The following is a 57671-nucleotide window of genomic DNA, read 5'->3' on the forward strand; positions in this document are numbered from 1 at the left end:
GTAACCATTGGTCACGACCTTCTTTCATATTTATATTGGTATTAATTCTTTTGGCTACTAAAACATTTTCGACACACGAACTTTTTTCTAAGGCTTCATCAACAATGCTTTTTAAATCAATAGTTTTATTGCCGCGATAACCACCGTCAGATGTGATCACCATTTTGCATTCGCTGTCATTTATTCTTGCTGTTAATGCTGATGCTGAAAATCCTGCAAAAACCACCGAATGGATCGCTCCAATTCTAGCACAGGCTAAAGTTGTAATAGCCAATTCAGGAATCATAGGCAAATAAATACACACGCGATCTCCTTTATTTATTCCTTGCTCTTTTAAAACATTAGCCATTTTACACACCTTTTGATGCAGTTCATCATAGGTGATATGAACCGCTTCTTCTGTTGGGTTATTAGGTTCAAAAATTATAGCGGTTTTACTTCCGTTTTTAGCAAGGTGCCTGTCAATACAATTTTTTGTGATGTTTACTTTTGCCTCAGTGAACCATTTAATTTCGGCTTCCGCCATATTAAAATCGACTACTTTATCCCATTGTTGGTACCAAGTAAAGTTTTCAGCAGCGATTTTATCCCAAAATTTTCTAGGTTCGCGAATTGATTTTTTATACTCTTTAAAGTATTCTTCTAAATTGTTAATTTTATAACGACTCATTTTTAAAGATAGATTTAGTTGTGTTTATTTTATATTATAAATTCCTATTTTGTATTTTTTTAGCACCTTGTCAATTTCATCCACAATACTCTCATCATCAATTGTAGATGGAATTTGGAAATCCTCTCCATCAGCGATATTTCTCATTAATTTACGCAGAATTTTACCAGAACGTGTTTTAGGCAATCGCTCTACAACAACCACATTTTGAAGCGAGGCAACCGCACCTATTTGCTGTCGAACTAATTTGATTACTTCTTGTTCTAATTGATAATTTTCTATATCATCATTTAATTTGGTTACCACTAACGCTAAGGGGATTTGTCCTTTTAAAGCGTCATTGATCCCAATCACAGCGCACTCTGCAACAGAGGTGTGAGAAGAAACGATCTCTTCCATTTCAGCTGTTGATAAGCGATGTCCAGCCACATTTATTACGTCATCAACCCTTCCTGTGATAAAAATATAATCGTCATCATCTTTGTAACCGCCATCTCCTGAGAAATAATAACCTGGAAATTGATTTAAATAACCTGCTTTAAATCTCGGATTGTCTTTCCATAAATCCAGTAATGTGCCTGGCGGCAAAGGTAGCTTAACTACCACATATCCTTCTTGATTGGGTGCTAATTCGATTCCTTCTTCGTTAAAAATTTGGATGTCGTAGCCGCAAACCGCTTTTCCTACTGAGCCAGGTTTAATAGCGAGTTGTTCCACTCCCATCATATTAGCAATCATAGGCCATCCTGATTCTGTTTGCCACCAATGATCAATTGCTGGGGCAGGAATGTGTTTTTGATACCATTCTAAAGTGGCTATATCACAACGCTCACCAGCAAGAAATTGCGTTTTTAACGAACTTAAATCATATTGTTTAATAAATTCGCCATCTGGATCTTCTTTTTTAATAGCACGAATGGCAGTAGGTGCGGTAAACATAGCATTTACTTTATGCTCTGCAATTATTCTCCAAAAAGTGCTTGCATCTGGAGTTCTAATAGGTTTTCCTTCAAAAATTAAGGTTGTAGTACGGTTTATTAATGGTCCATAAACAATAAAACTATGTCCTACAACCCATCCCACATCTGAAGCAGCCCAAAAAACCTCATCTGGTTGTACATTGTAAATATGAGTCATAGAAAATTTTAATGCAACGGCACAGCCGCCTGTGTCTCTCACTACACCTTTTGGTTTTCCTGTTGTGCCTGATGTATATAAAATGTATAAAGGATGTGTAGTATTTACAGCAACACAAGGAACTTCTTCTGAGCCGTAAACCAAAGCATCATAATCGACATCGTATTTTTTAAATGGAACTCTAGCCCCTAATTTTCTATTGAAAACAATCACTTTTTTAGGTGTATGTGAGGCCAGTGCGATCGCTTCATCAACTAGAGGTTTATAAGCAATTAATCGATCGACCTCAATACCTGACGAGGCTGTAATGATCAATCTGGGTTTGCAATCGTCAATACGAATGGCTAATTCATGCGGTGCAAAACCACCAAAAACAACGGAATGTGTCACCCCTATTCTCGCACATGCTAGCATTGCAAAAGCCGCTTGTGGAATCATGGGCATATAAATAACTGCTGTGTCTCCTTTTTTTAACCCAAGCGATAGCATTCCTCCAGCGAGTTTTGCCACTTCTGTTTTAACTTCTAAAAAAGTATATTTTTTTACGGTTTGCGTTACGGGTGAATCATATATTAAAGCCACTTGATCTCCAAAACCATCTTGAATGTGCTTGTCTAGCGCTAAATAACAAATATTTAATTCTCCATCTTTATACCATAGCGGATATCCATTTTCATCTGTTGAGATAATAACCTCAGGCTTGGTGTACCAATCAATTGCATCCGCTTGTTTTTTCCAGAATTTTTCTGGTTGCTCGATGCTTTCTGTATATATTTCCTTGTATGTCATGGTATTGAATTTATTTTTTATTGCATTAATTCATGAACTTGATCTACTAATTTTTTCACGGAGAAAGGTTTAGTTACGTATAAATTAGCACCTAGTGAAAGTCCTTTTTCTATATCTATTTCTTTATTTTTTGCGGATAAAAATATCACTTTACAATGTGCCAGTTTCTTGTCTTTTTTAATCTGCGCTAATGTGGCATAGCCGTCCACCATAGGCATCATCACATCGAGGATGATTATATCTGGAAGCTGGTTTCTTAAAATATCTAATGCTTCTTGTCCGTCACGGGCAATAAATACCTCAAAATTATTTTTTTTGAAGGTGTATTCTAATGACATTACGATATTAGGTTCATCGTCTACAATTAAAATTTTTTTCATGTTTTAATTATTTTCAGTTGTATTATAATTAGGTAGTGTAAAAATGAAAGTTGCGCCTTCTAGAACATTTTCTTCTGCCCAAATTTGTCCTTTATGATGGGCAATAATTTTTTTGCAAATGGCTAAGCCTAATCCACTTCCGATTGGTTTTTTTACGTTTTGATTCCGCGACTGATAGAATTTATCAAAAATTGCTTCAAAATCTTCTTTCTTAATCCCATTGCCATTGTTGTGAATTTTCACTTCGATGTTTCCCTTCTTTTCTCTAATCGAAATGGTTATTTTCCCGTTGCTAGAAGCGCTAAATTTTATAGCATTTGAAAGTAAATTAGTAACGACCTGAATAATTCGTTCTTCATCGTAAAAAGCTTTTATTACTGTGGAGGCCTCGGGAAATTCTATATTAATTTTTTTGTTTTTAATTAACTGTTGTAATGAAACTAGCGTGTTTTTGACCGTTTTTGAAATATCATTTTTAGATAAGTAAATTTTTTGCTTTCCAGTTTCAAATTTCTCTAAGTCTAATATTTTATCAATCAAGCGATTTAAGCGATCGGATTCAGAAATAATATTCTGTAAAAACTGTTTCCGCAGTTCTTCTGGAATATCATCGTCATCATGGAGGATTTCGCTTGCTGCACGAATAGCCGTAATTGGGGTTCTTAATTCATGGGTAACAGTATCCAGAAATTCATCTTTTTGAATGTCTTTATTTACCAACTCTAAATTGGCATTTTTCAGCTGCTCAGAGATTTTTTTTAATTCATTGGACGTATCGGTTAATTTTTTATTGATGATCAGGTTTTCTTTGGATTCTTCTAAAATTCGCAATACCTCTGGCAAACTGATTTTATCCTCCTTGATAACACTTGATATTAAAATTTTGGCGGAAGCCGTACCTATATGGCCTGTGAGTAAGTTTTCTGCAAATTTTATAAATCGCGCATCGGCTATGGTGCTGTTTTTATCCACATTGTATTTTAGATTAAAAATTGTCAATGCACGTTTTGTTCTTTCTTCACCTAGAAAACGACATAATACTTTCTGAATATCACTGATGTAAGCGGTTCCTTTCCATATAAAAGCATTTTCATGATTAGTGATATACTTATCAATATCTACAAACATTTCTGCATAATTACGTTCTCTATAATTGCCTTTAAAACTTACAGATATGGCTAAATAACTTACTATGTTAATAAGTAAACTCCAAAAAACAGCATGCGGGATAGGCTCTAAATAGTCCAATCCAAATAATTGAAAAGGTTTTAAAAGTGTAATTCCCCAAGGTCCTTGCTGAATAAAAAGACTGGTAGATTTCGAAATTCCTATAGCATAAGGAATCAATAGAGTGTATAAACACATTAAAAAACCTAAAATTATTCCAGTAACTGCACCACTTTTTGACCCTCTTCGCCAAAATATAGCGCCAAAAAAGGCTGGTGCTAATTGTGCAATAATTACAAAAGCTACTAATCCAATAGAGAATAAAGAGTAATCTAAAATAAAAACCCTATAAATCACATAAGACAAAATGATTAGCGAAAAAATACCAACCTTTCGACTGTTTACAATTCGTTTGTTATTTTTTTCTTGTGAAACGTTTTCCAGTGATCCTATAAATCCATACGGAATCAAAAGATTATTGCTTAACATAGTAGATAGTGAAATCGAGGAAACAATTATCATTGAAATCGCAGCCGAAAATCCACCTAAAAACACTAAAACAGTCAAGGTAGTATTATTAAATAATTGCGGAATCAGTAATGAATAGGTGTCTGAATTATGGCCTCTACCATCAAAAAGTATGTTACCTCCCCAAGCAATTGGAAAAACGAAAAGATTAAACAGTAACAAATACAAAGGGAATAACCAGACTGCGGTTTTGATATGTGTTTCTTTATTGTTTTCAACAATTGCTACATGAAATTGTCTAGGAAGTAAAAAAATGGCAAACATAGATAAGACACAAAGGAAAAACCAGTTGATGCCGTTAGTTAAACCGCCGATAGTGTTTTTTTTATCAAAATCTTTTAGCAAAGATGCCTGCTGATAAATGTCATCAAAGCCATCAAAAACAAAGTAGGTTACATATACGCCAACAATCAAAAAGAAAACTAGTTTTAAAATAGATTCCATTGCTACTGCTGTTACTATTCCACGTCTTTTTTCGGAAGCATCTACATATTTAGTCCCGTAATAGGAGGCAAAGAGTGCTAATGCTAAACACACGTAGGTTGTAGTATCAGTAAAAATATTTCCGCTAGAGCCCGTTTTAGTAACAATGTGAAAAGTATCCGAAATAGATTTTAGCTGTAAGGCAATATAAGGTACAATCCCAAAAATACAAATCAGAGTTACTAATGCACCTAGAAATCTACTATTCCCGTACCGCAAAGAAATAAAGTCTGCAATACTAGAGATTTTATTGACTCTTGAAATACTAATAATTTTTTTGAGAATTATGATCCAAGCTGGAATAATAATTATAGGACCTAAATAAATTGTTAAGTAACTTAATCCAGATTCTGCCGCTACACCTATACTTCCGTAATAAGTCCATGCAGTGCAATAAACGGCTAATGAAAATGAATAGACGTAGGGATTGTTTGTCCATTTAGAATGACTTCTTTTTTCAGACCAATGGGCTATAAAAAAAAGAATTGCCAAGTATAGCACTAGAATTAATAGAAGTCCAATACTATTCATCATATCTTTTTATAATTATAAAAGAAATAGCGATGGAAAAAAGCCATACCGAAAAGATATAAATGTAAATAATAGGAAAACCAAACAGAGGTTGAGAACTATCAAATAAAAGCAAGAGCGGAATATTCAATGCTGCTAAAATGAGCATTGAAAGAATAACCAACTTTTGTTCGTGTCTTTTCTTCATGGAGTTAAAAATATACAATCTCTACAAGCAAATGTAGAGATTGTATGGTTTAAAATAGATATAATACACTTTTAAATCCTTTAATGTGTAGCGTCACCAGCGCCAGAAGGAATTCTAATATTTTCAACAATATCTTGTACATCTTGAGGTGGAGCAGCAGTAAAGCTTTTTACAATAAGTGCTACTGCAAAGTTTGCTAACATGGCAATAGTTCCAAAACCTTCAGGAGAAATGCCAAACCACCAACTTTCTTTTAAACCAGCTACAGCATCTTTGCCACCGTCAAACAGACCAAATTTAAATTTCAGCATATAAAAAATCATTAGCAATAGTCCCACGATCATACCTGAAATTGCACCTTCTTTATTCATTTTTTTATCGAAAATACCTAGGATAATAGCTGGAAAAAGTGATGCAGCCGCCAACCCAAAAGCGAGTGCAACAACGGCGGCGACAAAACCAGGTGGATTGATTCCGAAATAACCAGCAATTATTACAGCAACAGCTGCCGCTGCACGAGCAGCCCAAAGTTCGCCTTTTTCAGAAATATTTGGGTTGATCATTTTCTTGATAATATCATGAGATACTGAGGCTGAAATTACTAGTAATAATCCCGCAGCAGTGGATAATGCAGCCGCTAATGCTCCAGCAGCAACTAGGGCAATAACCCAGTTAGGCAAGTTGGCAATTTCAGGATTGGCAAGTACCATAATATCTTTATCAATCACTAACTCACTTCCTTTATTTCCTTTAGCTTCTTGTGCCGCTAAAAAGGTTTCGTCTTTTGATGCATCATTATAATACTGAATTATACCATCATTGTTTTTATCTTGAAATGTCAACAATCCAGTTTTCTCCCATTTAGTAAACCATGCAGGCATCGATGTGTACTCTTTACCATTTACAGTGTCTATTAAATTAGTTTTTGCAAAAACGGCAATTGCAGGTGCTGTAGTGTATAAAATTGCAATTAAGATCAAAGCATATCCAGCTGATTTCCTAGCGTCTTTTACTCTTTTTACAGTAAAAAAACGTACAATTACATGTGGTAATCCTGCAGTACCAACCATTAATGCTAATGTAATTGCAAAAACATCAACCATTGATTTTGTTCCATCGGTGTAAACAGCAAATCCAAGATCTGTAGAAAGCCCATTTAATTTGTCAATAAGATACGTGTCAGTTCCAGCTAATTTTCCGCCCATTCCTAATTGTGGAATTGGGTTTCCTGTCATTTGAATCGAAATAAATATGGCAGGAACCATAAAAGCAAATATTAAAACGCAATACTGCGCCACTTGGGTATAAGTGATTCCTTTCATTCCTCCTAAAGTAGCGTAGAATAATACGATTACCATTCCTATAATAACACCAGTGTCGATGTCAACTTCTAAAAATTTAGAAAACACTAAACCTACACCGCGCATTTGACCAGCAACATAAGTAAATGAAACTACTAAAGCACAAATAATTGCAACGGTTCTCGCACTGTTAGAATAATAACGCTCTCCAATAAAATCAGGAACCGTAAATTTTCCAAACTTTCGAAGATAAGGAGCAAGTAAAAGTGCCAGAAGTACGTATCCTCCGGTCCAGCCCATTAAATAAACGGCTCCATCATAGCCATCAAAGGAAATAATTCCTGCCATTGAAATAAATGAAGCAGCACTCATCCAGTCAGCAGCTGTTGCCATACCATTTGCTAAAGGAGAAATTTCGCCTCCAGCAACATAAAATTCTTTAGTAGATCCGGCACGTGACCAGATCGCAATTCCAATATAAAGAGCAAAGGTTACTCCAACAAGTATATAGGTCCAAGTTTGTAAATCCATGATTTTTACTTTTTTTTATAGTTTTATAATTATTCGTCGTAACCGTATTTCTTATCTAATTTGTTCATTAGTCTTACATAAACAAATATCAGTATTACAAATACATAAATTGAACCTTGTTGTGCAAACCAAAAACCAAGTGGAAAACCACCTATTTTAATAGTGTCTAATGCTTCTTTGAAAAATATTCCTGCTCCGTAGGAAACGGCGAACCAAATGCTCAATAATATCAGAAGATATCGTAGATTTTCATTCCAGTAGGCCGTTGCGTTATCTTGTTTATCGCTCATAGTAATTGTGGTTAATTGTTAGTATTTTATAGGTAAATCATTGCTTGTAATGTAATGGTATTCACAGCCTTGCTTAAGCCGTATTTTAAGGTCTGATATTCAAGGGTTAATTTAGAATGATGTCCACTAAAAAACGCATTTGCACCTATGCCTAATTGGGATGCATTATCATTTAAAGCTTCTATTTGTCTATCGCTATACGATACGTAGGGTTGAAAACGCGTTTTTGATTTTCCAGGAATTAGATATCCTAACTGTGTGTGAAGCATGGATCCAGTTTCGTAGGTTGTGCCTAATGTGTAATTTTTCCCATAATCTGAATTTTGGTATAAAGCGTAAGCGGTAAGAGCAGCGCCTTGTGTTCCTAAAGGCACATCATAAAAAGCATCTAAGCCTAGAACAGAAATATTTTCTCCGCTTAGTTTTCCAGAATTATCTGCTACCACAGATCCATTGGGATGCGAAAAGAAGCCCGCTCCAATATTAAATACTTTTTTAGTTCCTAAATGGGTTCCCACTTTATAAGGTAAAAAATTACTCTCTGATTCTAATAAGCTGTATTCAAAATAACCAGAGTAGGTTCTCCCTGATTCTTTAGAACCTAATAATCGTCTTCCTGTGTAAGTTGCCGCACCGCTATTAATTGGTAATCCCGTAGGTTGAAGGTTATTTGATGCTGCACTATTCATCGAAACACGATACTGAAATTTACCATAAGTTCCTTTAGCATAAACTCCAATATGTCTAGCAAACTGATCTGATAAGCCTAATGTTGCCCATGCTTGGCGCTGATTATCTAATGTTAAAATATTCAAAGTGCTTTGATTGTTTAAACGAGAGATCCCATTCCAATAGTGTAATCCTGCACCTACAGCATTGTTCTTGCCAACGCTATATTGTGCCCATACATCGTGCAAGAATAATTGTGATCCCGCACCTTGCCCTGTAGGACTCATAGTTTCTGAATTTAAACTGTTAAGTCCGAAATGAGTTAAAATCAAGAAGTCTTTGTTAATTTGTGCGTACATTAATACACGCGCTCTTCTTACGCTGAAATCTAAATCAGCTTGTTCGTTCCCATTACCATCAAGAGAACGATCTGAATTGTATTGTCCCCAGATTTGAGCCCACGAAATAACTCTCAAATATTTTGATCCATCGTCATTGAGGTTAAACTTCATTCCGGCGCCATAATCGGGAGATCCCTGCGAAAAGCCTTTGAAAAAGAAAAGCAGCAAAACTGCCAATAGATAAACTTTTTTCATAAATAAGTAAAGATTTGGTTAAACGAAGTGGTTAGTTTCAACGGTGCCAAATTCAATTATTTTTATTTAAAAAAAAAGTATCCTATATTTTTGTGTAAATGAGTATAGTTAATCTTTAAATCGTTCCCATTTTATGAGCATAAATTTATCACCTAGTTCAGTAATAATCATACCTGCGCCAGACAATAATTGTTTGTTTTTAATATACTCTACTAATTCTAAGTGGTTAAAGATCTTGTAAGTAGGATGATAGTTTACTTGCGACGGTTTTTTTATATTATAGGATTTTACCCAGTTGCTCACCGTAACATGAGATACACCGATGATTCTTTCTATTTCTCTATAACTTAAGCCTTCAAGATAAAGCTGCAACGCTTTAGTTACATAATAATCATCAATCTTTTTACCTATCTTATTCACCGTAAAAAAATAGTTGCATTTTTTGCATAAGTACCTTTGTTTATTGTTGATGACACCGCTTTTTATGATGTGATCGCTTTGGCATTTTGGACAGATTAAAAGTTCCATATATAGTAATTTTGCATAAATATAGTAATTTAGCAATAATCATAAAGAGAATAACACAATTAAATCATTTTAAATTTATGAAAGGTGTTTTTTTATTGAAAAATAGTTGCGATTTTAATATGTTTCTTTCTTTTTTAGAATAAAGTAAGAATCAAATTTATCGTTGTTTGACTGTTGAGTTAGGTATGGTTTTTAAGGATACTTCAAACCGCAGGTAAAAAACAAATAGATTAAATAGAAAAATATCTTTTAGTTCCTCTTTTCTATTTATAATTATCAGCGAAGGAGTTAAATACTTATGTAGTTGATAATCAGTACAATTTAATCAGATTCAAAAAACTTATGTGATATTTGAGTATTGCTATTTTACTTTTTTTTCAATCTAAAATAAAGTATTTTAACATGAATTATTTTGTAACAATTAAAAATATCGACATGAAAAAATTAAACAGCATTTGGATAATAGTGGCAATTGGTGTACTCAGCTCTACAACGGTTTTTGGGCAATCGGAGGTCAAGAAAAATAAAATTATCGCCGACAGTAAGATTGCAAAGGAGGAGTTTCTTAAAACTGACGGTTTGATGAAAGGACTTTTTGAAGATGCTATTGGGTATGTAATATTTCCTAATGTGGGGTAGGCTGGTTTGGGTATAGGAGGTGCTGCTGGTAGCGGGGTTGTTTATGAGCGTGGCAAACTTATAGGTATGGCCAAACTTACACAAGTCAGCATAGGATTTCAGGCTGGTGGTCAGGCATATCGTCAGGTGATATTTTTTGAGTCAGATAGTGATTTAGCACGCTTCAAGAATAGTCAATTTGAGTTTTTCGCTCAAGCTTCAGCAGTAGCTGTTAAAGCTGGTGCGTCAACGAATGTAAAGTATGCTAATGGCATCATGGTGTTTACCATGCAAAAGGGTGGACTAATGTACGAAGCATCAATAGGTGGGCAGAAGTTCAAGTTTAACAAACTGTGACGTATTTTTTAGCTGGGTATTTGCCAACCCTAAGCATTTTTGTTACATTTTTGAAGGGAAACTATTCATTGTTTAATTAAAGTTGGGTTATCTTGACAACAAATAAACAACTTGAAAATAAAAAAAAGGAGCCAATAACTCCTTTTTTTGTGTTATGATCACGCCGTAATAAAAACTATCAAAGGTTAAACTTATAGGTTTGTGTACAATAATTTAGAGCTTATTTTTAGGAGGGCTTATCTCGGTTTTAAACTCTTAAAATGAATAAATTGTGACAATGGGAAAAGCTTGACTTTTAAATTTTTGCCTTTCTACTTTTTGATTAATGTTTTTTTGTATAATGTTTCGCACTTGAACCATTAATAGATTGTAACTGTCTATTGCTAGTCAAAAAAGTAAAGCGATTGAAAATATTCGGGTTAATTGTCTTTATTTTTATCAATATATCTTTCAAAGAACTCAAATGTTCGCAACATTTGGTCCATACGTTGTCTGTTGTCACCATTTCTTGTGATTTCATGTGTTGCTCCCGGATGTACCACATATTCAACTGGACGTCCTAAGACTTTAAGACTGCGAAACATCATTTCGCCTTGAACGAATCCTGTGCGGCGATCACTGCCTCCATGAAAAATAATGAATGGGGTTTTAATGTTTTCAACATAAGTAATGGGTGATTCTCTTATCAAAATTTCCTTCACTTTTGGTTCCCATGGATAGCCTCCAAAATAATTAGGGACTAATCTCCATGCATTTCCTTCACCAAAAAATGTTGGAAGATCATAAACTCCGCGTTGTGCACATGCGGCTTTAAAACGATTGTCATGGCTAATAATCCATGCAGTAAGGTAACCAGCATAAGAGCCTCCTGTAATTAATAGATTTGAAGGATCAGCCCAGCCTTGATCAACAGTTTTATCTAAAGCAGTCAGGACATCACTTGACGGACCTTTGCCCCAATCATTGATGTTGCCTCTTAAAAATTCTAAGCCATAGCCACCTGATCCGCGAGGATTACTATATACTACACCATAGCCTTTGCCGCAAAAATATTGGTACTCATGCCACATACTATCTTGGCCAGGTCCCCACATAGCGGACGGTCCGCCATGAATTTCGAGCAACAATGGATATTTTTCTCCTTCTTTGTAGTTAGTTGGCTTCATTACCCAATATTCAATTGTCATTCCTAAATCATTGACAAAGGAGTTTTTTTCTGGAAAGGATAGTTTTTTGTTTAGGACCCAATCGTTAAAATTACTTCCCTTTCTATGTTTTTTAAAATTAGAATTTGTAAAATACAGTTCGGAGGGATTTTGCACCTCTGTTTTTGAATATACAAGTATATTGTTTACAATGTCAAAACTGGTAATGCCAATCTCATTACCGGACAACGCATTTACTTCTTTTGTGGAAATATTAACTCTGTTTAAAATAGTTCCTCCATTGCTTTGTGCGGTAAAGTACAAGTATTTGTCATCCGTACTCCAAGTAAGATTTGTTTTCTCACGATCAAAAGGGATTGTTATAATATCTTTTTCTGTTCCATTAATGGGCATTATTGCCAGTGTGGGAACTGATATAAAAGAAGTGTTACTGACCAAAAAAGCTAACTGTTTTCCCGAATGCGATAAAGATGCGTTGCTATATCGCTTATCTTTTCCTCCTAAAATCATTTTGAAATTACCACCATCACTATCGGCTAAATAGATTGCGCTCTCTAAGGAGCGATCTGGATTTTGTATACTGTCAATGGCACCAGAGAAAAGTATTTGTTTTCCATCTGGCGTGTATTCTGCATCTGTAAGATTATAAAAACCTTTCGTGAGCGAGCGAGGTAGGGACTCTTTAGTGGTATTTACAGCAAAGAAGTAATTGAAATTTATCTCGGAAGAAATAGAAGATTCATTTTGAAAATTTAATTTATTGAGAACAATTGCTTTTTTGTCAATTGCATTTTTATCTAAATAAGCTCTTATTTCTGATAAATCACCGTTGGGATTTGGTTTGCTACTATTCAGTAGCAAATATTCATTTTTGTTAAATCCGGGTTTTTCCATTGTCCAAGTTGGTATGGAGTGCGCCTTGTTTAAAGTAGAATCTTTAATTAATTCTTGTAATGAAATACTCGACGAAAACAGGATTTTGTTGCCATCTGGAGCCCATTTTGGATTTTTTGCACCATATTTAAAGTTGGTTAATTGCATTGGTTCTCCTCCCGCCATCGATAAAATAAAAATCTGAGATTTATCTGCCACAAAGCGAGTAAAAGCAAGTTGCTTTCCATCTGGGCTCCACACAGGTTTAATTGCATCTTCTTTGGAAGTAGTCAGTTGGACGGGAGCTGCAGTGATTGACGTTGAAGCAGTATAGATCTGGGTACTATACTTATAATCCTGAGTGTTCTTTTGATCGGCTTCAATCGAGGTTACCGTAAAAGCTGCTTTTGTGCCATCTTTAGTGAGTGTTATATTGCTAATAGTCTTTATTTTCAACATGTCTGTAATGTCTACAGGTTCTGTGGTGGTTTGCGCAAAGGAGGTATGTAATGTTGCAATAAAAAAAAGCAGTACTGAAAATTCTTTCATAATTTTGATTTTGAAGTTGATCTTTATTATGATCTTTGGCTTAGAATGAGGATAACTGTTTCAAATGCTACAGTTTTTTACATTGCACGATCGTATAAAAATTAGGTTTAGTTTTTGAGTAAATATATAAAAAAGTATAGATTAACCACTCTTGCTTTAATTTATTGTTTAATAACTTCTTTGTGTTAACGGATATTGCAAATTAATATGACGTATAAAATTACGATCATTTTATTGATACAGGGTTTGTTTAATAAACACTTTTACAATAAACTTTGTTATTTATTCTAACACAAAATGTTCTTCACGAGGCAAAATAAAAATTAAATAGAAAAATAGTGTCAAAAGCAAGTAACGGCGTAATTTTTACTCAAAAAATTCATTTAGTTGATAAAAAAAGATTGGCTAATGCTACTGTAGGATATAGATTTCTATAACAGCTGATAAAAAAGTGCAACTATTCAAATAGCAGAAAGACAATGCGTTGAAAGTTTGCTTTACTAACGTAAATTAATCAGAAGGAGTAAAATTTAAATATTTTATGCTGTATTTGTCTTAAAACCTTATTTTCTGATGTTGCATTATAGAATTCACACAAAATTAAATTTATAAAACTCAAAATTTCAAAAGCTTGGTAGAACTACAATAATTGATAGAAGAAACGATTTTTTATAAAAACGTTTTTTTTAGTCCCTCAGCAAAGCACAACCAAAAAAAATTGAAAAATGATTTCTCTTTAATTCGCTCGACTTGTATTTCGCTTTCTACGAGCTCGCCGCCAGAATCATTTTTTAGCAGTAAATTCCCCAGCCAGCTTTTTAAAACGCTTTTTTTATCTCGATTCTTTTTCTGGTATATTTCCATATTTAAGTCGTGATAACGCAAAGCAAAGTTCCCATTTGCAATGTGATTATTGCCAGTGTAATCAAAATAGACTTGGTTAAAAGTCCCTTGAAGTGTTGCGTTTAAATATGGTTTTGTAAAAATAGCCAATTGATTTGTTTCAAAATTTTTAATACTACCTTTTATGTTAAAACCATCTGATGTGTCCATTACATTAAAATGCCACTTCACCACCATTGGGGATTTATTCATGAATTTACAGTTTATAGATATCAAAACATCAGGTAAATTATTGTTTTGATATCCACTATAAAGATTTGTTGCTTGTAAATTAAATGATCCAAATTTCAATACACCCGCACCATTATTAAACGTCTTTTCTTCTTCATATACTAAATTCGAATTATTTATGGTCAGTGAGTCAATTTGTAGATCAAATTTTAATTCGCGTAAAAGTTTATTGTAAAGCGGTTTAACTGAAAGATCGTCTTTAGGAATTTTGCTTCTGTATATATTGGCGTCGGCCTTTTCAATCACAATTTGAGTGGTTTTAAAAAAAAGTATTTCTTCTTTAAATCCCCAATTCATATTTTTGATCGCGATCTTATCCGCTTTCAATGTGTATAAATCGCGTTCTTTTTCAGATTGATCGACAAATTGTTGTCGACTAAGTAAGGATGTCATGGAGAAACTATTCATCTCAAGTCCCGAGTTGGTGGTGCTGATTTTAGCAGCTTTTATTTGATACGCTTTATCAGTTTGGTAGATTAAGCTATCACAGCTAAAAGCATAACTTTTATAAGAAAATGGGATTTTGTTATTCAACGTTTTTTCGGAGATAGCGAGGTCATTAAGTTGTACAATAACTTTCTGCGCTGTAAAAAGTGTTTTATTGTTTTTAATATTAACAATAGAAAAGTTGCCGTTTTCAATATTGACATTAGCTACTTTTATAATTTGTTCAAACGGAGCTACGATTTGCGTACTGACGTTTTTAGTAGAATTAATTGTTTTGTCACTATATTTAAAAAGAGTGATTTTTGGTTTAGAAAAAGTAATGTTACGAGCCTCTATTTTATTTTTGAAAAGTAGTGAAAAAATTTTATAATCATCAACCGTAATATTTTCAATTGAGGCAAAGATTCCATTTTTACTTAGGCTATCTTTTTGTCTTTTTTTAGGCAGTATAATAATTCCTGAAGCAGTAATTTTTCTCGAAAATAATGAAATCTCCATCTTTTCGTATTTTATGTCGTATGGAGTTTCGTTTTTGTCTAAAATTATTTTTGGAAGTTGGTAATTGACCCACAAGTTTGTAGCAAAGCTTAACGCTGCAATGAAAAGGATAATTCCTAAAATTATAACTCCTATTTTTTTTACTTTATCTTTCATAAATAACGTGCGTGATTGCTAAAGATAAGGACAAATGAAATAGTAACTCTTTATAATTGACAGAAATTTATTGGTTGATTAGAACATATAATACTAAAAAATAGGGGAAATAAGATTTTGAAGCAGTGCTTTTTATATGCTATTCAGTTTCTAAATTTGGATCTAATTTAATAAATCAATTTACGTTTCCTAAAAGGTTTTTATAACCTTTTAGGTATTGTTTTAAAATTTGTCCACTAATGTTTTGAAAACCGTAAATAAAAATTCATTAAAGTTCAGAGTCATTATTTCAGTAAATAAGCGGTTTTTACTCGTGACTTTTTAATGCTGAATAAAATGAATTATGTAAATCAATTTATAAATGGCTTACTGATTTTAAAACAAAAAACCCGAATATTTCTATTCGGGTTTTGTGGTACCTCCAGGGATCGAACCAGGGACACATGGATTTTCAGTCCATTGCTCTACCATCTGAGCTAAGGTACCGTGCTATTGCGGGTGCAAAGATAGAATCATTTTTAATATATCCAAACCATTTTTTTAAAAAAATCAATTCGTACCTTCGCCACCGCAAATAATGAATTATGATTTTAGTTGTTGATGTGGGTAATTCTAGAATTAAAGCTGCTGTATTTGAGCAAGCTATGCTTTTAGAAAGTTATGTTTTTGATAATATAAACCTCAAAATAAATATTCAAAATATTTTAAATAAATTTCAAAAGGTGACTGAATTGGTGGTTTCTTCAGTAGCAAACTTAGATAAACAGTCGTTTTTAGACTTCGATTCATCGCTAAAAGTTTCATTTATCACTACAACCGATTCTTTTCCGTTTCATAATAAATACAGCACACCACAAACATTAGGAATAGACAGAATGATTCTTGCAGCAGGAGCAGTACTTGCTTTTCCAAATCAAAATAGACTGGTAATTGATGTTGGTACTTGTATAACTTATGATTTTATTGATGATCAAAATAATTATTTAGGTGGTGCTATTGCACCAGGATTGCGATTGCGTTATGAGTCGCTACATAATTACACCGCAAAATTGCCGCTACTGTCATTAGAATCTCCAAACTATATTACTGGAAACTCCACTTCTAACTCTATTCACTCAGGAATAGTCAATGGAGTGGTTTATGAAATAGATGGATTTATTAATGAATATAAATTATCCTATCCAAATTTTATAATAATTTTAACGGGTGGCGATACAGATTTTTTGGCTAAACGATTAAAAAATACCATATTTGCCAATTCAAATTTTCTGCTTGAAAGTTTGAATCAAACACATCAATATAAAATCAAAAATGATTAAAAAAATTATAGTAAGCTTATGTTTACTTTTGTCTTTAGTGTCTTTTGCTCAAGATGGAACAGCTTCTCCATATTCTTTTTACGGTATAGGTGATGTAAGATTTAAGGGCACACATGAAATTCGTTCGATGGCAGGAATCGCAATTGAGCAGGACAGCATTCACATGAACTTACAAAATCCAGCTAGTTATGCCAGTTTAAAACTTTCAACGTTTACTTTAGGGGGCACCTATGCCACTTCTAAACTAAAAGATGAGAAAAATGCAGCAAATACGAAAAGAAGTACTTTAGATTACTTGGCTGTTGGATTGCCATTGGGAAAATTTGGAGTGGGTTTTGGATTAATTCCTTACTCTTCAGTGGGGTATAAAATTAGAAAAATAGGATTAGCAGATCAAAACAATCAAAGTTTTAACGGGACCGGAGGTTTAAATAAAGCATTTATTGGTGTAGGTTATAAAATAACTCCGCAACTGAGCATTGGAGCAGATGCAAATTATAATTTTGGTAAAATTGAAACTAGCAATTTTGAATATATTACTGGTATTGCTACAGGTACTAGAGAATTAAATGACGTAGATTTATCAGGGGTAAATTTTAATGCTGGACTGATGTACCAGACCAAAATTTATAAAAAGGTATCCTTTTTTAGTAGTTTAAATTATTCTATAGAAAGCACTTTAAATTCAAAGAATACAAGAAACATTTCAACGGCATTATATAATTCCAATTTTGATTTAAGTATTGTAGATGTTTTACAAGACATAAAAGAAGAGAAAAAATTAGAAGTGCCCAGTAAATATGCTTTAGGTGCTGGTGTGGGAGAAGCTCAAAAATGGTTAGTAGGTATTGGATATTCGTTCCAAAAAGCGGCTTCGCTAAGTAATACTTATAATTCCTTAGCTAATGTTACGTATGAGAAAAATGCTAAATATAGTATTGGTGGGTATTATATTCCTAATTACAATTCATTCTCCAGTTATGCTCAAAGGGTAACGTATAGAGGTGGATTTAGATATGAGAATACAGGTTTAGTAATTAATGCGGAACCTATAAACGATATGGCTTTAACATTAGGTTTTGGATTGCCATTATCAGGAACCTTCTCTAATGTAAACATTGGTTTTGAATTAGGTAAAAAAGGAACAACTACTGCTAATTTAGTGGAGGAAAATTACGCAAATCTGAGTATTAGTCTATCTCTTAACGAGCAGTGGTTTATTAAAAGAAAGTTTAATTAGAGTATTTTTAATAAACTATTTAGTATACAGTATGTATGACTTTATTTAAAAAATACAATTTAAAATGGATTGTCACAGTTCTTGCTGCGACTCTTGTTTTTGGTTGTGAGAGCAATTTTAAAGACATACAAAAAAACAATATATCTGAATTTTTTCCCAGCAGCGATGCGGATTTAGTCAATTTAAAATATACTGATTCAGGGAGAATTACAGCTGTACTGGTAAGTGCAAAAATGCTTGATTATGCCAGTGTTGCCTATCCATTTACTGAATTTCCTAAGGGAATAGATGTGACGCTTTATGATAAAAAAGGTAAAAAAACATTTATAAAATCTAATTATGCTATCTCTTACAAAGGCACAACCATTATAGATTTGCAGGGGAAAGTAAAAATTTTTACTGAAGAAGGGCAAACATTAGAAACAGAACAACTTTACTTTGATCAAAAAAATCAATGGTTTTATACTGAAAGGAGATTCAAATTGACGGGGCCAAAAGGAGTTTCAAATGGTCAAGGAATTGATTTTAGTAAAGATTTTAAAATTATAAATTCGCAAAAAATTACAGGCGAAGTAGAAACAAACGATAAATAAAAGTAACTATGAATTATTTAAAATTTACACAATACGTATATCTGGTTTTTGGTGCTTACTTCGTGTACGATGGGATCACAAAACTAAACAATCCTGCATTAGGCGGTTCACCTTGGTTGAGTTTTATTATTGCAGCAGTGGCAGTTTTTATGTTTTTCTTTAGAAGAAAATTTGCAAAAAAATTTGAAGATAGAAATAAAAAATCCTAATCAATGGAAATTAGTATTATCGTTTTTTGTCTAATACTAAGTGCTTTTTTTTCAGGAATGGAGATAGCATTTGTTTCCTCCAATAAAATATATCTTGAAATTGAAAAGAAACAAGATAATTTTATTTCAAAAATACTGACAAAATTAGTAGAGAAACCAACTAATTTTATTGTTTCTATGCTTGTTGGAAATACCATTGCCTTAGTGGTCTATGGGTTTTTTATGGGCGAAGTACTGATGAATTTTTTTCAGCTTTTAGAATATCCCATTTCTAAGGGTTTAAATTTAGTGTTACAAATATTTATTTCTACAGTTGTTATTTTGATTACTGCTGAATTTCTTCCTAAAGTTTTCTTCCAGATCTATGCCAATACACTAATTAAGTTTTTTGCAATTCCTGCATATCTTTTTTATAAGATTTTTTATTTTATTGCTGCATTTTTTATTGCAATTTCTGATTTTATTTTACGAAAATTTTTTAGAACTGAGGGTGATATTACGCCACTCTTTTTTAGTAAAATTGAACTTGGCAATTACATCACTGAGCAAATGAGCACCGTTGAAGATAATGAATTAGTAGATTCAGAAATATTGATGTTTCAAAATGCTTTAGAATTTTCTGGTGTCAAAGCTAGAGATGTAATGACGCCTAGAATTGAAATTGTAGCCATTGATATATTTGATTCTATAGAAGATCTTAGAACATTATTTATTGCAACAGGGTATTCAAAAATTGTGGTGTACCAAAACTCTTTTGACGATATCATTGGATACGCTCACTCCTTTGACATGTTTAAAAAACCCAATAGCATTAAGGAAATTGTAATTTCAGTTGAGTTTGTTCCTCAAACTATTTATATCAAAGATGCAATGAACTTGCTTACAAAAAAGCGAAAAAGTGTAGCTGTAGTTTTAGATGAACATGGTGGAACATCAGGAATTATTACTCTGGAAGATATTATTGAAGAACTTTTTGGTGAGATTGAAGATGAACATGATTCGAATGAAGAACTAATTGAAAAACAACTCAGTGAAGATACTTATTTATTCTCAGCTCGATTAGATGTAGAATATTTAAATCTAAATTACAAACTCCAAATTCCAGAGGAGGATTCTTATGGTACACTTGGCGGTTTTATAGTAGACTTTACTAAAGAGATTCCGCAAAAAGGAGCTGTAATCGCCATAGGAAATTATCACTTTATCATTGAAGAAGCGACAAATAAGAAAATAGAATTGGTTAAAATGACAGTGCAAGACTGATTTTTATTAAGAAAGTAAAAATTCTTAGAAAATAAAACGCTACTAGTATTATTATTAATTAGATAATTGTATTTTCGCAAACTGAATATAAAAATTAACAACAATAAAATGGCAGTTTTACAAAAAATTAGACAACGTTCACTTCTTCTGATACTCGTTATTGGGTTTTGTTTATTAGCATTTATCATAGGTGATATATTCAATAGTGGTGGTTTCAATAGTACATCTCAGGATGTAGGAAGCGTTGATGGAAAAGATATTTCATTTGAAGACTTTAGAGTAAAAGTGAGTAATGTTGAAAAAAGTGGTCAAGGAATTACATCAACAGAAGCTGCAAATAGAGTTTGGGATCAAGAAGTTTCAATAGCTTTACTGACTACTGAATTTGAAAAATTAGGTTTAAGAGTTGGTGAAAAACACTTATTAGAAGTTTTAAAAGCGGATCAAAACATAGGAGGAAATCCATTATTTTTAAACGCTGCAGGGATGTTTGACGTTGCAAAGTTTAAAGAATATTTTAAAGCTAATCCTGAGCAAGCACAGTTTTTAAAGGATAGAGAAAAAGACGCTGATCTAAACGCAAAATATCAGTTGTACAACACGATGGTTAAAGCTGGAGTCTATACCACTCAAAGTGAAGGGAAAATGAAATACGAAATGGAAGCAAACAAAGTAAACTTTGCTTACGTTGCAGGATTGTATTCAACAATTAAAGATAGTGATGTAAAAGTTACTGATGCGGAAATTGTTGATTATATGAAAAAGAATGAGAAAAAATTCAAGGCTGATGAGTCTCGTGAGGTTGAGTATGTATTGATCGAAGACAAACCGTCAGCGGCAGATGAAGCTGAAATTAAATCTAAAATCAATTCATTATTAACGGGTAGCGTGGTTTACAATCAAGCGACTGGAAAAAATGATACGGTAGCAGGTTTTAGAACTACTAAAAATGCAATCGATTTTGTTAATTCAAATTCAGATGTTCCTTATGATTCTACATATATTGCTAAGAAAGATTTACCAGCAATAAATGCAGATCAATTATTTAATCTTGCTCCAGGTGCCGTTTACGGTCCTTATATATTTGGAAATTATTACTGTATTTCTAAATCATTAGGAATGAAGTCTGGTGTAAATGCTAAAGCGAGTCACATCTTGATTAGTTATGAAGGAACTCAAGTACCTAATAAAAAAGAACAAAGAACAAAAGAAGAGGCCAAAGCTAAAGCAGAAAGCATACTTGCTCAAATTACTGCTAATCCAGATAGTTTCTTAATGTTAGCTTTCACAGCCTCTGATGATTCATCTTCTCAGCAAGGTGGTGATTTAGGTTATTTTGGTCCAAACCAAATGGTAAAACCTTTTAACGACTTTGTTTTTAATAGCGGAATAGGAAAAGTAGGTTTAGTAGAAACAGATTTTGGTTTTCATATTATAAAAGTAACTGACAAACAAGACGGAATCCGTTTAGCTACGGTAGCTCAAAAAATTGAAGCTTCAGAAGCAACTTCGGATAAAATGTTTACGCAGGCCACTAAATTCGAAATGGAAGCTGCTGGTAAAGATTTTAATAAAGCGGCAAAAGATAATGGACTTACAGTTGCTCCTGCAGCATCTGTAAAAGGAATGGATGAGAACTTTGGTTCACTAGGAAAGCAAAGAAATATTGTAAGATGGGCATTTGAATCAGGTGTTAAAGAAGGATCAGTAAAAAGATTTGAAGTTGCTAATGTAGGTCACGTGATTGCAAAATTAAAAAGTATTGATAAGTCAGGATTAGTTTCAGTTACCGAAGTGAGACCGTACGTGGAGCAAATTCTTAAAAATAAGAAAAAGGCAGCATTGATCAAAGCTAAAATGACAGGTTCATCTCTTGAAGCTATTGCAAAAGCTGTTGGAGCAACTGTACAACAAGCAACTGACGTAACTATGGAAAACACAATGTTACCTAATGTTGGTCCTGAGCCTGTAGTTGTAGGAAACGCATTTGCTTTGTCAGCAAATAAAATGTCAGCTCCTATTGAAGGTAATGCTGGGATTTATGTTGTAAAAAATACAAGTACAGTAAAAGCACCAGCTATCAAAGATTTTAAACCTTATGTAGCTAAATTAGGAGCTCAAAAAGCAGGTGAAATAAATAGAGTAATTCCAGCGTTGAAAGGGAATGCTAAAATTGAAGATAACAGACAACAGTTTAATTACTAGCAATTAGTAATTTTTTAAATATAAAATCCCGATACGACTTAGTTGTATCGGGATTTTTTTTACGTGATCTGTGCTAATTGGCTGTGGTCGCTTTCTGGGGATTGCTTTCATTACTTCTTGTACTTTGTTATGCTGGAAATATTATTGGGAAGTTGCTTTCGTGTGATGGGACGGTTTGAGCTTTACAGACGCAGTAGTTTGCGTTTATTGAAGTATTACTCATCTATTAGTTTGCCATGCTGGAAGCATCCTAACAAAATTGCTCTCGCATGTTGAGACGCCTCCAGCGTGACAAACGGAGTGGATTATGTTTGTTAAAGTATAACTAATCTATTAGTTGTCACGCTGCAAGCATTTATTCCTTTGTCATGCTGGAAGCATCCCAATGGAGTTGTTCGTGCTTGGATAAACGCGTCCAGCGTGACAAACGGAATAGCTTGTGTTTGATAAATTATTACTAATCTATTCTTTATAATACTGTAAGCATCGCAGTGAAGTTGCTCTCGCGTGTTGAGACGCTTCCAGCGACACTAAAGCACTACCTAATGTATTGGTATTACCTCAATATCATCTCATCATAAGGGATAATAGTATGATAACCTTTTGATATGAAATAATTACTAGGGTTTTCAACAGCGACTGCCATTATAAAATCACCTCCCCAAGCGCCAAGACTTTTTACTGTCCCATTAAAATCAGGAAATAATGTTCCTCCCACTGTTGGTGTCTCAATAATAGCACTTATTGCTAATTCATGTTTTTGAATTGCTTTCGCAAATGATGGAAGGGTGCTTGCTTGCCAAACTTCTTGAGTTAATTTGTTAATGCTTGCTTTAGTTTCAGCCAGATTATTTTTTTTATTTCTATGATAAGCGGCTATTGCTGATTTGCTACTTTGCTTTTTGTTAAGATAGACAAAGTAAATATTTGATGTAAAATCAGGACTGAAAACTACTTTTTCAATAATAGGTTTTCCATGATCTAACTGGTAAACAATAGGACCGTTATTTTGCGCACAAGCAATATCATATCCACTACCTCCAAAACTATTATTTAGCAGTGTGAAAGCATCGATCGCCAACCATTGAGCAATATTATTTATTAAAGTGGATGACGTCCCTAAACCCCAATTTTTTGGAAAACTTAGCTCAGTTGATACCTTAAAGCCATTCCATTTTGTAATAAAGTCTGAATTTAATAAATAAGCTTCTCGCAATATTGAAATTAATGTTGCTCTAACAGACTCCTCTTCGGTTTTTTCTGCTGTCGTAATTTCGCTATATAGAATAGTGTCTTCAAACCAAATACTATGATCAGAGTCGTAACTTTTCCATTGAAATTCTTTATTTGAACCGCTCTCTATAATTAATGTTTGTCCAAATATTGTAGGCAATGCAAATGCTTTTGCACCATCTAATACGAGATATTCTCCAGTGATTAAAAGCTTGCCGTTGCTGTAAAATGTTTTTTTCATTTACGCTGAATTTATTTCAGTATCGATTTTAACCCTTTCAGGGTTTTAAACTCTGAAAGGGTAAATAACCTTAAAAGGGTTTTTATGATTAGTTTCTTAAACTTATGATATAGGTTTCCACTGCACTGTGCGAAATAGCATTTTTCTTGAAATATTTCTGAATTGAAACACGTTCTTCATCAGTTGCTTCAAACTGATTAATGATATTATTCAAGTGCATTTTCATGTGTCCTTCTTGTATTCCTGTAGTAGTTAAAGAACGCAAAGCGGCAAAGTTTTGTGCCAAACCAGCTACGGCAACAAATTGCATCAATTCTCTCGCAGAAGGGTTTTCAAGCATTTCTAATGATAATTTCACTAATGGATGTAACGAAGTAAGACCACCAACTGTTCCTAAAGCTAGAGGAATTTCCAGCCAAAAACTAAAAACACCATTTTCTATTTTAGCATGTGACAAACTTGAATACTGTCCGTTTCTTGAAGCATAAGCATGAATACCAGCTTCAACAGCTCTAAAATCATTTCCTGTAGCAAGCACCACTGCATCTACACCATTCATAATGCCTTTATTATGAGTTACAGCTCTGTAAGGTTCTATTTCAGCTATTTGAACAGCTTGGATGAATTTTTGAGCAAATTCCTCAGGATTCGGAATTTGCTTTTCTCGTAAATCTGCTAATGGGCATGAAACTTCGGCTCTCACAATACAATTAGGAACATAATTAGAAAGAATACTCATCACAACTTCAATGTCTTTTTCTTCTTCATTAAACAAGTTGTAGTGGCTTGCTTCTTCTTTTAAAGTTTTTGCAAATTGCTCTAAGCATGAATTGATAAAATTAGCGCCCATGCTATCTTTAGTTTCAAAGGTAGCGTGTAGCTGAAAGTAATTTGGCATTAAATGGGTTTTATCATTTAAGATAAGATCTAAAATTCCACCTCCTCTTTTTTGCATATTTGTGGTGATTGATTCGGTTTCATCATAAAATTTAGATTTGATGTGGCTAAAAAAGGCATTCAATTTTGACGCATCCCCTTTGTATATAAAATGAACCTGACCTATTTTTTCGGTATTAAGAACCGTTGCTTTAAATCCGCCTCGTGTGGACCAGAAAATAGCAGCTTTTGCAGCAGCAGCAACCACAGAACTTTCCTCGATTGCCATCGGGATAGTGCTGAATTTTTCATTTATTAAAAAATTAGGGGCAACTCCCAGCGGAATATAGAAATTAGTGATCGTGTTTTCAATAAATTCATCGTGTAATTTCTGTATTTTTTCATCAGTATTCCAATAGTTTTTGAGCAAGGCGACCGCTTCTATCGGTGTTGAAAAATATTGATTGGCAATCCATTGTATTTTTTCTTCTTTGGATAATTTAGAAAATCCGCTAATAGCCTTATTCATTCTCAATTGGTTATGGTAATATTAACTGCAAATATACGATTTTAGACGTTTTATATCCAACGTAATCACTTTTGGTTTTTAGTTGTGATCAATATTTATTTTTACATTTAACACAAAAAACAACTGTTAATTGTAATTTTTTCACTAAAATTGACCGTTTTTATCTTTAAATAAATAGTATGTACTCAAAACGAATTATAGCAGTATTTTTATTTCTATGTTTTACAGTTGTAGGACAAGAAAAGATCACCATTGAGCAAATTTATAATGGCACATTTCGAACCAAAGGAATGGATGAATTGCAATCATTAAAAAACACCAATCAATATACGGTTTTAAATGCTGACAGGCAATCTAGGAGTATGAGCATTGATCTTTATGACTTTGCAACTTTAAAAAAAGTAACTACATTGATTGACACCAAAGCCTTTCCTGCATTGTCTAATGGAATTGACAGTTACACATTTGATGCATCAGAAAAAATGATTTTGCTGGCTTGCAATACCAACCAAATTTTTCGTCGCTCATTTACCGCTGACTATTATCTATACAATATTGCCACTAAGGAGCTCAAGAAACCGTTTGATTTTCAAGTGCAAGAGCCTACTTTTTCACCTGATGGCAAAAAAATAGCTTACGCAAAAGAAAATAATCTATTTGTTTATGACTTAGCTTCAAACAAATCTACAGCAATAACCACTGATGGTAAAAAGAATAGTATCATCAACGGAATTACAGACTGGGTTTATGAAGAGGAATTTGCATTTGTAAAAGCTTTCGACTGGAACGCTGATAGTAAAAAAGTTGCTTACATTCGTTTTGACGAAAGTGAAGTTCCTGAATTTTCAATGTCAATGTTTGGAAAAGATTTATATCCTACAGTTCAAACTTTTAAATATCCAAAAGCAGGAGAGAAAAATGCCGCAGTTTCATTACATATTTATGATGTGAATTCTAATGCAGTTAAAAATATTGATTTAAGTAAATACAATGATTTTTATATTGCCAGAATGAAATGGACAAGTGATTCAAACACATTATCGGCACAAGTGTTAAACCGTCATCAGGACAATCTAGATTTGTTATTTATCGATGGAAATACAGGCGCTGTAAAAGTAGTCTTGAATGAAAAAGACAAAGCTTATGTTGATGTTACCGATAATCTAACATTCTTAAAAGACAATAGTTTTATTTGGACAACCGAAAAAGACGGATTCAACCACATCTATTTATATGATAAAAATGGAAAATTAAAAAACCAAGTAACTAAAGGGAAATGGGAAGTGACTGACTATTATGGGTTAGATGAAAAGACCAATACAGTTTTCTTTCAATCAGTTGAAAATGGCTCGATCAATAGAGATGTGTATAGAATAGGTTTAGACGGAAAAAATAAAGTGCGCTTATCTCAAGCAGTGGGAACGACTAGAGCAACTTTTAGCCCAAATTTCCAATATTATATTAGTACTTTTTCGAGTGCTTCTCAGCCTACAAAATATACGTTGAACGAAGCAAAAACAGGTAAAGAAGTACAAGTGATTCAAAGTAATGAAGCTTTATTAGCTAAATTAAAAGGATATGATTTACCAGCCAAAGAATTTTTTGTTTTAAAAACAGGAAAGGGAAATGAGTTAAACGCTTGGATGATAAAACCAAAGGATTTTGATCCTTCTAAAAAATATCCTGTTTTTATGTATCAATATTCAGGTCCAGGATCTCAGCAAGTAAATAATGACTGGAATGGAGCTGATGATTACTGGTTTATGATGCTGTCGCAGCAAGGTTATATTGTTGCATGTGTTGATGGAAGAGGAACTGGTTTTAAAGGAGCAGATTTTAAAAAGGTTACCCAAAAAGAGTTAGGGAAGTACGAAGTAGAAGATCAAATTGATGCGGCTAAAGTGATAGGAAATTATTCATTTGTGGATAAAACTAGAATTGGTATATTTGGCTGGTCTTATGGAGGATTTATGTCGTCAAATTGTATTTTAAAAGGGAATGATGTTTTTAAAATGGCAATTGCTGTAGCTCCAGTAACCAACTGGCGTTTTTATGATAGCGTTTATACAGAGCGATATATGCAAACACCGCAGGAAAATGCAAGTGGTTATGATGATAATTCACCCATTAATCATGTAGATAAATTAAAAGGAAAATTTCTTTTAATTCACGGTTCAGGAGATGATAATGTTCATGTTCAGAACTCAATGCAAATGATGCAGGCTTTAATACAAGCTAATAAACAGTTTGATTCTGAGATCTATCCTGACAACAACCACGGAATTTATGGTGGTAATACTAGAATTCAATTGTACAACAAAATGACTAATTTCATTAAAGAAAATTTATAATTTATGAACACAAACCAGCTTTCGAATCAAAAAGAAATATTTGGACATCCAGTAGGTTTATACGTATTATTCTTTGTAGAAATGTGGGAGCGATTCTCCTATTACGGAATGCGTGCGATTTTAACATTGTTTTTAGCAGCACCGCTTATCATGGGTGATCCACAATCAGGATACGGATGGAGTAATGCTGAGACGCTTTCTTTTTACGGGACTTACACTATGTTTGTCTATTTGACTTCGATACCAGGAGGTTGGATTGCCGATCGTTATTTAGGACAAAAAAGAGCAGTAATGCTTGGAGGAGCGTTTTTGTGCGTTGGTCATGGAATTTTAGCAATCGATGCGCAATGGGCTTTTTTTACGGGATTAGTATTGATCGTAATAGGTGTTGGTTTTTTAAAGCCCAATATCTCTACAATGGTTGGGGGTTTATATGAGCAAGGTGATGCACGAAGAGATAAAGGATTTTATGTATTTTACCTAGGAATCAATTTAGGGGCATTTTTAGGTGCGTTAGTTGTAGGTTTTGTTGCTGCTAAATTTGGATGGCATTATGGATTTGGTTTAGCTGGAATTGGTATGGCAATAGGCCAGTTAGTATATATGTTTGGATTGAAATATCTAGTAGGCGTAGGTGATTTTTTAGGTAAAAAAGACGAGGCAAGTAAAGAATTACTCAATAAACCGTTAACAAGTATTGAGAAAGATAGAATGCTAGTTCTTTTCTTGTCATTTTTAATAATAATCGTTTTTTGGGGTGCATTTGAACAAGCTGGAGGTTTGATGAGTTTGTATACCGAACAAAAAACAAACAGAATATTATCATTCTCATTGCCTTTAATAGGAAATGAAATTCCAGCTGCTGTTTTTCAATCTATTAATGCCTTTTTTATTATAATTTTTGCAACTATAGTTGGAAACTTTTGGTATAAATGGGCTTTAAAAGGAAAAGAATCGTCATCAATATTTAAGATGGCTATTGGTTTAATTATCATGGGATTTGGTTTTGTTTTTATGAGTATAGCAACTACTGAAGTACAAATGAGCGGAGAAGAGGTGATCCAGAAATCAGCCATGATTTGGTTGGTATTGGCTTATTTATTTCATACTATCGGAGAACTTTGTGCCTCACCAGTTTCACTATCTTTTATTACAAAATTAGCGCCGGTAAAATATGCTTCGTTTATGATGGGTGCTTATTTTGCAGCCACAGGATTAGGTAATAAAGTAGCAGGTGCAGTAGGCGGATTGTCAGAGGGTGCTGGTGAATTTAAAGTATTTACAAGTATTTTTATCTTCTGTGTCTTATTTGGTGTATTAATCTTAGCGTTGCTAAAACCGTTAAAAAGATTAACACATGGTGCCGAAGATGTAGTTATTCCAACACATTAATAATAATTAAAAATTAATACAAAGCAATGAATCAAAATTCAACAGAACATTTCTTTAAAAACACTGTTTTAGGACATCCGTCTGGATTATTCGTTTTGTTTTTTACAGAAATGTGGGAGCGCTTTTCGTTTTATGGTATGCGTGTGCTTCTAATTAATTTCTTGACCATGGCCATTATTGGAGATAATCCAGGTTGGGGTTGGTCAGCAGAAAATGCAGGAGCGCTTTACGGTACTTACGCTATGTTACTTTATATAACTCCTATTTTTGGCGGAATTATAGCTGATAAATATATTGGATACCGCTGGGCTGTAGTAATAGGGGCACTAATTATGACTTTAGGTCATGCGGCAATGGCAATTGATTCTCCTACTATGCTTTATGTAGGTTTAGGATTATTAGTATTGGGAACCGGTTTCTTCAAACCAAATATGACTTCCATACTCTCTGAAATGTATAAAGACTATCCAGAAAAAAAGGATGGTGCTTACACTATTTTTTATATGGGTGTAAATGCAGGCGCTTTTTTTGGTATGATGCTTTGTGGATATTTAGCTGAAAAAGTGGGCTGGCATTGGGGCTTTGGTTTAGCAGGTGTATTTATGCTTTTAGGAACGTTACAGTTTTGGTTAGCTAAACCCTTATTTGGTACAATAGGAGAAGTGCCTGATAGAGCTGCCGTAAGAGAAGCTGAAGAGCTCGCAAAACTGAGTACTCTTGATGAGGATAAAAGAAATCCATTTACGTTAGTTGATAAAGTTTTAATTGTAATTACCACAATCATCGGTTTGTTATATGCATTTAATGACCCTTTATCTAAAATTGCAGAAATTAATTTATTTCCCTTTAAGCTTGGAGGTTTAGATGGTCAAAATGTAATGATTATTTTAGCTCTTGTCTTTTTCTTAGTCTTAGTAATTTCAAGATTAATGCGATATACTACTGTTATTAGACATCGAATGATTGCTGTTATAATATTTGCTTTCTTTACTGTTTTCTTCTGGATGTCTTTTGAACAGGGAGCATCGTCATTAGTGATTTTTGCAAGAGATAATGTAGATCGAAGTTTAGAAGGAAGTGCGTTGACCACCTTCAATATTATAAACACATTATTAACTGTTGTACCATTACTTATAGTTTCGTGGGTTTTGATTTTATTAGCAAAACAATCATGGAAGAAGATTCCAGGATCTAATATTGTGTTGGCAATTTGTTTTATTGGCGTATGGTCAGTGGCAATTTGGATGTTATACAAAGAATTTACGGCAACTTCATCAGAAATTACAGTTTCATGGTTTAGTATTTTAAATTCCTTTTTTATAATTGCTTTTGCATCGACAGTTTCTAAACTTTGGGATAGTAAATACAATCCTCCTGCTGCTGTAAAATATGGTTTGGGATTAATCATTATGGCTTTCGGTTTTGGACTTTTAGCCTATGGTGCCTACGGAGTTACTGAAGGGATCAAAGTATCAATGGTTTGGTTAGTGTTGGCTTATTTATTCCACACGTTAGGAGAATTATTCTTATCACCTGTTGGACTATCCTATGTAAGTAAATTAGTTCCAGCCCGTATGATTGCTTTTATGTTTGGAATGTGGTATTTAGCCATTGCCATTGGAAATAAATTAGCGGCTGTATTAGGTGGACAAATAGATAATATAACACAAGCGTACGGACTATCGACATTTTTCTTAATTTTTGCAATTGTACCTATTGTTGCAGGTGTTTTAGTGATCGCATTAAATCCAGTATTAAAGAAATTAATGCACGGAGTGAGATAAACGCGGCATTGTTATTGAAAAGGTAAAAAATAAAAATAAAAAATGAATAAAATTATAATTGCTTTATTGATAATTGCGGGATCATTTACCGCAGAAGCACAAGAAATGATTTGGGAAACAAATGTCAAAAAGGCAATAGAAGTTTCAAATAAAACAAAAAAACCATTGTTAATGTTTTTCACAGGTAGTGACTGGTGCGGTTGGTGTATTCGATTACAAAAAGAAGTGCTCAAAACTCCTGAATTTACAAAGTGGGCTAAAGAAAATGTAGTGTTAGTAGAACTTGACTTTCCGCGAAGATCGAATCAAACGGCTGAAATTAAAAAGCAGAATAACGAGTTACAACAAGCTTTTGGTATTCAAGGCTTTCCTACAGTAGTAATTGCCAATGGAACTACAAAAGACGGTAAAGTTAATTTTGAAGGTTTAGGTAGTACAGGATATGTTGCAGGAGGTCCAGCAGCTTGGTTAGCTGTAGCAAATGGCTTTCTTAAAAAATAACTCTATTTTTCAATCTAATTTGTAAAACCCCTTTTCAGCTGTTGTATGAAAAGGGATTTTGTATTTTCTACAACTTTCTTTCCATTTTTTTTGAATGTTTCTATAATTTGATCCATCAGCTATAACTATTTTAGGTTTCAAAACCATTAACAGCCTATCTACATTTATCTTTGTTGATTGCGTTAATAATATTATATCCGGCCTATTATTAGCAGGATATATGGCAGAAATATCTACAATCAATATCTTTTTTCCGTTGAAATATATAAAATTGTGCAAGACTATTTTTTTATGGATTTTACTCATATTTTCCAAATTATAAGACTGTAATATATTGTTTTCAGTAACTGATTTCAGCAAGCTATCACTGGCAAATATGGTTACGTTTTTGCCATAACGTTCAGCAATCAATGTGTTTTTAGAACTGTTAAAAATGACTAATTCTTGTTGGCTTTGTATGTTCCAATTGATGATTAAATAGCTAATTTGGAACGTTAGTGTCGATAATAGTGCAACATAGAACTTATTAAAGCTTGGTTTTTTAAACCAAATGATTATGGTGATCAACATTAAATAACTGCTTAAAAACAGATAGAAGTGAAGGGGAATGTCTTTGATAATGAATTGTTCTAAGGAGGCAATTGTATTTATTATTTTATTTAAAAAATAGATACTCCATTCTAATAAATTAGACACAAATACAGGAATGCTATTTAAAGCTGCTAAAATCATTACTAATACACCTAAAACCATAATAGCACTCAATATGGGAATAATAAGGAGATTAGTAATAAAGAATAAGCCAGGAAATTGATGGAAATAATAAATACTTAATGGTAAAGTTCCTATTTGTGCCGCAAAGGAAACCGTTAGAATATCCCAAAAATAGGTTGAAAATTTATTTTTTTGTTCCCAAAGTGATTTTAGTAATGGTTGTAACCAAACAATAAAAAACAACGCCATATAACTTAATTGAAATCCAACATCAAATAGAAAAGAAGGCTCAACTAATAATATAAGTAGTATAGAAACTAATAACGTATGATAAATATTTACACTTCGTCTCAGGTGAAGTCCTATTGCTACAAAGGAAAACATGGTGACTGATCGAACTACGGATGGTGCTAAACCAGCAATAATCCCAAATATTGAAAGCGATAGAATAATAATAATTAATTTTAGTATTGAGCCGCGCTTTGTATTGGGAATTGGTTTTAATAGAAACGTTACAAAAAGCAAGATAAAGCCAATATGCAACCCGGATACTGACAAAATATGAACTGCACCTGCATATTGATAATCCCGAATGATATCTGGTGAGATCTCTTGTTGTTGTCCCATTATTAATGCAACGGCAACATGTAACTCAGTACGATTAAAGTTGTTTTGCTCTAAATTTCTAATGATTCGACTACGTAATTTGGCAGAGTAATACCAAAGATCTTTTTTTATCTCAGCACTTATTTTAATTTCATGAGGTTCAGCATATAGCTGTGCGTAGATTTGTTTGTTTTCTAAATATTTACTGTAATCAAATTGATTTGGGTTGTTGGGAGGCTTATTTTTAGTTAAAATACCAATGATTCTTACATTTGTTCCAATAATTAGATTTGGTTTAATACTATCATTCGAAATGTTGAGTATTAGTTTTCCAGTTTTTTCTTTATCCTTAATATGGTTAACAAGTACAATATAACGATCGCTGAAAGATGATTTTTTTAGTTTCTCTTTAATTGTAACGTCAATTGTATGTGGTTTTTCAAATACATCTTTGTCATGGATATAATTACTTTTTTCAAAATAATCAGTGTGAATAATTTGATTAGAAATTCCAATTAAAAAAGAAAGTATATACGTTACAATGCCAAAGTAAATGGAGAGCTTGATTTTATGAGATAAATAAATTACAATAAAAATGAGTGACGTAATAGCAATAATACTAAAAACCAACTCAAAAGGAGGTAGCAAATATTTTGCAAAAAGCAATCCAAAAACAAAAGCAATTGTTATTCTTGCGAGAGGGAATTGTAGCACTTTCATAACTCTAAAGTACACATTTTCAACTAGAAACGAGATGATTTAAAAATAAATTTTTTAGTTTATAAGTGTACTTTTAGATGAAGTGAGTTACAATATTCTATTAATTTGCACTAATGAATTTCTGTAATAGGCTTGCTTAGTTGAGGAGATAATAACTCCTTTAGAGGTAGAGGAGTGAATAAATTCAATTTCATCTCCGTTAACTTCCGTCACAATTCCTACATGGTTTATTTTTTTGCTGTTATCAGTTTTAAAAAATAGTAAATCTCCTATTTTAACTTGATCTCTCTTATGATTTAAAACGACACCAATTTTAGATTGTTCAAATGAATTGCGTGGGAGCACTATATTCTCTGAATTGAAAACAGTATATACCAGTCCTGAGCAATCAAACCCAGCTCTAGTTGTGCCGCCATATTTATATTTTACCCCAATATTATTAGATGCAAGATCGACTAATTTTTCCGCTAATTTCTCAATTTTTTTATCTTCATAACGTGAAGTTTTTCCCTTTTTTGATGATGCAATAAGGGATGAGGTTTTACAGGCTGTAAAAACTAAAATTACCGCTAATAGGTAAAGTATTTTTTTCAAGATCATTCTGTTTATTTCATTATTGATTATGGTGACTTTAAATCCTTTATGATAAGAGCTGCAGTCAGTTCACTTGCGCCATTTCCGCCTAGTTTAGCTTCGAGCAAATTATATTTTTCTAAAAGAATACTGCGATTTTTAGGTTCTAATATTTTCTGAAGTTCGACTTTAATTCTTTTTGTATTACAATCTTCTTGTATTAACTCAGTTACTACCTCTTCATCCATTATCAAGTTTACTAAGGAAATGTATTTGAGTGTGATAATTCTTTTTGCAATTTGGTATGAAGCCCAACTTCCTTTATAACAAACTACTTCTGGCACTTTAAAAAGAGCAGTTTCTAATGTTGCTGTTCCAGAAGTTACTAGAGCTGCAGTAGCATTTCGCAATAAATCGTATGTTCTATTTGAAATAAACTTTATGTTATCTTGAGTTATAAAATTTTCGTAAAAAGATAAATCTTGACTTGGTGCTCCTGCAATTACAAATTGATAATCTGGAAAGTCTTTAACTACGCTTAGCATTACAGCTAGCATTTTAGTGATTTCTTGTTTTCTACTCCCTGGCAAAATGGCAATTATAGGTTTGTCGTTTAATAGGTTTTCCTTTATAAATAAATCGGGATCAACTATTGGTTGATAATGAATAGCATCGATTAATGGATGTCCAACAAATTCAACTGGGAAATTATGTTTTTCTTCATAAAATTTCTTTTCGAAAGGTAAAATCACAAACATTTTGTCAACGTCTCGTTTAATGTCAGTAATTCTGCTTTCCTTCCAAGCCCATATTTGGGGAGAAATATAGTAATGAGTTTTCATTCCTAATGTTTTAGCCCATTTAGCAATACGTAAATTAAAGCCAGGATAATCAATAAAAATAAGTACATCTGGCTTAAATTCAAGAATGTCTTTTTTGCAAATTTTAATATTATTTAAGATGGTTTTAAGATTAAAGATTACCTCAATAAAGCCCATAAATGCGAGTTCTCGATAATGTTTTACCAATGTACCGCCTACACTTTGCATTAAATCTCCGCCCCAAAACTGGATATTAGCCATAGGATCTTTTTTATAAAGTTCCTTCATTAAGTTAGAGCCGTGCAAATCACCTGAAGCTTCTCCTGCAATTATATAGTATTTCATTTTTTCCAATTTAGAAAATGCTTATTAGACGCGTAAAAAAGTGTTTTCGAACTAGCAAATATAGACTATTGCTTTTAAAAAAATATTGTAAGAATCGCTAGCGCAATCACTGCTAAAACCACTCCACGAGCCATCATTTCTCGATTAAACTTTAGTAAAACACCAAACAATAGTAGCATTGGGATAGCACCTAAAGTTATTATTTTACCTAGATTCCCCTGATATTTCAGGATTTGAATTCCATATATAAAAGTAAAATCAGTAAAAATAATAATAAACAAGTAAGCGCCAATCGCTGCGGTACAAATACCTAAAAGAAAGCCAAATAGTAAATCAATTTTATTCATTCCATTTTCTAGTATTAAGATTTTGTATGGCATGATGTGCAGTCAAATCAAATTGTACAGGGACAACAGAAACATAATTATGTTGCAATGCCCATTCATCTGTATCTTCACCTTTATCTTGATTAATAAATTCGCCAGCTAGCCAGTAATAATCTCTTCCTTGTGGTGTCTGTCTTTTATCAAATTTTTCTGCCCAAAAAGCTTTAGCTTGGCGACATACACGAATTCCTTTAATATCTTTTTTTTCTATTTTTGGAAAATTAACATTGAGAATTACGCCTTCAGGAAGTCCATTTTTTAAAACTTCAAGAGCGATTTTTTTGATAAAAGATTTTATAGGTTCAAAATCGGCATTCCAGTCGTAGTCCAATAATGAGAAACCAATAGCAGGAATCCCTTCAATTCCAGCTTCAACGGCAGCGCTCATGGTACCAGAATAAATAACATTAATTGATGAATTTGATCCATGATTTACACCGGAAACGCACAGATCAGGTTTGCGCTGTAAAATTTCGTTAACTGCTATTTTAACACAGTCAACAGGAGTTCCAGAGCAACTATATTCTAAAATTGCATCGCCCTCTTTGGATATTTTATTGATATAAAGGGTGCTATTAGTAGTGATGGCATGACCCATTGCGCTCTGTGGCGAATCTGGTGCGACCACCACAATTTCTCCTATCTCCGCCATAACAGCAATCAAAGCTCTTATTCCTGGAGCCGAAATACCATCGTCGTTTGTAACCAGAATTAAAGGTTTGTTATTGTCCATTTAAAAAGTATTAGAAAAGGTTTTTTTTTTGAATATCTAGCAAATATAATGACTCAAAGTATTATTTTGTGAACAAAAGATAAAAATATGTTATCTTAAAGGGTTATAGTCTATACCAAAAAACATTTTTTATATCTTTAACAAAAATTTAGAGGACATAACTAACTATTGGCATAGTTTTACCGAATAATCGAATAAGAATAGATGAATACTATTATTGGCTTTATGAAAAGAAATTATAAAATTATTGTTGTTATCGTTTTTATTTCGATGACACTTTTAGCGTTTAAAATCAATGCTAAAAAAGAAAATGATCCAGAAAAAGATAAGCTTCTTTTGGAATTATTGACTTTTGTTATTGAGAAAGGTCATTATAGTCCAGCTGAAATTGATGATACTTTCTCTAAAGGCATATATAAGGATTATATCGAAGCTTTGGATCCATCCAAACGATTTTTTTTGCAAACTGATATTGATGAATTTTCAAAATATGAATTGCAATTAGACGACCAGTTATTAAATAAAGATTTGTCATTTTTTGATCTAACCTATAATCGTTTAATTAAGCGAATGAATGAAAGTTCGGATATTTATAAACGAATTTTAAATAAGCCTTTTGATTATGCAATTGACGAAAATTTTGATACTGATTATGAAAAAGCGCCTTTTGCAAAAAGCGTTGCGGATCTAAATGATAAATGGCGTAAGCAGTTAAAATTATCAACTCTTTCTTCTCTTACTGATAAGCAGAAACTTGAAGAAGATAAGATCAAAAACGATTCAGCTTACAAAGTAAAATCTTTTGAAACATTAGAGAAAGAGACAAGAGAAAGTTCTATAAAATCTCTTGATGAATATTTTGGCTTTATAAAAGACTTAAATAGAAATGATTGGTTCTCAGTATACGTAAATTCTATAACTGCACGATTTGATCCACATACAAATTACTTTGCCCCTGAGGATAAAGAACGATTTGATGTAAGTATTAGCGGGAAACTTGAAGGGATTGGAGCACGATTACAGAAAAAAAACGACTTTACTGAAATCACTGAGTTGATTTCTGGTGGTCCTGCATGGAGAGGAAAATTGCTTGAAGCTGGCGATTTAATTATGAAAGTGGCTCAAGGAAAAAACGAAGCGGTTGAAGTAGTAGGAATGCGTCTTGATGATGTGGTTAAGAAAATCAAAGGGCCAAAAGGTTCCGAGGTGAGATTAACAGTAAAAAAAGTAGATGGAACTATTAAAATTATTCCAATTATTAGAGATATCGTAGAAATTGAAGAAACGTATGCTAAGTCGAGTATCGTAAATAAAAATGGACTGAAATATGGTGTGATTTATTTGCCTAAGTTTTATATTGATTTTGAAAACAAAGACGGTAGAGATGCAGGAAAAGATATTGCCATAGAAGTAGACCGATTGAAAAAGGAAGGTGTAAACGGAATTGTTTTAGACGTTCGTGATGATGGTGGAGGTTCTTTGTCAACAGTTGTAGACATAGCAGGATTGTTTATTGAGCAAGGACCTATTGTTCAAATAAAATCAGCTGGTAGAAAGAAAGAAGTTTTATATGATAGAGACAAAAAAATAGAGTGGGATGGTCCCTTAGTAATTATGGTTAATAGTTTTTCTGCTTCAGCATCTGAAATATTAGCAGCTGCTATTCAAGACTATAAAAGAGGAATTATCATAGGTAGTAAGCAAACTTATGGTAAAGGAACTGTTCAGAATGTTATTGATCTAAATCAATTTGTACGAAGCAGCTCTGTTGGTGATTTAGGTGCTATCAAAACTACAACTCAAAAATTTTATAGAATTAATGGAGGATCTACTCAGTTAGAGGGAGTTCGTAGCGATATCGTAATGCCTGATCGATACGCATACTTAAAAATGGGTGAGCGGGACATGGAAAACGCAATGCCATGGGATAAAATTGACCCAGCTGATTATACAGTGTGGAATAAGAATGGCAATTTTAGTCAAGCGATCAGTAAAAGTAAAAATAGGATTAATAATAACAATCAATTTCAATTGATTGAGGAAAACGCAAAATGGATTGATAGTAGAAGCAAAGAAAATGTATACAGCTTAAATATTGATAAATTTAAAAACGCGCAAGCTGAAATAGAAGAAAAAGCAAAAAAATACAAACCTATTTTAGACTATAAAAATTCATTAGTCTTTACTTCTCTACCGTATGAGACTGCTATAATGAGTAATGACATTGCTTTGAAAGAAAAGAGAGAAAGATGGCATGAAGCATTAGCCAAGGATATATATGTTGAAGAGGCACTTAATGTATTAGATGATTTACAGTCAAAACCTATATCTAAAAAAAGTGTTCCTATTACAGTAAAAAAAGAGAAATTGGTTAAATATTAATTTTTTTCTTAAATCAATTCTAATCGCCTCAGAGTTTTATTCTGGGGCGATTTTTTATTAGCTATCCTTTGTAATACTACAATTAGAAATTAAATTCATTTATACAAAGATGTAAAATTGTTCTATTTCATTCTATTTAAAAGTAAAGTATTTGTTTCGTTGCCACAAAAATCATTATGTAAATATGCATATTCCTTAAAGTAAAAAATTTCAACAGTATTTATAAAGATTACTTGGTTAATGAAGATATCTTGCAAAGTTTATAAATTTTTTAATTTTGGTCCAAGAATTTAGAATAGAAATTGATGAAGCATTTGTTTGGCAATTGATCAACAAAATTAAATATGAAAGTGTGTTTGTAGCAAAGTTAAAAACGCAATAACCTACTTGTAAAAATTGGAGGCTAAAGCTCTTAATAAATGAGTTTTTAGATAATCTATAGAATCTGCTAACTCGGTATTTAACTAATAAAAAAGAAAAAGTAGCATTCTAATTAAGGAAGCAAATAAATAAATTTATGAAGCTAATCCAGCGGCAGATAAAATAGTTTCCGCCTGTTCATTACTTCTTATGACAGAAAATTGGAGTGATTTTACAGATCAGTAATATTAGTTTAATTTAGTTTAATTTAGTTTTTTTTACAGCACAGGTAACTTACCACTCGTTTACCTTATTAGCATCCATTTTAATAAATATAAATAGAAGTATAGTAAAACCCCATAAGCCAGAGCCTCCATAAGAGAAAAACGGCAGTGGAACTCCTATTGTGGGAAAAATTCCAATTACCATAGCTATATTTACAAAAAAGTGTGTGAACAATATACCCGCAACACAATAACCATAAACTCTACTAAATTTAGTTTTTTGTCTCTCTGCTAAGTAAATAATTCTAAGAAGTAAGCTTGCAAAAAGTGCGATTACCACTAAAGATCCCGCAAATCCCCATTCTTCTCCTACGGTTGTAAAAATATAATCAGTGTGTTGCTCTGGAACAAAACCACCTTTTGTTTGTGTTCCTTCTAAAAAACCTTTTCCTATCCATCCACCGGATCCTATTGCAATTTCTGATTGATTTGTATTATAACCAATACCTTTTAAATCTACAGTTTTTCCAAGCAAAATATTAAATCGGTCTCTGTGATGTTGCTTAAAAATATTTTCAAATACATAATCAACAGAAAGAACAAACACTGACATAACCACGAATAGAATACTACTCAAAACAATGTTTCTGTCGCCTAGTCTTGATTTAAAATGAATAATAACAAGTACAAGAAATCCAATAAGAATCACATATTGAGGCTCCAATATCAAGGTCAACACGAATAAAAATATTGTAATAAATCCAGTCCATACATACCAAGCGGGAAGACCTTCTCTATATAAAACAATAATAAATATACTGTAAATCAGTGCACTTCCAGGATCTGGCTGAGGTAAAATAAGTAACACAGGAAGTATAATGATAGCAAGCGCTTGCCATTGCCTATTTAAATCCTTTAAATTTATTTGGGTGTCACTAAGATATTTGGCTAAAGCTAGTGAAGTAGCTGCCTTGGCAAATTCAGAGGGTTGTAAAGTAAAATTTCCTATTGCATACCAACAGCGCTGTCCTGCAATTGTTTTTCCAAAGAAGAATAAGCCAATTAAAGATAATAACGAAATAATGAAAATAATACTTGCATATTTTTCGTAAAATTTTCCATCTACAGCAAGCACTACAATTATTAACGGAATAGTAAGGACGATAAATAATAATTGCTTCTGGTAAGTGTCCTCCATAGAAGCAAGAGATGACGAATAAATATTTAGCCAGCCCAAAATCACTAATAATGCATATATTACTATACTTATCCAGTCAATATTATTTGATATACTTTGATTCTTCATTTGGATTAAACAGCTTTTTTAACTTCAATAGTAGAATCTATTTTTACTTTTATAGTAGGGGTTTGTGTTTTCTTTTTTGATAGGGAATCACTAATTTTAATTTGTAATTTCACTTTTTCAGATAATCCTCCTAATTTAGCATATTCACTCTGTAGGCTAGTTGCTAATATTTTTTTCTCTAAATCCAATCGTGTGATTTTTTGGCGAAGGTATTTTTCAATCATCAAACTGGCAATTGGACCAGCGATTGTCGCCCCAAAGCCACCATTTTCAACCATTACGGCAATAGCTATCTTTGGATTGTCTTTTGGCGCAAAAGCCACAAATATAGAATGATCTTTTAATTGAACCCTCATACCTCCAATTTTAGCAAAATTCTCTGCAGTACCCGTTTTACCACAAATATCTATTCCCTCTACTTTGAGTGCACGTGCAGTCCCCAAATTATAAACATCAAAAAGACCGCTGATGATGGGCTTAAAATGTTTTTTATCAATGCTAGTTACATGCCTTGTTGTGAATTTTTTATCTATTGTATGGGCTTCTATTTTTTTAATAATATGAGGCGTGTAATAGTAGCCTTCGTTAGCAATTGTTGCCATCATGTTCGCTAACTGAATAGGTGTCATTAAAACTTCTCCTTGTCCTATCGAATTAGAAACTATAGTGGTACTTCTCCATCCCCCATTAGGATAAATCTTTTTGTATGTTTTAGAATCAGGCACTTTCCCCCTTTTACCTGTTGGCAAATCATATCCCATATATTGACCAAGTCCGAAGCTTTTAACGTGATTACTCCAAATATCTACTGCTTTTGCTGGATTATTATATTTGTTTATTGCTAACATATACGTTTGTGCAAAATAAGTATTACACGAATTATAAATGCCGTTATGTAGTTGTTGATTAGGTGGATGGGCATGACATTTCATAAAGCGACCCCTTCCGTAACTAAATCCATGGTTGCAATAAAAACTAGTATTTTCATTAATGACGCCTTCTTGCAAGCCAATTAGTCCTGTTAAAATTTTGAAAGGAGATCCTGGAGGATATTCAGCTAGTAGTCCTCTATCATAAAGAGGTTTTGCTATCGAATCATGGTATAATTCGGTGTAGTTTTTAGATCTTTGTCTTCCCACTAAAATTGAGGGATCATAAGATGGCGCTGTAACTAATGCTAAAATCTCCCCAGTTCGTGGTTCAATAGCTACAATTCCGCCTCGTTTATTAATCATTAATTCTTCACCATATTTCTGAAGTTCGGCGTCAATTGTTAAATTTATATCTTCCCCTTGTACTGCTATTGTGTCGAATTTCCCATTCTTATAAGACCCAATTTCTCTATTGTACTTGTCTTTTTGAATATATTTTACGCCTTTTATTCCTCGCAATAATTCTTCGTAGCTTTCTTCAACACCTTGCTTTCCAATTAAATCACCACTATTATAATAAGGATTCTTCTCGACTAAGTTCTCATTTACTTGCGTTATACCTCCAAAAATATTTGCCCCAAAAGAAACTTCATAATCTCTTAAAGAACGTTTTTGAAAATAAAAGCCTTCATACTTACGTATTTTTTCCTGAAATGCTGCAAACTCACTTTTGTTTAATTGTGACATGAAAACAGAAGGTAATCTTGGACTATATACTTTCGCTTTTTCTATTTTTTCAATAAAATCTTCTTTTGTAATATTAAGTAATTGACAAAATTCTAAAGTGTCTGTTTTTTTTAATTCACGTGGTATAACCATGATGTCATAAGAAGCCTGATTGGCAACAAGTAGCTTCCCTTTTCGATCATACATATATCCTCTTTCAGGATACTCATACTTTTTCTTAATGGCATTGTTCTCAGACTTTAATTTTAAAGTTTCATCTATAACTTGTAAATAAAAAATTCGAATTAATAGTAAACAGCTCGTAAGAATGATTAGCGATGGTAAAAGGAACTTTCTCATCTTTTATTTGGCTTTATAAAATATATTATAATAATACAAATTATAATTGTGAATATAGTACTTAATAATGTGGTAATTAATGTATCGATTATATAAGCTAATTGAAAGGCTTCCAATAAAAATAACGATAAATGATGAATGATTACTGAAAGTAATATAAAAGAAAATCGTTGCGGTGTCAGTACATCATTTAATTTAATAGTCTGATACTCATAACTTAATCCAAATGCAAATTTAAAAATTGATGGGCGTACATAAGCTAAAAGTAAGCAAGCCGTAGCATGAATACCACCAGAATTGCTAAATAAATCCATAAGTATTCCAAGTAAGAAACTTATGGCTACTAAAGCTGATTTATTTCCATTTACAGGATATAAAATAATAAATAAAATATATGGAAAAGGACTGATGTACCCCAAAAAAATCATGTTATTAAATATAACAATTTGAATGGACAACAACAATATGAATCGCAAAATATTGGATAACAAAGTGCTATTCATCTTTTTCTCTTTTTTCTAAATTGAGCACTTCATCTCTATCTTTACTTTTAATGATATAAACATGACCTAGATTAGTCATATCATTAAATAGTTTTATATCTAAAGTAAAAAAATTGGTTTGTTCGTGTCTGTAAATTTTTGCAATAGTACCTATATTAATATTTTCAGGAAATATCACTGATTGTCCTCCGGTAACAATAGTATCCCCAATTTTTATAAGTGCTAATCTTGGCAAGTCAGTTAACTGCACAAATCCTGTGCTTTTACCATCCCAATTAAGAGAACCAAAGTGATTTGATTTCTTGATTTTAGCATTTATTTGAGTTCTCTTATTTAAAATACTAATTACAGTGGAATATTGAGGAGATGTATTTTCAATAATTCCTATTATTCCACGGCTATTTATAACTCCCATATCAGATTCAACCCCATCTAGTGCGCCAGAATTTAAAGTCAAATAATTTTCATAAACATTATACGAATTGTGAATTACTTTAGAAACAATAATATCCGTAACATTAGAATTTTTAAGACTATCTAATTTTTGTATCGCTATAGTATCTTTACCGTTAAAAAGAAAACTTCTTAGTTTTGCATTCTCTTCAGCAAGTTGTTGATTTTCAGTTTTTAAATTTAAATATTCATTTAGATTATTTACATTTTCATATACATTGCCACTTAAAAAATTAGCAGAACTTATTATCTTACTTCTATGAAAAGAATGGGATTGGATGGTGAGTGATAATGATATAACAAGAAGCAGCAAAAACAGTATTTTGTTACTGTTTTTAAAAATAAAATTAAATATTTGCTGCATTTTATTAAATTGAATATTTAAATAAATAATAATAGAATTCTAATTTTTGAACTTATATAAAAATAAAAATTAGAACGTATTGTCTAACTATTTTATTAATATACTTTTAAATTTATTGATATTTTTAAGTGCCATTCCGGTTCCTCTTACCACAGCTCTTAAAGGATCTTCTGCAATATAAACAGGTAAATCAGTTTTTTGAGAAATTCGTTTATCCAAACCTCTTAACATTGATCCTCCTCCGGCAAGATAGATACCCGTGTTGTAAATATCAGCTGCTAATTCTGGGGGAGTTTGAGATAAAGTTTCCATAACGGCATCTTCAATTCTTTGAATAGATTTATCAAGAGCTTTTGCAATTTCTCTATACGAAACTTCAACTTGTTTAGGTTTTCCTGTAAGTAAATCTCGACCTTGAACCGACATGTCTTCAGGAGGCGTTTCTAAATCTTCTATCGCAGCACCAATTTGGATTTTTATCTTTTCAGCAGTACTTTCTCCAACAAAAAGGTTGTGTTGTGTACGCATATAATAAACAATATCATTTGTAAAAACATCACCCGCAATTTTAACTGATTTGTCACAAACGATTCCACCTAATGCAATTACTGCAATTTCAGTTGTTCCACCACCTATATCTACAATCATATTACCTTTAGGCTGCATAATATCAATGCCAATACCTATTGCCGCCGCCATAGGCTCATGAATTAAGTAAACCTCTTTACCATTTACCCTTTCACAAGATTCTTTTACAGCTCGCATTTCTACTTCAGTAATTCCAGAAGGAATGCAAACAATCATTCTTAGGGCAGGTGTAAACATTCTTTTCTTTAATGCGGGTATGCTTTTAATAAACATACTTATCATTTTTTCCGAAGCATCAAAGTCAGCAATTACACCGTCTTTAAGTGGCCTTATGGTTTTAATGTTTTCATGCGTCTTACCTTGCATCATGTTAGCTTCTTTACCAACTGCAATAATTTTACCTGATATTCTATCACGAGCAACTATTGAGGGGCTGTCAATTACAACTTTATCATTATGTATGATTAAAGTATTAGCGGTACCAAGATCTATCGCAATATCCTCGGTCATGAAATCAAAAAATCCCATAAATTTTTTAAGGGTTAAAAGTTATAATAAATAATAGGGCGCAAAGTTAAACAAATTAATGTTTGAAATGACGAGTTCCTGTAAATACCATTGCAACTTTATTATCATTGCAATAATTAATACTCAAGTCATCTTTTATCGATCCTCCAGGCTGAATTACAGCAGTAATTCCAGCTTTTTTGGCTATTTCTACACAATCTGGAAAAGGAAAAAATGCATCACTAGCCATAGAAGCTCCTTTTAAATCAAATCCAAAATTATTTGCTTTTTCGATGGCTTGTAATAAAGCATCTACTCGGCTTGTTTGTCCCGTTCCTGAAGAAATAAGAGTTCCATTTTTTGCAAAAACAATAGTGTTTGATTTTGTGTTTTTACACACTTTTGAAGCAAAAAGTAAATCTTTAATTTCTTGTTCTGTAGGATGTGTTAGTGTAACGGTTTTTAAATCGTTTTTATTGTCAGTGATATTATTTCTTTCCTGAATTAAAACTCCATTTAAGCAAGTTCTAACTTGTTTTTGAGGGAGATCAACCTGATTTTGAATCAGTATAATTCTGTTTTTCTTTTCTTGTAAAATAGTTGTCGCCTCTTCATCGTAAGCAGGAGCAATAACAACTTCACAAAATAATTTATTAATTTCAGTAGCAGTCTCAACATCAATTTTAGTATTTGAAATTAATACACCACCAAAAGCTGAAGTTGGATCGCATGCAAGCGCCACATTATAAGCTTCACTAATAGTATCTCTTGTAGCTAAACCACAGGCGTTATTGTGTTTTAGAATTGCAAAAGTAGGACCGTCATTTTTAAACTCATTTATCAAATTTACAGCCGCATCAACATCTAATAAATTATTATAAGACAATTCTTTTCCATGAACTTTTGAAAACATTGCGTCAAAATCACCAAAGAAAAATCCTTTCTGATGTGGATTTTCTCCATATCTTAAAACTTGTCCATTGGCAATACTTTCTTTATAAATAGTATTATCTGTATTGAAGTAATTAAAAATAGCGCCGTCATAATGCGATGAAATATGAAATGCTTTTGTAGCTAATAATTTTCTATTTTCTAATGTTGTTGCACCATTTTGCGAAATGATTAATTCAAGAAACATGCTATATTGATCCATTGAAGATACGATTACTGTATCTTGAAAGTTTTTTGCAGCAGCACGGATTAAAGAAATACCGCCAATATCAATTTTTTCAATTATTTCTGCTTCACTTGCCCCCGAAGCAACAGTTTTCTCAAAAGGATACAAATCTACAATTACCAAATCAATTTGAGGAATATCAAATTCTTTCATTTGCCTTATATCCCCTTCATTGTCTTGACGATTCAATATACCACCAAAAACTTTGGGATGCAATGTTTTGACTCTACCACCTAATATAGAAGGATAAGAGGTTACATCTTCAATAGCAATTACAGGAATACCTAAATTTTTTATGAAATCTTCAGTACCACCAGTAGAATATAGTGTAACGTTTTGACTGTTTAGTTGTCTTACTATAGGTTCTAATCCTTCTTTAGAAAATACAGATATTAATGCCGATTGAATTTTTTTAGTAGTGTTCATTGTGTAGTTATGTTATAAAGTGCAAAAATAGTTTTTTAAAGTCAAAATAAAGCTATTAAAAAACCAGATAATCATATTAATTATATACCAGAAATAGGTCTACAGTAAATAATAGCTTCACACAACAACGATTCAATTATTCATTAGGTTTTTGAATAATATTTATGGAATTTTACTTTAACACAAAATAAATTGTATGTTAGTTTACCTTCGATTATTAAATGAGAGTTTTGGTTTTGCCATAAGTGCATTAAAGAACAATAAATTAAGGACATTACTTTCTTTATTAGGAGTAACTATTGGAATTTTTTCAATCATAGCGGTTCTTGCAGCGGTTGATTCATTAGACAGAAAAATATCAAAAGATTTAAGTGGATTAGATAAAAACACTATATACTTAATGAAATTTTCTTTTGGACCTTCAGATATTCCGCAGTGGAAAAGAGAGCAGTTTCCTAATGTAAAATATGATGAGTACACCTATATGAAAGGGGCAATGACCAATACTGCTGAAATGGCCTATCAAATATTTACCAGAAGAGAATCCATTAAGCATGATTCTAAAACAGTAAGTGATGTAAAAATTATCCCTGTTTCCCAAGAATTTATTGATATACAAGGGTTAGAATTTGAGAGCGGACGATTTTATAATGAATCAGAAGCTAATTCAGGAGCTACTGTAATTGTATTGGGTAACGAAGTCGCTAAATCACTATTTGATAATTTTGATCCAATAGGTAAGAATATACGTTTATATGGACAACGTTTTACAGTAATAGGAGTTTTAAAAAAGGAAGGCTCTGGTCTATTTGGAGATAGTAACGATACATCAGCTTATATACCCGTAAATTTTGTTCGTCAATTGTATGGTGATAATAATACTTCCTTGACTAATGTCATTATTCTTAAACCAAAGAAAGGAGTCGACATGGATGCTTATAAAGGAGAAATTACCCAAAAGTTACGTAATGTAAGGGGTTTAAAAGCTGGAGAAATTGACAATTTTTTTATTAATGTGTTTTCAGGATTTACAGATCTAATTGATGGAATTTTAGGACAAATGAATGTCGTAGGGTGGATTATTAGTGGTTTTTCATTGCTTGTAGGTGGTTTTGGAATTGCTAATATTATGTTTGTTTCCGTTAAAGAACGCACTAATTTAATTGGAATACAAAAATCATTAGGAGCTAAAAATAGGTTTATAATGTTTCAGTTTTTATTTGAAGCTATCATATTATCTGTTTTTGGTGGAGTTATAGGACTTATATTAGTATGGGTGATTTCTTTAATTTTAACAAATGCGTTAGATTTTGAATTTGTTCTAGGTTTGGGAAATATAATATTGGGAACCTCATTAGCAGCAATAATTGGATTATTATCAGGAATTCTACCAGCAATAGCTGCTTCTAAATTAGATCCAGTAGAAGCAATTCGCACAGGAATGTAATATTTAAATTAAATAAATTATATTTATTATCAATTTTAAACAGAAACAGCTTCCAATATCTTGAAAGCTGTTTTTGTTTTAATAATAATTACACTGTATTATCTAATATTATTATTTTGAATTAAATCTATGTATAAATTAATTTTATCTTTTAACTCTTTTCTTGGAGTAATAAAATCTAAAAAACCATGTTCTAATAGAAATTCAGCTGTTTGAAAACCTTCTGGCAAATCTTTTCCAGTAGTATCACGCACAACTCTTGGTCCAGCAAATCCTATTAAAGCTCCAGGTTCAGAAATATTGATATCGCCTAACATTGCATAAGAAGCTGTAGTTCCTCCAGTAGTAGGATCAGTGCATAAAGAAATATAAGGAAGTTTTGCGTCAGCTAATTGAGCAAGCTTCACAGATGTTTTTGCCAATTGCATTAATGAATAAGCAGCTTCCATCATACGTGCTCCACCAGATTTAGAAATCATTACAAAAGGCAGCTTATGTTTTATGGCATGATCAATACCTCGAACAATCTTTTCTCCTACAACCGCACCCATGGAACCACCAATAAAGGCAAAATCCATACAACATATAACTAAATCTTTTCCTTTAGATTTACCAACTGCTGTACGCACTGCATCTTTTAGTTTTGTTTTCTCCGTCACGTCTTTTAATCGATCTACATACTTTTTAGTGTCAACAAAACCTAGAGGATCTTTGGAAGTCATGCTTTTATCTAATTCAACAAATTCATTGTTATCAAATAAAATTTGGAAATATTCTGCGCTTCCTATTCTTACGTGAAAACCATCTTCAGGGCTTACAAATAAGTTCCGAGCAAGTTCATCGGCATCAATAATTTTTCCAGTAGGAGATTTGTACCAAAGTCCTTTTGGAATATCCATTTTATCTTCAGTAGCTGTCGTAATCCCTTTTTCTTTTCTTTTAAACCAAGCCATTTTTCAAGTATTCAGTGTTCAGTAATTAGGTATTTAGTAATCATGTTCAAGTATTCAATTATCAGTTTATGCAACTGAACACACAACACTGAATACTATTTAAAGTGTATTTACATTATTTAAGTCAGCAAATGCCTGCTCTAATCTTGTGTTGAAAGTAACTTCGCTTTCACGTAGCCATTTTCTTGGATCGTAATATTTTTTATTTGGAGCATCAGCTCCTTCTGGATTTCCTATTTGAGTTTTTAAATAGTCAATATTTTTAACCATATAATCACGAATTCCTTCGGTAAATGCAAACTGTAAATCAGTATCAATATTCATTTTAATAACACCATAACTAATGCCTTCTCTTATCTCTTCTAGTGTAGAACCGGAACCACCGTGAAAAACAAAATCTACAGGATTGTGACCTGTATTGAATTTTTCCTGAACAAAGTCTTGAGAATTTTTTAAGATTTTTGGAGTCAGTTTTACATTTCCAGGTTTGTAAACGCCATGTACGTTTCCAAAAGCTGCAGCAATTGTAAATTTTGAGCTTACCTTAGAAAGTTCTTCATAAGCATAAGCAACTTCAGCTGGTTGTGTGTATAATTTTGAGCTATCAACATCAGAGTTATCAACACCATCTTCCTCACCACCGGTAATTCCAAGTTCGATTTCTAGGGTCATTCCCATTTTACTCATGCGCTCTAAATAGCCTTTGCAAATTTCAATGTTTTCTTCAATGGGTTCTTCTGACAAATCAATCATGTGAGAAGAATATAAAGGTTTTCCAGTTTTAGCAAAATGGGCTTCAGATGCATCTAATAGACCATCAATCCAAGGTAATAATTTCTTAGCACAATGATCAGTATGCAGTATTACAGTTGCTCCATAAGCTTCTGCTAGCGTATGAATGTGCAATGCACCAGCTATTCCTCCTGCAATGGCAGCTTTTTCACCTGCATTAGAAAGTCCCTTTCCAGCATTAAATTGTGCGCCTCCATTAGAAAATTGAATGATTACAGGAGCATTTAATTTTGCTGCTGTTTCAAGTACACTATTAATAGTATTTGAGCCTGTAACATTTACTGCTGGTAGCGCAAATCCTTTTTCTTTAGCATAATTAAAAATTTCTTGAACTTGATCTCCTGTTGCAACTCCTGGTTTTATATTGTGTGCCATTGTAGTTTTTTTTAGTCTTTTATTAGTTGTTAATCTTGCAAAAATATGAATAAATTAGGATTAGAACGGATAATTTATTCCAAAATTTAAAACTGAGTTTGAAAAATTATATTCTTTAAACCATTTTCTGTTGGTTTCATTAGCTGGATTGTAGGTTTTAAATCCTAAATCAAATCGAATTACAAAGAAACTTAAATCATATCGTAGACCAAATCCAGTGCCTAAGGCTATATTTTCTAAGTCACTAAAACCTGTGAATGTAGATTTTTCATCTACTACATTATCTAGCACATTCCAGATATTACCTGCGTCAGCAAAGACAGCTCCTTTCAGATTACCAGCAACTTTGAAGCGAAATTCCGTACTAAGTGCAATTTTCATATTGGCTTCATTAAAATCATCTAGCGCGCCACTACTTCCTGGACCTAAGCCATAAGGTTGCCAAGCTCTATTATCATTAGATCCGCCAGAAAAATAACTTCGAGAAAATGGGATATAATTTGAATTGCCGAATGGAATAGCGATTCCGAAAAAAGATCTAAATGCTATTACTCTTTCTCTGGATAAACCCCAATGTTTTATATAATCAAATTCTGTCTTTACATATTCTGAATATTCTAATTTAAAAATATCATAATTACCATTGAAGTTCTTTTTTTGATTTGAAATGTTTGCAAAAGCGGACAAAATGGTTCCAGCTGATTCAATTTTAGTTTTAAAAAGGTAGAAGTTATTATCACCCAAATCTCTTTTTGTAGTTTTTGAAAATGTAAAACTTGTTGCTAAAATAAAATCATTTTCAGTGAGTCGCAATCTACGCTCTTCTATACTTTTTATCGACTCAAAATCTGGCGCTTCAATAGGTTTAAGAAAACTAGCATTATTATTAAGGACATCATTTGTAAAACCAGAAGTTCCTCTCTCAATAATCAAATTTTTCTCGCTCGCATTATCAATATAATTTGAATTGGTATTGTATAATTTGCTAATTCTATTTAATGCATTATAAGAAGAGCCATAGACATTAAAATAATTTCTAGGATTTAAATTTCTCACAAACTGAGTATTAAATAAATCAAATCGTGCTGTACTATTTATTTTTGGAGTCCAATTATAAGAAACACCGCCAGTAAAATTTTCTTTATCCAATCCTATATTTTGCTGTTTTGCAAAACCAATGGTAATTAAGGTTGACGGAATCATACTTTTGGGAATAATTCTATCCGTATTAAAAGGCATTAATATTCTAGGAATATTAAGTTTTAAATCCAAACCATATTCTGAAACATTAAAAAAATTATTTTTAGGATTTGCTAAATCTTTAGAAGCTCCTATATTTCCTCTTGCCGCAATTTCAAGAGTTTCTGCTCCGTTAAATACGTTTCTAATCGTTTCAGAGACACTTAAACCTATACCAAAATCTTGTATATTAGAATGAGTGATGTCAAGTGTTGTTCCGAAACTGAATTTTTTTCGAGGAGTTAAATATATTTTGGCAATTAAAGATTGTGCGGTAGTATCTCTTTTATCAACTTCGTATTGTATAGAAGGGTAGTTAAAAATTTTTAGATTATTGAGATAACGAGTCGTTAATACGGTTTTAACGTCAGCATATAAACCGCCTTTAGCAATAAAAATAGCATTGGTAATCGCTCTTGGTTTATATTTTATTTTTCTCTGACCATATAAATTAAAATTGTTATACGTCACGCTGTCAGTGCTATTTATCTTATCGCTACTTGGCGAGTAATCAGTATAAATATTTACATCACTTATTTTATATAATTTAAAAGGAGCCGTTTTAGTCGAGTCACCGTCTTGATAGGAATAATCTTTGATCTGCAAAGTGATATCAGCTTGGTTTACTTTTTTAATAGTATCTATGTCAAAAGTAACATAGTTAGGCTGAAAATAATAAGCACCATTATTTCTAAAATTTGTAGTGATGCGATTGCGCTCATTTTCAAAATCTGCGGTTTTATATTGAATTCCTGATTTTAAAAAGCTGTTAGATTTATTAGATTGGTATAAAGAATCAAGGGCTACAGTTGTGATACGAGATTTTATAGAATCTAAAGTGAATGCATTACCAAGTTGAATATTATATTTTATTTTAGCTTTTTTTATGTCTGTAGTGTCAATTTTAAAATCAGTAGCAACATTAAAAAATCCGTTATTAAAATAAAAATATTTTAATCTCAAAACTGATTTTTTTGCTTTCTCTTGATCAATAATAATAGGTGGCTCTCCTGTTTTTATCAAAAAAGCATGTATTCCATTATACCAAAAAGATTGTCCTAAGCGATTTACTTGTTTTTCCGACAGCCACTTTGACATTCTATTGTATTTTTCAGGATTATTAGTAAACTTGGCCGCGTAAGTTGAATCAGCATTTAAATTAGCTAAATTGTAAAGATTCAAGCGAAGACGGTAGCCCAGCAAAGTGCTGTTGGGTTTTTGATAAAGTTGATTAAAAACATTTTCATCGTTTATTCCTTTATCGTTAACATTAATTTCATTTTTTGTAAGCAGTAATTTGCCATCCGGAACTCTTTTCACAGCATTACAAGCGCAAATTAATATTGCAATTAAAATAAATGAAGTTATTTTTGTAGAAATTTTTTTCAAGCGTTCTAAAATATTTTAATCAAAAGTACATTATTTTATGATTAGTAAAAATCAAATAAAACTTATAACGAGTTTACAACTTAAAAAATATCGAAGCAGTAGTAAATTATTTTTTGTAGAAGGTGTAAAAGCAATAAATGAATTACTGGATTCTACTTATGAATTAGAGCATTTATATACAATTCAAAATGATTTTGACAATGTTTCAAATGAAAATAAAACGATCATTTCAGAGAATGATTTAAAAAAAATCACAGCTTTAGCAACTCCTAATTCTTGTTTCGCAGTGTTTAAAATTCCAATAGAAAAACAAGTAGTAGAATCAGGATTAATTGTAATGCTAGATTCTATTAGAGATCCTGGAAATTTAGGGACTATTTTACGTTTGTGTGATTGGTATGGTGTTCAGCAAGTTATTTGCTCTATTGAAACGGTTGATGTTTATAATCCTAAAGTTGTTCAAGCTACCATGGGCTCATTAACTAGGATAAATGTAAATTATTTGGATTTAAATAAATTTCTGCTGCAAACTAAATTACCCATCTTTGGGACATTTATGGATGGTCAAAATATTTATCAAGTTACCTTACCTCAGCAAGGTATTATCATAATGGGCAATGAGGCTAATGGAATTTCATCAGAACTTGAAAAATTAATTCAAAATCGAATTTCAATTCCGCGTTTTGGCAATCTTCAAAAAACAGAAAGTTTAAATGTAGCAACAGCTACAGCAATCATATTAAGTGAATTTTTTAGAGGGAGGGTGACTTAGAGTAGATGCTGAATGCTTTAGTGAAAACTAAAATTAATAAAAACCGCTCTAGATTTCATCGAATCTATATTTCCGGTCCAAGGACTAAGTCCGTTAGAAGCATTATCTCTTATTAGTTCATCTTTTAAACTAAAAACCCCTCTAATTGATGGCGAAAAAATAAAATATTCTGAAAATAAATCTATGCCAAGACCCAACTCATAATTAGGAGTCCAAGTTTTTACTCTAAACTTCTGTTGGAAATTATCATCGATCAATTTGGCATTACTAGATAAATTTAATGTTGCTGATAATCCTGTTAATAGATATGGCCGAATATTACCTGTTCTCAATGACGATAATTTAAGCAATAAAGGGAAATGAATATATGTACTATTCACTTCTCTAAATTTATTTGTAGCATTAAAAGGCTGATTAGTTTCAGTAAAATCTGATTGTGGATAAAATAAATCTCTTTTTGTGTAATATAAACCAGGTTCAAATCTTAAATTAATATATTCCTGAAGCCTTAAATCAGCAATAATACCTACATTGAATCCAGTTGTTTTTTTGACTAAAATGTCAGGTGTTTGATCCTTATAATCAATCTTAAAATCGTAGGAATTAAAGCCTAAATAGAAACCAAAATAAATGTCTTTTTTTTGAAAATTCTCTAAGTTAATGATTGGATCCCTGCTAAAAATATTTTTAGAGCCTTGTCCATAGCCATATAAAATGCTGGCAAAAAAAAGAAAAACTAATAATTTTTTCATATTATTTTTTAGAAGCTGAGTAAATAGTTGCTACACCAAAAGTTTGAGGTAATGCTATGACATCTATAAACCCAATTTTTCTTAAAATATTGTTTAACGCCTCACCATAAGGAAAAGCAGCGGCTGATTCTGATAAATAACCGTAAGCAACATCATCTTTTGAAAATAATTTCCCTATGATGGGAAGAATGTTTCTACTGTAAAAATTATAACCTTGCTTGAATGGCGCTTTTTCAGGAACTGATGTTTCTAAAATTACAAATAAGCCATTTGGTTTTAAAACTCTTAATATTTCTTTTAGCCCTTTTTCTAATGTTTCAAAATTACGCACTCCAAAAGCAACAGTAATTGCGTCAAAAGAATTATCCTCAAAAGGCATGTTTTCAGAATCACCAAGAATCATTTCAATAGTGTTTGAAAGTTTTTTTGATGCTATTTTATTTTTCCCAACTTCTAACATTCCTGCAGAAATATCTAAACCAATTATTTTTTCAGCATTAGTTTGTGCCATCAAAATGGCTAAGTCACCAGTACCTGTTGCAATATCTAAAATATTTTTTGGATTAACTTTAGAAACCATTTTCAACACTTTTCTTCGCCATTTTAAGTCAATTCCAAAGGAAATCACACGGTTTAAATTGTCGTAATTGGTAGAAATAGTATCAAACATTTTTGCAACTTGTTCTTTTTTTCCTAAATCTGAATCTTTATAAGGAGTAATTTTTTTTTCTGACATTTTTTATTATTTGTACAAATATAAGGCAAACTACTCAAACTAAGAATGAGTTTTAAAAATTGAATTGTGTTTTATAATTGGATTTTCAAAATATAACAGGGATAAAAATTAATTGTTACTAATTAAAAAATCACCAAAACTGGGTATTGTATTTTTATAATAGAATAGCCAAATTTGTAATCTATTACCTGACCAGTTTAATGATTAAAAAAGAGACAATGAGCCAAATCAGATGGATTTTTTTAACGTTTGTTATTTCATTTGTTTTTTTAAATTTATTTGAGAATACTGTTTTTGAACCCAGTATTATTTATAATGCGCAACATACATTCTTAGGATTGAATTTGTTTTTGGAAGTTTTAATTTTATTTGTCTTTACTACCTTTGTGGTATTTGGTGTCAAAGGCTTCTTTGAAATGTATTCTCATAAAACAGCAAACATTATAACTTTCGCTTCTGGAATGTTTTTAATGGTTGTAATATTAATTTTATTCTACCAAATACTTTTTTTAGAATAACGCATTGCTCAAAATTGTTAAACTAAAAAAAACATCCTGTAAAAAGGATGTTTTTTTGTTTTTATTTTTTTATATATGTGTTGTACGTATAATCATAATTATGTCTATCATCTTTTGCATTAAAAACTGAATTTTCTAAATTCCATTTTATATTATCAATTTCTGGAAAATAAGCATCGCCATCAAAACTTTCATGCACTCTTGTTATTTCTAATTTTTCTGCAAAAGGCATCCCTAAACTGTAAATTTCTCCACCTCCTATTATATATGAATCTTCATTTGCTGGACATGCATCTAATGCTTTCTCCATACTATTGACTATAATGCAATCCTGTGCTTGGTAATTTTCTTGATTGGTGATTATGATATGTTTTCTATTTGGTAATGGTTTTCCAAGACTCTCAAAAGTTTTTCTTCCCATTATAATATGATGACCCGAAGTCAACAATCTAAATCTTTTATAGTCATTAGGTAAATGCCAAATTATCTTATTGTCTTTTCCTAAGGCATTGTTCTCCGCTGCGGCCGCAATCATTATTATCATATTATTGTATTATTAGATGATTCGTCATTTACTATTTGTATTTGCAATTGTTCTATTTTCTTTTTTTGCAATAATACAAGTCGGTCAATTTGTTCTCTTTCCCAATCTTTATTCATAAATCGATCTGTTATAAAAACTTTTATAAAATGCAAAATAAAAATAAATAACCATCCTGTAATTATCCAAAGATACCATTGAGAAATTATTTCATTATCTAAAAAATTGTGTCCAAGAAATAAAGCTAAACTACCTAAAACAAAAACAACAAAGTGAAAGTATAATCTTTTTTTTTGTTTAATTCTTCGTCTTGCATATTCATATTGTTCGTGCAATTCTTTTTCCATTGATTTTATTTTAATTCATAAAGATAAAATATATTTTGCAAAATAATTATTTTAATAATAAATTAAATGTTTTTTAAATATGTGCAAATTTCAAAATAGTTAGTTTTGGCTTCTTTAACTTCTTAAATTATATATAAATTAACATAGTTTTTACTATTTCTTTAAAAATTATATAACACTATTGAAGTTCCAAAATGTTTCATTTACTTTGCGCCATAAACTTATAAATGAATTAGTTATGTCGATTAAAAAGCAGTTTGTTAAAACAAAACCAGTGTGTAAAGTTACTTTTTCAGTACTAGCAAAGGACGCTAATGAAGCTTCTGTAATTGGTGATTTCAACAATTGGAGTGTTGCTGAAGGAGCTTTAAGCAAATTAAAGAACGGTACTTTTAAAGGAGTTTTTAATCTTGAGAAAGACGCTTCTTATGAATTTAAATATTTCATCGATGGTGCATTTGTCAATGAGCCAGAAGCTGACTCTTTTAAATGGAATGAATTTGCAGGAAATGAAAACGGTGTTTTAGTAGTTTAACTAATACACCTTTTTTTTTATACCGCCACTTTACCCTTAATTACTGGATGAGGATCATATCCTTCCAATGTAAAATCCTCAAAATCAAAATCAAAAATATTTTTAATCTTTGGATTCAAAATCATTTTAGGCAACGGCTTAGGTTCACGAGACAATTGTAACTCGAGTTGTTCAAAATGGTTGTTGTAGATATGCGCATCGCCAAAAGTGTGAATAAATTCTCCTGGCTTTAAATCGCAAACTTGTGCAATCATCATGGTAAGCAATGCGTAAGATGCGATGTTGAAAGGCACGCCTAAAAATATGTCGGCACTTCGCTGGTATAACTGACATGATAGTTTACCGTCAGAAACATAGAACTGAAAAAAAGCATGACATGGCGGTAAGGCTGCTTTATTATTAGCCACATTTTCATCAAATGACTTTTTTGTATCTGGAAGAACAGAAGGATTCCAAGCAGAAACAAGCATTCTGCGACTATTAGGATTTGACTTTAATTCAGTAATAAGATCTGAAATTTGATCTATTTCTTCGCTATTCCAGTTGCGCCATTGATGACCATAAACTGGTCCTAAATCACCTCTTTCGTCAGCCCAAGCGTCCCAGATTTTGACTCCATTTTCTTGAAGATATTTTATATTGGTATCTCCTTTTAAAAACCAAAGCAATTCATATATTATTGATTTTAAATGTAGCTTTTTAGTCGTAACCATTGGGAAACCATCATTTAAATCAAAACGCATTTGATAACCAAAAACGCTTTTTGTCCCTGTTCCAGTTCGATCTCCTTTTTGACAACCGTTCTCCA

48 protein-coding genes and 1 tRNA gene (2 of these 49 cut by a window edge) are annotated in these 57671 nt (G+C 32.2%); 17 read left to right on the forward strand and 32 right to left on the reverse strand.

Going from position 1 to position 57671, the window contains the following annotated elements:
* The 8 genes from acs to RCH18_RS03420 form a co-directional block, all read right to left on the reverse strand.
* A protein-coding gene (gene acs / locus RCH18_RS03385; RefSeq protein ID WP_326935362.1) for an acetate--CoA ligase crosses the window boundary here: on the reverse strand, nucleotides 1-670 show its 5' end (the start). 1238 nt of this gene lie to the left of the window's left edge; the window shows 670 of its 1908 coding nt (coding positions 1-670); its start codon is at nucleotides 668-670; its stop codon lies off the left edge, out of view.
* A 24-nt stretch (nucleotides 671-694) separates the two neighbouring features.
* Complete coding sequence (locus RCH18_RS03390) at nucleotides 695-2617, reverse strand: AMP-binding protein (protein WP_326935441.1); 1923 nt, start codon at nucleotides 2615-2617, stop codon at nucleotides 695-697.
* On the reverse strand, nucleotides 2614-2976 hold the full coding sequence (locus RCH18_RS03395) for a response regulator transcription factor (RefSeq protein WP_326935363.1): 363 nt from the start codon (nucleotides 2974-2976) through the stop codon (nucleotides 2614-2616). Before RCH18_RS03395 ends, RCH18_RS03390 begins: the two co-directional genes overlap by 4 nt.
* A 3-nt stretch (nucleotides 2977-2979) precedes the next feature.
* Nucleotides 2980-5685, reverse strand: a complete 2706-nt coding sequence (locus RCH18_RS03400; protein WP_326935442.1) for an ATP-binding protein — start codon at nucleotides 5683-5685, stop codon at nucleotides 2980-2982.
* Nucleotides 5686-5952: 267 nt separating this feature from the next.
* Nucleotides 5953-7704 carry a sodium:solute symporter family protein gene (locus RCH18_RS03405; RefSeq protein WP_326935364.1) on the reverse strand — a complete coding sequence of 584 codons (1752 nt, stop codon included), beginning with the start codon at nucleotides 7702-7704 and terminating at the stop codon, nucleotides 5953-5955.
* A gap of 29 nt (nucleotides 7705-7733) precedes the next feature.
* Nucleotides 7734-7994 carry a DUF4212 domain-containing protein gene (locus RCH18_RS03410; protein ID WP_326935365.1) on the reverse strand — a complete coding sequence of 87 codons (261 nt, stop codon included), beginning with the start codon at nucleotides 7992-7994 and terminating at the stop codon, nucleotides 7734-7736.
* A 26-nt stretch (nucleotides 7995-8020) separates the two neighbouring features.
* Nucleotides 8021-9259: a hypothetical protein gene (locus RCH18_RS03415; protein ID WP_326935366.1), complete on the reverse strand. Its 1239-nt coding sequence runs from the start codon at nucleotides 9257-9259 to the stop codon at nucleotides 8021-8023.
* Between the two features lie 108 nt (nucleotides 9260-9367).
* Nucleotides 9368-9787, reverse strand: coding sequence for an IS1/IS1595 family N-terminal zinc-binding domain-containing protein (locus RCH18_RS03420; protein ID WP_326935367.1), 420 nt, complete (start codon nucleotides 9785-9787; stop codon nucleotides 9368-9370).
* A 402-nt stretch (nucleotides 9788-10189) separates the two neighbouring features.
* On the opposite strand from RCH18_RS03420, the gene RCH18_RS03425 reads away from it, so the two are divergent.
* Both RCH18_RS03425 and RCH18_RS03430 read left to right on the forward strand, forming a co-directional pair.
* A complete protein-coding gene (locus RCH18_RS03425; RefSeq protein ID WP_326935368.1) occupies nucleotides 10190-10426 on the forward strand; it encodes a hypothetical protein in 237 nt (78 codons plus the stop codon).
* Between the two features lie 66 nt (nucleotides 10427-10492).
* The gene (locus tag RCH18_RS03430; RefSeq protein ID WP_326935369.1) at nucleotides 10493-10762 is read left to right on the forward strand and encodes a YSC84-related protein; all 270 of its coding nucleotides are present in this window, start codon (nucleotides 10493-10495) and stop codon (nucleotides 10760-10762) included.
* Nucleotides 10763-11181: 419 nt separating this feature from the next.
* Here RCH18_RS03430 and RCH18_RS03435 read toward each other — a convergent pair whose 3' ends face one another.
* The 3 genes from RCH18_RS03435 to RCH18_RS03445 form a co-directional block, all read right to left on the reverse strand.
* Entirely contained in the window at nucleotides 11182-13350 is a 2169-nt protein-coding gene (locus RCH18_RS03435) for a S9 family peptidase (RefSeq protein ID WP_326935370.1), read from the reverse strand.
* 669 nt (nucleotides 13351-14019) lie between these two features.
* Complete coding sequence (locus RCH18_RS03440; RefSeq protein WP_326935371.1) at nucleotides 14020-15585, reverse strand: hypothetical protein; 1566 nt, start codon at nucleotides 15583-15585, stop codon at nucleotides 14020-14022.
* Nucleotides 15586-15998: 413 nt separating this feature from the next.
* A tRNA-Phe gene (locus RCH18_RS03445) sits at nucleotides 15999-16071 on the reverse strand.
* 98 nt (nucleotides 16072-16169) lie between these two features.
* On the opposite strand from RCH18_RS03445, the gene RCH18_RS03450 reads away from it, so the two are divergent.
* From RCH18_RS03450 to RCH18_RS03475, 6 genes are all read left to right on the forward strand, one after another.
* Nucleotides 16170-16904 carry a type III pantothenate kinase gene (locus tag RCH18_RS03450; protein WP_326935372.1) on the forward strand — a complete coding sequence of 245 codons (735 nt, stop codon included), beginning with the start codon at nucleotides 16170-16172 and terminating at the stop codon, nucleotides 16902-16904.
* Entirely contained in the window at nucleotides 16897-18144 is a 1248-nt protein-coding gene (locus RCH18_RS03455) for a hypothetical protein (RefSeq protein WP_326935373.1), read from the forward strand. The genes RCH18_RS03450 and RCH18_RS03455 overlap by 8 nt, the downstream gene beginning before the upstream one ends.
* A gap of 35 nt (nucleotides 18145-18179) precedes the next feature.
* Nucleotides 18180-18737: an LPS export ABC transporter periplasmic protein LptC gene (lptC, locus tag RCH18_RS03460; RefSeq protein ID WP_326935374.1), complete on the forward strand. Its 558-nt coding sequence runs from the start codon at nucleotides 18180-18182 to the stop codon at nucleotides 18735-18737.
* 8 nt (nucleotides 18738-18745) lie between these two features.
* Complete coding sequence (locus tag RCH18_RS03465; RefSeq protein WP_326935375.1) at nucleotides 18746-18946, forward strand: hypothetical protein; 201 nt, start codon at nucleotides 18746-18748, stop codon at nucleotides 18944-18946.
* Between the two features lie 3 nt (nucleotides 18947-18949).
* Nucleotides 18950-20209, forward strand: a complete 1260-nt coding sequence (locus RCH18_RS03470; protein ID WP_326935376.1) for a hemolysin family protein — start codon at nucleotides 18950-18952, stop codon at nucleotides 20207-20209.
* Between the two features lie 108 nt (nucleotides 20210-20317).
* On the forward strand, nucleotides 20318-22414 hold the full coding sequence (locus RCH18_RS03475; RefSeq protein WP_326935377.1) for a peptidylprolyl isomerase: 2097 nt from the start codon (nucleotides 20318-20320) through the stop codon (nucleotides 22412-22414).
* A gap of 556 nt (nucleotides 22415-22970) precedes the next feature.
* Here RCH18_RS03475 and RCH18_RS03480 read toward each other — a convergent pair.
* On the reverse strand, nucleotides 22971-23888 hold the full coding sequence (locus tag RCH18_RS03480) for a GYDIA family GHMP kinase (RefSeq protein WP_326935378.1): 918 nt from the start codon (nucleotides 23886-23888) through the stop codon (nucleotides 22971-22973).
* 88 nt (nucleotides 23889-23976) lie between these two features.
* Nucleotides 23977-25293 (reverse strand): hydroxymethylglutaryl-CoA reductase, degradative, encoded by a 1317-nt coding sequence (locus RCH18_RS03485; protein WP_326935379.1) that lies wholly within the window; start codon nucleotides 25291-25293, stop codon nucleotides 23977-23979.
* A gap of 179 nt (nucleotides 25294-25472) precedes the next feature.
* Here RCH18_RS03485 and RCH18_RS03490 point away from each other — a divergent pair, with 179 nt between their 5' ends.
* The 4 genes from RCH18_RS03490 to RCH18_RS03505 are packed head-to-tail and all read left to right on the forward strand — an operon-like array spanning nucleotide 25473 to nucleotide 31321.
* Nucleotides 25473-27644, forward strand: a complete 2172-nt coding sequence (locus tag RCH18_RS03490; RefSeq protein WP_326935380.1) for a S9 family peptidase — start codon at nucleotides 25473-25475, stop codon at nucleotides 27642-27644.
* A 3-nt stretch (nucleotides 27645-27647) separates the two neighbouring features.
* Complete coding sequence (locus RCH18_RS03495; protein WP_326935381.1) at nucleotides 27648-29036, forward strand: peptide MFS transporter; 1389 nt, start codon at nucleotides 27648-27650, stop codon at nucleotides 29034-29036.
* A gap of 26 nt (nucleotides 29037-29062) precedes the next feature.
* Complete coding sequence (locus RCH18_RS03500) at nucleotides 29063-30820, forward strand: peptide MFS transporter (RefSeq protein WP_326935382.1); 1758 nt, start codon at nucleotides 29063-29065, stop codon at nucleotides 30818-30820.
* A gap of 42 nt (nucleotides 30821-30862) precedes the next feature.
* Nucleotides 30863-31321: a thioredoxin family protein gene (locus RCH18_RS03505; protein ID WP_326935383.1), complete on the forward strand. Its 459-nt coding sequence runs from the start codon at nucleotides 30863-30865 to the stop codon at nucleotides 31319-31321.
* 9 nt (nucleotides 31322-31330) lie between these two features.
* Here the strand turns inward: RCH18_RS03505 and RCH18_RS03510 are convergent, their stop codons facing one another.
* The 5 genes from RCH18_RS03510 to surE all read right to left on the reverse strand — a co-directional run bounded on the left by RCH18_RS03510 (nucleotide 31331) and on the right by surE (nucleotide 36219).
* A complete protein-coding gene (locus RCH18_RS03510) occupies nucleotides 31331-33361 on the reverse strand; it encodes a ComEC/Rec2 family competence protein (protein WP_326935384.1) in 2031 nt (676 codons plus the stop codon).
* Between the two features lie 87 nt (nucleotides 33362-33448).
* The gene (locus tag RCH18_RS03515) at nucleotides 33449-33961 is read right to left on the reverse strand and encodes a C40 family peptidase (protein ID WP_326935385.1); all 513 of its coding nucleotides are present in this window, start codon (nucleotides 33959-33961) and stop codon (nucleotides 33449-33451) included.
* 20 nt (nucleotides 33962-33981) lie between these two features.
* A complete protein-coding gene (gene lpxB / locus RCH18_RS03520; protein WP_326935386.1) occupies nucleotides 33982-35100 on the reverse strand; it encodes a lipid-A-disaccharide synthase in 1119 nt (372 codons plus the stop codon).
* Between the two features lie 74 nt (nucleotides 35101-35174).
* Nucleotides 35175-35447, reverse strand: coding sequence for a hypothetical protein (locus RCH18_RS03525; RefSeq protein WP_326935387.1), 273 nt, complete (start codon nucleotides 35445-35447; stop codon nucleotides 35175-35177).
* Nucleotides 35440-36219: a 5'/3'-nucleotidase SurE gene (gene surE / locus RCH18_RS03530; RefSeq protein ID WP_326935388.1), complete on the reverse strand. Its 780-nt coding sequence runs from the start codon at nucleotides 36217-36219 to the stop codon at nucleotides 35440-35442. The genes RCH18_RS03525 and surE overlap by 8 nt, the downstream gene beginning before the upstream one ends.
* A gap of 204 nt (nucleotides 36220-36423) precedes the next feature.
* On the opposite strand from surE, the gene RCH18_RS03535 reads away from it, so the two are divergent.
* Nucleotides 36424-38601, forward strand: coding sequence for a carboxy terminal-processing peptidase (locus RCH18_RS03535; protein WP_326935389.1), 2178 nt, complete (start codon nucleotides 36424-36426; stop codon nucleotides 38599-38601).
* A 654-nt stretch (nucleotides 38602-39255) separates the two neighbouring features.
* Here the strand turns inward: RCH18_RS03535 and rodA are convergent.
* The 6 genes from rodA to purH form a co-directional block, all read right to left on the reverse strand.
* Complete coding sequence (rodA, locus tag RCH18_RS03540; RefSeq protein WP_326935390.1) at nucleotides 39256-40491, reverse strand: rod shape-determining protein RodA; 1236 nt, start codon at nucleotides 40489-40491, stop codon at nucleotides 39256-39258.
* A 5-nt stretch (nucleotides 40492-40496) separates the two neighbouring features.
* Nucleotides 40497-42449 (reverse strand): penicillin-binding protein 2, encoded by a 1953-nt coding sequence (gene mrdA / locus RCH18_RS03545; RefSeq protein ID WP_326935391.1) that lies wholly within the window; start codon nucleotides 42447-42449, stop codon nucleotides 40497-40499.
* Nucleotides 42446-42952, reverse strand: a complete 507-nt coding sequence (locus RCH18_RS03550) for a rod shape-determining protein MreD (RefSeq protein ID WP_326935392.1) — start codon at nucleotides 42950-42952, stop codon at nucleotides 42446-42448. Before RCH18_RS03550 ends, mrdA begins: the two co-directional genes overlap by 4 nt.
* Nucleotides 42945-43769, reverse strand: coding sequence for a rod shape-determining protein MreC (mreC, locus tag RCH18_RS03555; RefSeq protein ID WP_326935393.1), 825 nt, complete (start codon nucleotides 43767-43769; stop codon nucleotides 42945-42947). Before mreC ends, RCH18_RS03550 begins: the two co-directional genes overlap by 8 nt.
* A gap of 87 nt (nucleotides 43770-43856) precedes the next feature.
* The gene (locus RCH18_RS03560) at nucleotides 43857-44885 is read right to left on the reverse strand and encodes a rod shape-determining protein (RefSeq protein ID WP_229942896.1); all 1029 of its coding nucleotides are present in this window, start codon (nucleotides 44883-44885) and stop codon (nucleotides 43857-43859) included.
* Nucleotides 44886-44940: 55 nt separating this feature from the next.
* Nucleotides 44941-46467, reverse strand: a complete 1527-nt coding sequence (gene purH / locus RCH18_RS03565) for a bifunctional phosphoribosylaminoimidazolecarboxamide formyltransferase/IMP cyclohydrolase (RefSeq protein ID WP_326935394.1) — start codon at nucleotides 46465-46467, stop codon at nucleotides 44941-44943.
* A gap of 196 nt (nucleotides 46468-46663) precedes the next feature.
* On the opposite strand from purH, the gene RCH18_RS03570 reads away from it, so the two are divergent.
* Nucleotides 46664-47914, forward strand: a complete 1251-nt coding sequence (locus RCH18_RS03570; protein ID WP_326935395.1) for an ABC transporter permease — start codon at nucleotides 46664-46666, stop codon at nucleotides 47912-47914.
* A 98-nt stretch (nucleotides 47915-48012) separates the two neighbouring features.
* On the opposite strand, the gene accD is transcribed toward RCH18_RS03570, so the two are convergent.
* The 3 genes from accD to tamL all read right to left on the reverse strand — a co-directional run bounded on the left by accD (nucleotide 48013) and on the right by tamL (nucleotide 52662).
* Nucleotides 48013-48867 carry an acetyl-CoA carboxylase, carboxyltransferase subunit beta gene (gene accD, locus RCH18_RS03575; RefSeq protein WP_326935396.1) on the reverse strand — a complete coding sequence of 285 codons (855 nt, stop codon included), beginning with the start codon at nucleotides 48865-48867 and terminating at the stop codon, nucleotides 48013-48015.
* A 99-nt stretch (nucleotides 48868-48966) separates the two neighbouring features.
* Nucleotides 48967-50034, reverse strand: coding sequence for a class II fructose-bisphosphate aldolase (gene fbaA / locus RCH18_RS03580; protein WP_326935397.1), 1068 nt, complete (start codon nucleotides 50032-50034; stop codon nucleotides 48967-48969).
* A 60-nt stretch (nucleotides 50035-50094) separates the two neighbouring features.
* Nucleotides 50095-52662 (reverse strand): translocation and assembly module lipoprotein TamL, encoded by a 2568-nt coding sequence (gene tamL / locus RCH18_RS03585; RefSeq protein ID WP_326935398.1) that lies wholly within the window; start codon nucleotides 52660-52662, stop codon nucleotides 50095-50097.
* 37 nt (nucleotides 52663-52699) lie between these two features.
* Between tamL and RCH18_RS03590 the strand changes: the two genes are divergently transcribed.
* Nucleotides 52700-53434, forward strand: a complete 735-nt coding sequence (locus RCH18_RS03590; protein WP_326935399.1) for an RNA methyltransferase — start codon at nucleotides 52700-52702, stop codon at nucleotides 53432-53434.
* 17 nt (nucleotides 53435-53451) lie between these two features.
* Here RCH18_RS03590 and porT read toward each other — a convergent pair whose 3' ends face one another.
* Together porT and ubiE are read right to left on the reverse strand one after the other, a co-directional pair.
* Nucleotides 53452-54186, reverse strand: a complete 735-nt coding sequence (gene porT, locus RCH18_RS03595) for a type IX secretion/gliding motility protein PorT/SprT (protein ID WP_326935400.1) — start codon at nucleotides 54184-54186, stop codon at nucleotides 53452-53454.
* A gap of 1 nt (nucleotide 54187) precedes the next feature.
* Complete coding sequence (ubiE, locus tag RCH18_RS03600) at nucleotides 54188-54922, reverse strand: bifunctional demethylmenaquinone methyltransferase/2-methoxy-6-polyprenyl-1,4-benzoquinol methylase UbiE (protein ID WP_326935401.1); 735 nt, start codon at nucleotides 54920-54922, stop codon at nucleotides 54188-54190.
* A gap of 218 nt (nucleotides 54923-55140) precedes the next feature.
* On the opposite strand from ubiE, the gene RCH18_RS03605 reads away from it, so the two are divergent.
* Nucleotides 55141-55440, forward strand: coding sequence for a hypothetical protein (locus tag RCH18_RS03605; RefSeq protein WP_326935402.1), 300 nt, complete (start codon nucleotides 55141-55143; stop codon nucleotides 55438-55440).
* Between the two features lie 61 nt (nucleotides 55441-55501).
* On the opposite strand, the gene RCH18_RS03610 is transcribed toward RCH18_RS03605, so the two are convergent.
* Both RCH18_RS03610 and RCH18_RS03615 read right to left on the reverse strand, forming a co-directional pair.
* Nucleotides 55502-55984, reverse strand: coding sequence for a dihydrofolate reductase (locus RCH18_RS03610; protein ID WP_326935403.1), 483 nt, complete (start codon nucleotides 55982-55984; stop codon nucleotides 55502-55504).
* Nucleotides 55981-56328 (reverse strand): 2TM domain-containing protein, encoded by a 348-nt coding sequence (locus RCH18_RS03615; RefSeq protein ID WP_326935404.1) that lies wholly within the window; start codon nucleotides 56326-56328, stop codon nucleotides 55981-55983. Before RCH18_RS03615 ends, RCH18_RS03610 begins: the two co-directional genes overlap by 4 nt.
* A gap of 238 nt (nucleotides 56329-56566) precedes the next feature.
* Here RCH18_RS03615 and RCH18_RS03620 point away from each other — a divergent pair, with 238 nt between their 5' ends.
* On the forward strand, nucleotides 56567-56863 hold the full coding sequence (locus tag RCH18_RS03620) for an isoamylase early set domain-containing protein (RefSeq protein WP_326935405.1): 297 nt from the start codon (nucleotides 56567-56569) through the stop codon (nucleotides 56861-56863).
* Between the two features lie 17 nt (nucleotides 56864-56880).
* On the opposite strand, the gene RCH18_RS03625 is transcribed toward RCH18_RS03620, so the two are convergent.
* Nucleotides 56881-57671: the 3' portion of a thymidylate synthase gene (locus RCH18_RS03625; RefSeq protein ID WP_326935406.1), read on the reverse strand. 34 nt of this gene lie beyond the right edge of the window; only the last 791 of its 825 coding nucleotides appear in the window; its start codon lies off the right edge, out of view; the stop codon is at nucleotides 56881-56883.

This window comes from Flavobacterium sp. PL11, assembly GCF_035985025.1.
In the GTDB taxonomy this organism is placed as follows: Bacteria; Bacteroidota; Bacteroidia; order Flavobacteriales; family Flavobacteriaceae; genus Flavobacterium.

Coding starts and splice junctions, on each gene's coding strand:
- RCH18_RS03610 (WP_326935403.1), bottom strand. CDS start 55,984: ATGATAATAATGATTGCGGCCGCAGCGGAGAACAATGCCTTAGGAAAA.
- RCH18_RS03435 (WP_326935370.1), bottom strand. CDS start 13,350: ATGAAAGAATTTTCAGTACTGCTTTTTTTTATTGCAACATTACATACC.
- RCH18_RS03430 (WP_326935369.1), top strand. CDS start 10,493: ATGGCCAAACTTACACAAGTCAGCATAGGATTTCAGGCTGGTGGTCAG.
- RCH18_RS03490 (WP_326935380.1), top strand. CDS start 25,473: ATGTACTCAAAACGAATTATAGCAGTATTTTTATTTCTATGTTTTACA.
- RCH18_RS03590 (WP_326935399.1), top strand. CDS start 52,700: ATGATTAGTAAAAATCAAATAAAACTTATAACGAGTTTACAACTTAAA.
- porT (WP_326935400.1), bottom strand. CDS start 54,186: ATGAAAAAATTATTAGTTTTTCTTTTTTTTGCCAGCATTTTATATGGC.
- RCH18_RS03395 (WP_326935363.1), bottom strand. CDS start 2,976: ATGAAAAAAATTTTAATTGTAGACGATGAACCTAATATCGTAATGTCA.
- RCH18_RS03420 (WP_326935367.1), bottom strand. CDS start 9,787: ATGGAACTTTTAATCTGTCCAAAATGCCAAAGCGATCACATCATAAAA.
- RCH18_RS03605 (WP_326935402.1), top strand. CDS start 55,141: ATGAGCCAAATCAGATGGATTTTTTTAACGTTTGTTATTTCATTTGTT.
- ubiE (WP_326935401.1), bottom strand. CDS start 54,922: ATGTCAGAAAAAAAAATTACTCCTTATAAAGATTCAGATTTAGGAAAA.
- RCH18_RS03455 (WP_326935373.1), top strand. CDS start 16,897: ATGATTAAAAAAATTATAGTAAGCTTATGTTTACTTTTGTCTTTAGTG.
- RCH18_RS03615 (WP_326935404.1), bottom strand. CDS start 56,328: ATGGAAAAAGAATTGCACGAACAATATGAATATGCAAGACGAAGAATT.
- purH (WP_326935394.1), bottom strand. CDS start 46,467: ATGAACACTACTAAAAAAATTCAATCGGCATTAATATCTGTATTTTCT.
- RCH18_RS03505 (WP_326935383.1), top strand. CDS start 30,863: ATGAATAAAATTATAATTGCTTTATTGATAATTGCGGGATCATTTACC.
- RCH18_RS03400 (WP_326935442.1), bottom strand. CDS start 5,685: ATGAATAGTATTGGACTTCTATTAATTCTAGTGCTATACTTGGCAATT.
- RCH18_RS03510 (WP_326935384.1), bottom strand. CDS start 33,361: ATGAAAGTGCTACAATTCCCTCTCGCAAGAATAACAATTGCTTTTGTT.
- RCH18_RS03570 (WP_326935395.1), top strand. CDS start 46,664: ATGTTAGTTTACCTTCGATTATTAAATGAGAGTTTTGGTTTTGCCATA.
- RCH18_RS03620 (WP_326935405.1), top strand. CDS start 56,567: ATGTCGATTAAAAAGCAGTTTGTTAAAACAAAACCAGTGTGTAAAGTT.
- RCH18_RS03410 (WP_326935365.1), bottom strand. CDS start 7,994: ATGAGCGATAAACAAGATAACGCAACGGCCTACTGGAATGAAAATCTA.
- RCH18_RS03470 (WP_326935376.1), top strand. CDS start 18,950: ATGGAAATTAGTATTATCGTTTTTTGTCTAATACTAAGTGCTTTTTTT.
- mrdA (WP_326935391.1), bottom strand. CDS start 42,449: ATGAGAAAGTTCCTTTTACCATCGCTAATCATTCTTACGAGCTGTTTA.
- RCH18_RS03485 (WP_326935379.1), bottom strand. CDS start 25,293: ATGAATAAGGCTATTAGCGGATTTTCTAAATTATCCAAAGAAGAAAAA.
- RCH18_RS03515 (WP_326935385.1), bottom strand. CDS start 33,961: ATGATCTTGAAAAAAATACTTTACCTATTAGCGGTAATTTTAGTTTTT.
- RCH18_RS03440 (WP_326935371.1), bottom strand. CDS start 15,585: ATGAAAGATAAAGTAAAAAAAATAGGAGTTATAATTTTAGGAATTATC.
- rodA (WP_326935390.1), bottom strand. CDS start 40,491: ATGAAGAATCAAAGTATATCAAATAATATTGACTGGATAAGTATAGTA.
- surE (WP_326935388.1), bottom strand. CDS start 36,219: ATGGACAATAACAAACCTTTAATTCTGGTTACAAACGACGATGGTATT.
- RCH18_RS03525 (WP_326935387.1), bottom strand. CDS start 35,447: ATGAATAAAATTGATTTACTATTTGGCTTTCTTTTAGGTATTTGTACC.
- RCH18_RS03450 (WP_326935372.1), top strand. CDS start 16,170: ATGATTTTAGTTGTTGATGTGGGTAATTCTAGAATTAAAGCTGCTGTA.
- accD (WP_326935396.1), bottom strand. CDS start 48,867: ATGGCTTGGTTTAAAAGAAAAGAAAAAGGGATTACGACAGCTACTGAA.
- RCH18_RS03535 (WP_326935389.1), top strand. CDS start 36,424: ATGAATACTATTATTGGCTTTATGAAAAGAAATTATAAAATTATTGTT.
- mreC (WP_326935393.1), bottom strand. CDS start 43,769: ATGCAGCAAATATTTAATTTTATTTTTAAAAACAGTAACAAAATACTG.
- RCH18_RS03405 (WP_326935364.1), bottom strand. CDS start 7,704: ATGGATTTACAAACTTGGACCTATATACTTGTTGGAGTAACCTTTGCT.
- RCH18_RS03475 (WP_326935377.1), top strand. CDS start 20,318: ATGGCAGTTTTACAAAAAATTAGACAACGTTCACTTCTTCTGATACTC.
- RCH18_RS03500 (WP_326935382.1), top strand. CDS start 29,063: ATGAATCAAAATTCAACAGAACATTTCTTTAAAAACACTGTTTTAGGA.
- RCH18_RS03425 (WP_326935368.1), top strand. CDS start 10,190: ATGAATTATTTTGTAACAATTAAAAATATCGACATGAAAAAATTAAAC.
- fbaA (WP_326935397.1), bottom strand. CDS start 50,034: ATGGCACACAATATAAAACCAGGAGTTGCAACAGGAGATCAAGTTCAA.
- RCH18_RS03465 (WP_326935375.1), top strand. CDS start 18,746: ATGAATTATTTAAAATTTACACAATACGTATATCTGGTTTTTGGTGCT.
- RCH18_RS03495 (WP_326935381.1), top strand. CDS start 27,648: ATGAACACAAACCAGCTTTCGAATCAAAAAGAAATATTTGGACATCCA.
- RCH18_RS03550 (WP_326935392.1), bottom strand. CDS start 42,952: ATGAATAGCACTTTGTTATCCAATATTTTGCGATTCATATTGTTGTTG.
- RCH18_RS03415 (WP_326935366.1), bottom strand. CDS start 9,259: ATGAAAAAAGTTTATCTATTGGCAGTTTTGCTGCTTTTCTTTTTCAAA.
- lpxB (WP_326935386.1), bottom strand. CDS start 35,100: ATGAAATACTATATAATTGCAGGAGAAGCTTCAGGTGATTTGCACGGC.
- RCH18_RS03560 (WP_229942896.1), bottom strand. CDS start 44,885: ATGGGATTTTTTGATTTCATGACCGAGGATATTGCGATAGATCTTGGT.
- RCH18_RS03480 (WP_326935378.1), bottom strand. CDS start 23,888: ATGAAAAAAACATTTTACAGCAACGGCAAGCTTTTAATCACTGGAGAA.
- lptC (WP_326935374.1), top strand. CDS start 18,180: ATGACTTTATTTAAAAAATACAATTTAAAATGGATTGTCACAGTTCTT.